At 35.4% G+C, this 57,671-nt stretch carries 36 protein-coding genes and 1 riboswitch (1 of these 37 cut by a window edge); of the genes, 19 read left to right on the forward strand and 17 right to left on the reverse strand.

Annotated elements, in window-relative coordinates; genetic code table 11:
• Positions 1 to 100: 100 nt before the first annotated feature.
• From HGC4_RS07845 to HGC4_RS07855, 3 genes are all read left to right on the forward strand, one after another.
• Positions 101 to 2,260: a helix-turn-helix domain-containing protein gene (locus tag HGC4_RS07845; protein ID WP_050709577.1), complete on the forward strand. Its 2,160-nt coding sequence runs from the start codon at positions 101 to 103 to the stop codon at positions 2,258 to 2,260.
• 579 nt (positions 2,261 to 2,839) lie between these two features.
• A complete protein-coding gene (locus tag HGC4_RS07850) occupies positions 2,840 to 5,890 on the forward strand; it encodes a SusC/RagA family TonB-linked outer membrane protein (protein ID WP_082204116.1) in 3,051 nt (1,016 codons plus the stop codon).
• Positions 5,891 to 5,903: 13 nt separating this feature from the next.
• Positions 5,904 to 7,496, forward strand: a complete 1,593-nt coding sequence (locus HGC4_RS07855; protein WP_050709579.1) for a RagB/SusD family nutrient uptake outer membrane protein — start codon at positions 5,904 to 5,906, stop codon at positions 7,494 to 7,496.
• Between the two features lie 107 nt (positions 7,497 to 7,603).
• On the opposite strand, the gene HGC4_RS07860 is transcribed toward HGC4_RS07855, so the two are convergent.
• Positions 7,604 to 8,353: a potassium channel family protein gene (locus tag HGC4_RS07860; RefSeq protein ID WP_050709580.1), complete on the reverse strand. Its 750-nt coding sequence runs from the start codon at positions 8,351 to 8,353 to the stop codon at positions 7,604 to 7,606.
• Between the two features lie 158 nt (positions 8,354 to 8,511).
• Complete coding sequence (locus HGC4_RS07865; protein WP_050709581.1) at positions 8,512 to 9,219, reverse strand: TapB family protein; 708 nt, start codon at positions 9,217 to 9,219, stop codon at positions 8,512 to 8,514.
• 355 nt (positions 9,220 to 9,574) lie between these two features.
• Between HGC4_RS07865 and HGC4_RS07870 the strand changes: the two genes are divergently transcribed.
• Positions 9,575 to 11,545, forward strand: coding sequence for a family 20 glycosylhydrolase (locus HGC4_RS07870; protein ID WP_050709582.1), 1,971 nt, complete (start codon positions 9,575 to 9,577; stop codon positions 11,543 to 11,545).
• 106 nt (positions 11,546 to 11,651) lie between these two features.
• Here HGC4_RS07870 and HGC4_RS07875 read toward each other — a convergent pair whose 3' ends face one another.
• The 4 genes from HGC4_RS07875 to HGC4_RS07890 all read right to left on the reverse strand — a co-directional run bounded on the left by HGC4_RS07875 (position 11,652) and on the right by HGC4_RS07890 (position 15,796).
• Entirely contained in the window at positions 11,652 to 12,977 is a 1,326-nt protein-coding gene (locus HGC4_RS07875; protein ID WP_050709613.1) for a KamA family radical SAM protein, read from the reverse strand.
• Positions 12,978 to 13,166: 189 nt separating this feature from the next.
• Positions 13,167 to 14,351 carry a S41 family peptidase gene (locus HGC4_RS07880; protein ID WP_050709583.1) on the reverse strand — a complete coding sequence of 395 codons (1,185 nt, stop codon included), beginning with the start codon at positions 14,349 to 14,351 and terminating at the stop codon, positions 13,167 to 13,169.
• Between the two features lie 12 nt (positions 14,352 to 14,363).
• A complete protein-coding gene (locus tag HGC4_RS07885) occupies positions 14,364 to 15,101 on the reverse strand; it encodes a porin family protein (RefSeq protein ID WP_082204117.1) in 738 nt (245 codons plus the stop codon).
• Positions 15,102 to 15,304: 203 nt separating this feature from the next.
• Positions 15,305 to 15,796 (reverse strand): 3'-5' exonuclease, encoded by a 492-nt coding sequence (locus HGC4_RS07890; protein WP_050709614.1) that lies wholly within the window; start codon positions 15,794 to 15,796, stop codon positions 15,305 to 15,307.
• Between the two features lie 323 nt (positions 15,797 to 16,119).
• Here HGC4_RS07890 and HGC4_RS07895 point away from each other — a divergent pair, with 323 nt between their 5' ends.
• The 4 genes from HGC4_RS07895 to HGC4_RS07910 all read left to right on the forward strand — a co-directional run bounded on the left by HGC4_RS07895 (position 16,120) and on the right by HGC4_RS07910 (position 21,019).
• Complete coding sequence (locus tag HGC4_RS07895) at positions 16,120 to 16,422, forward strand: hypothetical protein (RefSeq protein ID WP_050709585.1); 303 nt, start codon at positions 16,120 to 16,122, stop codon at positions 16,420 to 16,422.
• Positions 16,423 to 16,817: 395 nt separating this feature from the next.
• Positions 16,818 to 17,020: riboswitch (cobalamin riboswitch) on the forward strand.
• A 164-nt stretch (positions 17,021 to 17,184) separates the two neighbouring features.
• Complete coding sequence (gene pflB, locus HGC4_RS07900; protein WP_050709586.1) at positions 17,185 to 19,416, forward strand: formate C-acetyltransferase; 2,232 nt, start codon at positions 17,185 to 17,187, stop codon at positions 19,414 to 19,416.
• A gap of 78 nt (positions 19,417 to 19,494) precedes the next feature.
• Entirely contained in the window at positions 19,495 to 20,211 is a 717-nt protein-coding gene (gene pflA / locus HGC4_RS07905) for a pyruvate formate-lyase-activating protein (protein ID WP_050709587.1), read from the forward strand.
• 19 nt (positions 20,212 to 20,230) lie between these two features.
• Positions 20,231 to 21,019, forward strand: a complete 789-nt coding sequence (locus HGC4_RS07910) for a formate/nitrite transporter family protein (protein WP_050709588.1) — start codon at positions 20,231 to 20,233, stop codon at positions 21,017 to 21,019.
• A gap of 134 nt (positions 21,020 to 21,153) precedes the next feature.
• Here the strand turns inward: HGC4_RS07910 and HGC4_RS07915 are convergent, their stop codons facing one another.
• A complete protein-coding gene (locus tag HGC4_RS07915; protein WP_050709589.1) occupies positions 21,154 to 22,197 on the reverse strand; it encodes a linear amide C-N hydrolase in 1,044 nt (347 codons plus the stop codon).
• Positions 22,198 to 22,593: 396 nt separating this feature from the next.
• On the opposite strand from HGC4_RS07915, the gene HGC4_RS07920 reads away from it, so the two are divergent.
• On the forward strand, positions 22,594 to 23,283 hold the full coding sequence (locus tag HGC4_RS07920; RefSeq protein WP_050709590.1) for a response regulator transcription factor: 690 nt from the start codon (positions 22,594 to 22,596) through the stop codon (positions 23,281 to 23,283).
• Positions 23,280 to 24,611, forward strand: a complete 1,332-nt coding sequence (locus HGC4_RS07925) for a HAMP domain-containing sensor histidine kinase (RefSeq protein ID WP_050709591.1) — start codon at positions 23,280 to 23,282, stop codon at positions 24,609 to 24,611. Before HGC4_RS07920 ends, HGC4_RS07925 begins: the two co-directional genes overlap by 4 nt.
• A 28-nt stretch (positions 24,612 to 24,639) precedes the next feature.
• Here the strand turns inward: HGC4_RS07925 and HGC4_RS07930 are convergent, their stop codons facing one another.
• The 6 genes from HGC4_RS07930 to HGC4_RS07955 all read right to left on the reverse strand — a co-directional run bounded on the left by HGC4_RS07930 (position 24,640) and on the right by HGC4_RS07955 (position 32,850).
• Entirely contained in the window at positions 24,640 to 25,314 is a 675-nt protein-coding gene (locus HGC4_RS07930) for a MarC family protein (protein WP_050709592.1), read from the reverse strand.
• A 33-nt stretch (positions 25,315 to 25,347) separates the two neighbouring features.
• Positions 25,348 to 26,526: a BamA/TamA family outer membrane protein gene (locus HGC4_RS07935; protein WP_050709593.1), complete on the reverse strand. Its 1,179-nt coding sequence runs from the start codon at positions 26,524 to 26,526 to the stop codon at positions 25,348 to 25,350.
• A gap of 334 nt (positions 26,527 to 26,860) precedes the next feature.
• Positions 26,861 to 27,946 carry a porin gene (locus HGC4_RS07940; protein WP_050709594.1) on the reverse strand — a complete coding sequence of 362 codons (1,086 nt, stop codon included), beginning with the start codon at positions 27,944 to 27,946 and terminating at the stop codon, positions 26,861 to 26,863.
• A 76-nt stretch (positions 27,947 to 28,022) separates the two neighbouring features.
• Positions 28,023 to 29,657, reverse strand: coding sequence for an aspartate 4-decarboxylase (gene aspD, locus HGC4_RS07945; protein WP_050709595.1), 1,635 nt, complete (start codon positions 29,655 to 29,657; stop codon positions 28,023 to 28,025).
• A gap of 68 nt (positions 29,658 to 29,725) precedes the next feature.
• Positions 29,726 to 31,426, reverse strand: a complete 1,701-nt coding sequence (gene aspT, locus HGC4_RS07950; RefSeq protein WP_050709596.1) for an aspartate-alanine antiporter — start codon at positions 31,424 to 31,426, stop codon at positions 29,726 to 29,728.
• A gap of 32 nt (positions 31,427 to 31,458) precedes the next feature.
• Entirely contained in the window at positions 31,459 to 32,850 is a 1,392-nt protein-coding gene (locus HGC4_RS07955) for a glutamate decarboxylase (protein WP_050709597.1), read from the reverse strand.
• A 483-nt stretch (positions 32,851 to 33,333) separates the two neighbouring features.
• On the opposite strand from HGC4_RS07955, the gene HGC4_RS07960 reads away from it, so the two are divergent.
• From HGC4_RS07960 to HGC4_RS07980, 5 genes are all read left to right on the forward strand, one after another.
• Positions 33,334 to 34,314: a linear amide C-N hydrolase gene (locus HGC4_RS07960; protein ID WP_050709615.1), complete on the forward strand. Its 981-nt coding sequence runs from the start codon at positions 33,334 to 33,336 to the stop codon at positions 34,312 to 34,314.
• Positions 34,315 to 34,390: 76 nt separating this feature from the next.
• Positions 34,391 to 35,833 (forward strand): TolC family protein, encoded by a 1,443-nt coding sequence (locus HGC4_RS07965; protein WP_050709598.1) that lies wholly within the window; start codon positions 34,391 to 34,393, stop codon positions 35,831 to 35,833.
• Between the two features lie 38 nt (positions 35,834 to 35,871).
• Complete coding sequence (locus HGC4_RS07970) at positions 35,872 to 36,867, forward strand: HlyD family secretion protein (protein WP_050709599.1); 996 nt, start codon at positions 35,872 to 35,874, stop codon at positions 36,865 to 36,867.
• 14 nt (positions 36,868 to 36,881) lie between these two features.
• Positions 36,882 to 38,063, forward strand: a complete 1,182-nt coding sequence (locus HGC4_RS07975) for an ABC transporter permease (protein WP_050709600.1) — start codon at positions 36,882 to 36,884, stop codon at positions 38,061 to 38,063.
• Entirely contained in the window at positions 38,047 to 39,282 is a 1,236-nt protein-coding gene (locus tag HGC4_RS07980; protein ID WP_050709601.1) for an ABC transporter permease, read from the forward strand. Before HGC4_RS07975 ends, HGC4_RS07980 begins: the two co-directional genes overlap by 17 nt.
• A gap of 245 nt (positions 39,283 to 39,527) precedes the next feature.
• On the opposite strand, the gene HGC4_RS07985 is transcribed toward HGC4_RS07980, so the two are convergent.
• From HGC4_RS07985 to HGC4_RS08000, 4 genes are all read right to left on the reverse strand, one after another.
• Entirely contained in the window at positions 39,528 to 41,900 is a 2,373-nt protein-coding gene (locus tag HGC4_RS07985; protein ID WP_050709602.1) for a glycoside hydrolase family 3 N-terminal domain-containing protein, read from the reverse strand.
• A 93-nt stretch (positions 41,901 to 41,993) separates the two neighbouring features.
• A complete protein-coding gene (locus HGC4_RS07990; RefSeq protein ID WP_050709603.1) occupies positions 41,994 to 43,619 on the reverse strand; it encodes a SusD/RagB family nutrient-binding outer membrane lipoprotein in 1,626 nt (541 codons plus the stop codon).
• Positions 43,620 to 43,651: 32 nt separating this feature from the next.
• Entirely contained in the window at positions 43,652 to 46,942 is a 3,291-nt protein-coding gene (locus tag HGC4_RS07995) for a SusC/RagA family TonB-linked outer membrane protein (RefSeq protein ID WP_050709604.1), read from the reverse strand.
• Between the two features lie 324 nt (positions 46,943 to 47,266).
• The gene (locus HGC4_RS08000) at positions 47,267 to 51,262 is read right to left on the reverse strand and encodes a hybrid sensor histidine kinase/response regulator transcription factor (RefSeq protein WP_050709605.1); all 3,996 of its coding nucleotides are present in this window, start codon (positions 51,260 to 51,262) and stop codon (positions 47,267 to 47,269) included.
• A gap of 617 nt (positions 51,263 to 51,879) precedes the next feature.
• Here HGC4_RS08000 and HGC4_RS08005 point away from each other — a divergent pair.
• The 4 genes from HGC4_RS08005 to rsgA all read left to right on the forward strand — a co-directional run.
• Positions 51,880 to 53,529 (forward strand): ATP-binding cassette domain-containing protein, encoded by a 1,650-nt coding sequence (locus HGC4_RS08005; RefSeq protein WP_050709606.1) that lies wholly within the window; start codon positions 51,880 to 51,882, stop codon positions 53,527 to 53,529.
• Positions 53,522 to 55,120, forward strand: a complete 1,599-nt coding sequence (locus tag HGC4_RS08010; RefSeq protein WP_050709607.1) for an ATP-binding cassette domain-containing protein — start codon at positions 53,522 to 53,524, stop codon at positions 55,118 to 55,120. The genes HGC4_RS08005 and HGC4_RS08010 overlap by 8 nt, the downstream gene beginning before the upstream one ends.
• Positions 55,121 to 56,027: 907 nt before the next feature.
• On the forward strand, positions 56,028 to 56,807 hold the full coding sequence (locus HGC4_RS08015) for a class I SAM-dependent methyltransferase (RefSeq protein WP_050709616.1): 780 nt from the start codon (positions 56,028 to 56,030) through the stop codon (positions 56,805 to 56,807).
• Positions 56,804 to 57,671 carry the 5' portion of a ribosome small subunit-dependent GTPase A gene (gene rsgA, locus HGC4_RS08020; RefSeq protein ID WP_050709608.1) on the forward strand. It continues 188 nt past the right edge of the window, so only the first 868 of its 1,056 coding nucleotides appear in the window; the start codon lies at positions 56,804 to 56,806; its stop codon lies off the right edge, out of view. Before HGC4_RS08015 ends, rsgA begins: the two co-directional genes overlap by 4 nt.

Consider the following 57,671-nt stretch of genomic DNA (forward strand, 5'->3'; position numbering starts at 1 on the left):
AGCTATAGACTATTCTCTCACAAGAAATAGATTTACCTTCCTGTCTAAGCTAGGTATCCAACCTTAATATAATTATCTTTGTAATAATAATCAGAAAAGAATGGAAACCACATCACCAAACGAAATATTTAAACTTGCCGCCGATATTGTTCGTAACACTTCTCAATCTGTTTTTCTTACAGGTAAAGCAGGAACAGGTAAAACTACATTTCTACACTATATCCGCAAGAATGTGGATAAAAACGTAATAGTAGCAGCACCAACAGGAGTGGCTTCAATAAATGCAGGAGGTGTAACATTACATTCGTTGTTGCAGTTACCATTCGAACCATTTATTCCAAATCTGGAAGGAAAAAAGAAACTCGACTTTCACTTCAAATTGCGTAAGTCGAAAATTGAGATGTTACGCGAACTCGAACTACTTATTATAGATGAGGTAAGTATGCTTAGAGCTGATATGTTGGATGCAATAGATTATATGCTAAAACGCTATCGCAACAATCAGCAATTGTTTGGAGGAGTTCAGATACTCTTTATTGGCGATATGTATCAATTACCCCCCGTAGCACAACAACACGAATGGGATCAGTTGAAACAATACTACCCTTCCCCATTCTTCTTTCACGCTCAGGCATTACAGAATAATATGCCACTTTATGTAGAACTAAAAACTATTTACAGACAAAGCGATCAGGTTTTTATTGATATCTTGAATCGAATTCGTAATAATTGTACCACAAGTGGTGATTTACAAATACTCAATCAACGCTACAACCCATCTTTTAAATTAACAGCCGAAAACAGATACATTGTTTTATGTACTCACAATTATAAAGCTGACAAAATAAATAGTGAACAACTTGACAATTTGCAAACAAAGGGAGTTTCTTTTTCGGGGAAAATAACTGGAGATTTTACAGACAACTCTCTGCCAACCGATTTTAATCTGGTATTGAAAATTGGTGCGCAAGTAATGTTCGTAAAAAATGACGTGGGAGAAAAACGTCGCTATTATAATGGTAAACTAGCCGTAATTAGTCATCTATCAAAAGATAAAATAGTTGTACGATTTGAAGATGGCAACGAAATGGAACTCGAAGAGGAAACTTGGAGAAATGTTCGCTATTCATTAAATGAGGATTCGGGTAATATTCAGGAAGAAGAATTGGGAGCATTTACACAATACCCTATTCGTTTAGCATGGGCTATTACTATTCATAAAAGTCAGGGATTAACTTTCGACCGAGTAGTGATAGATGCAGGACAAGCTTTTGCCGCAGGACAAGTATATGTGGCACTCAGCCGTTGTACATCTCTCGATGGGATAGTATTATTCTCTCGTATAACAGCCGATAGCATACATACCGACCAGAATGCCATAGCATTTAGCAAAGAAGAGTTAAAACAAGATTACCTTCAACAAATATTAGAAGAAGAAAAACCTCGCTATTGTGCTGATCGATTAAAAAAAGCATTCGATTGGTCACCCATAGTTCGCAGTGTTCATTCTCTAAATCAATTGGCTGCCGAAAAAAACATTCCTGAAAAGGAGAAAATGCAAGCTTTGTTCTCACAACTATATGACAAAGCCATAGAAGAACAGAAAATTGCTGAGAATTTCAGAAGAGAATTAAGCTCAATACTATCAGCAACCGATCCGGATATCAACTTATTAAAAGATCGTGTAAAAAAGGCAGTGCATTACTTCCATAAAGATTTACAACAAAATATCATCTTGCCAATTGAAAGCCATATAAACAGTCTAAAGAAAGCATCCAAAGTCAAGCTATATTTGAAAGGTGTACGCGAAATTCATGCGACATTATTATCCCTTTTGGAAAAGTTAGAGCATATCCACTATGGGAATATAGAACTCACTTCCGATCTTGCTTTCAAACAATTGACTGCTCCAAAAGTCGAAGAACCTATTGAAAGTGAAAAGAAATCGAAACCACAAAAGGGAGATAGCCAACGTATTACCTTATCATTATTTAATGAAGGAAAAACGTTAAAAGAAATTGCTGCTGAGCGCAATTTATCTACAACAACTATCGAAAGTCATTTATCGGGATTTATCCTTACGGGCGAATTATCCATAGATCAATTAATCTCCGAAGAAAAGCAAAACTATCTTCTTCCCCGATTAAAAGACATTCAGCCTAGTACTCCCCTATCCAGCATCAAAGAAGAGTTACCCAAGGAATATACTTATCTGGATATTAAAGCTATGATGAATCATATCAGATGGTCCAAGAAATAATCAGAAATATAAATATCTAAGAAAACCTGATAGATTTCTTTAAAGAAAATAACAATATTTCAGTTTAATTATTACATTTGTTCACAGAGTGGGTTTACGATTTCATCTAAAATCTTTTTTTTTATCGAAAAGTAAACAAGCTTTATTATATTAACCCATAAATCTATTACTAGCAAACTACTCACTCTTCTACTACGAATTTCAGTTTATATTTTCAAAGACCTTAATTAGCAACAAAAGAAAAATGACAGCATCTCTAGAATACAAAAAAGAAGACTCAAATCTAAATTTTAACTATTTAGATTTGGTCAATTGTGCTGAAATATTAGAGAGAGAGAGAGAGAGAGAGAGAGAGAGAGAGAGAGAGAGAGAGAGAGAGCTATAAAATAAACTATTCTTTTCTTAGCAACAAATTTTCCCGAAATCTTATTTTCGGGCAGAGCCTTATATTACCTATTTATTTAAATCCATATTCTACCATACCGATATAATCGGCTTGGTCTTCTTCGCACGTAACTACTTCATTATTCAGAACCAAACTTTTTTATACAATAATGTTTAACCTAAATCAATTAAAGCATGAACAACAAATTAAGAAAAAGGAAACAACGAGAATGTGGTTTCTTTAAAGTGCTAATTCTAATGATGGCAATGCTCGGCTACGGGATGTCGTCCAATGCACAAATAAACATTACAGGTACTGTCACAGACGAAAACAATGAGCCCATGATTGGGATTACAATCGCTGTGAAAAATTCAACAATTGGAACAGCTACCGATATTGATGGAAAGTACTCTTTAACCGTACCTAATAGTAATGCGGTAATAGTTTATTCCTATATCGGCTACGAAAGACAAGAAATACCTGTAGGAGCGCGCAAAGTAATAGATGTTAAACTCAAAGAAAACACCAAATTACTAGATGAAGTTGTAGTAGTTGGTTTTGGTACACAGAAAAAAGTAAACCTCACAGGATCAGTTGCCACTGTAGACAGCAAAATGCTCGAAAACAGACCTATTACCAATGTATCAGCAGGTTTAGCAGGTTTATTACCAGGTGTCACCATTACTCAGAAAAGTGGATTACCGGGTGGTGATGGAGGTACTATCAGAGTACGTGGAGTAGGAACTTTAAACAATGCCAACCCAATGGTACTTGTAGATGGAGTAGAAGCTACAATGGATAATATAGATCCTAATGATATCGAAACATTAACTGTTTTAAAAGATGCAGCAAGCTCGGCTATATTTGGAGCAAAAGCTGCTAATGGAGTTATTTTAATCACTACAAAAAAAGGTAAAGCTGGTAAATCACAAGTCAATTATTCAGGAAATTTTGGTTGGCAAACACCTACCGCATTGCCCAAGTATATACGATCGGCTGAGTATGCTGAGATGTATAACGAAGCTCTAAAGAATGACGGTAAAAGTTTGAAATTTACAGAAGCCGAAATTCAAAAATTCAGAGATGGCTCCGATCCCGATAATTTTGCTGATACCGATTGGCAAGACTTACTTTATCAAGGTTCAGGATTTCAAACCAATCATAGTGTAAATGTTAGCGGAGGTACAGACAAAGCCCGTTATATGACATCGGTAGGCTATCTTCAACAAGATGGTGTAATCAAATTGACAGGTAAGAAACAATACAATATAAGAACCAACCTAGACATCAATCCAATATCGAAACTTGATGTTGGCGTCAATCTATCTTATACACGTATGGATCTAGAAGAGGCAACAAACTCATATGTAGGAGGAGGAGCAGACCAGATTTTCAGACAAGTAAACTTAATTTCACCATGGATTCCCTATCGTAAATCGAATGGTGATTATGGAACTATAAGTGATGGTAACCCGATTGCATGGATAGATTTGGGACAACAGATTCTGAAAAAGAGAGCATACTTTTTAGGAATAGGAACAATTAAGTATGAATTTATAAAAGACCTATCGCTCAAAGGTGTATTCTCTTATAAAACATTCACTGAAGACCAAAACGAATTTATAAAAGACATTCAATACAATCCCTATAAATACCAAGGTCCAAACAAAATGCACCAAAGAGACTATTCGAACGAAACAGTCGCAAGTGATATCTTCTTAAATTATAGCAAGAGCTTTAACCGTAATCACAACTTCATATTCTTAGGAGGGTTTCACTCCGAATATTACCACTACAAATATACATATGCCTATCGCGAAAATTTCCCGAGTAACAACTTGAGCGATTTAAACGGTGGCAGTACCGCAGGTATGAAAAATGAAGGATATACCAGAGAGTTAGCCATGCTATCATGGTTTGGTCGTCTAAATTATGATTATGCAGGTAAATACTTATTCGAAGCCAACTTCCGTTACGATGGATCATCTCGTTTTGCAGAAGCCAATCGTTGGGGATTTTTTCCTTCATTCTCGGGAGCATGGCGTATTTCAGAGGAAAACTTCATGGAACCTCTCAGAAACTCCATTACGAATTTAAAGGTGAGAGCATCATGGGGTAAATTGGGTAATCAAGCAGCTTTAGACGATTATTACCCTACCATTCCTACCCTATCTCTAAAAGACCAAGATTATGCTTTTGGTGGTAAAATAGTACCCGGTGGAGCAACCATTTATGCCAAGAATCCAAACCTAAAATGGGAGGAAACACGTACATGGAACATTGGTCTTGATGTTGGTATCACTAGCGATCTTAATATAACTGTTGACTATTATGACAAACTAACATCGGATATTCTAATGAAAGTACCTACACCAGATACATACGCTTTAGAAGATTTCTGGGACAATGTAGGTGAAGTATCCAATAAAGGTATAGAGTTTTCAGCACAATATAATAAGCAGTTTAAGAATGTAATGTTTTCTTTCGGAGGTAATATAGCATACAATAAAAACAAGATATTGAAACTTGCCGGACAAAGCGAAATTATTGATGGAAAAGACATTAAACGAGTAGGAAACTCTTTAAACAGCATCTATGGATATAAAACTGACGGTTTATACCAATCAAAAGAAGATATAAACAATTGGCCAACCAATAACATACAAGGAACTGTCGTACCGGGTGACTTGCGCTACGTAGATGTATCGGGCGATGGTGTACTAAGTGCTGCCGACCGTGTGATAATTGGTTGTACGGATCCTAAATTTGTATTCGGTTTTAATGTAGGAGCAACTTATAGAGGATTCGATATGCTGCTATTCTTTCAAGGAACAGCAGGAGGTAAAGGATACATGGAATCAGAAGCTATTGGAGAGTTGAACGGAGATAATGGTAAGCCCACAACCTTCTGGCGTAACCGATGGACTCCCGAAAATACAAATACCGATATCCCCCGTTTGAGTAGCCAAGGTAAAAGCGGACCTAGTATGCCTAGTGTAATATCTTCTTATTGGTTACAAGATGGTACTTATTTACGTCTAAAGAATCTACAAGTAGGATATACACTTCCCGCAAAACTAACTCACAATATGCAAATATCTAAAGTCAGAGTATTTTACAGTGCTCAAAACCTGTTGACATTTACAAGCTTTGTAAAAGGCTGGGATCCTGAATCTCCAGTTGGAAGAGGTAGTCACTATCCTCAGGTGATGGTGAATTCATTTGGTATTAACGTTACATTTTAAGGAGGATTAAATCATGAAAAAATATATATTATTTCTAGTTTCGGTATTTGCTCTTACCTCTTGTTCGGATTTTCTTGACCGAGCACCGGGTGATGCCCTTTCTCCCGGTACATTCTGGGAAACAGAAAACGATGCAAAACTGGCTTTGACAGGTTGTTACAGAGGATTTGAAGATAGTTACGGTATTATGTACCGCGATTGTGGCTCCGATAATGCTTATAATTTTCACCGCCACGAAGGGTATCAAGCCATTGGCGATGGAACGATGTCTCCCGGTGATCCCGGTACTACCGCCATATTCTCTTTTGTTACTATTCGCAAGTGTAATGAGTTTCTTGAGAATATCGATCGTGTTAACTTCAGAACCGAAGGTTTAAAAACAAAATACGTAGCCGAAGTTCGTTTCATCAGAGCATATCGTCATTTCTTACTAACACAGTGGTATGGCGATTCACCACTGGTTACCAAGACTTTTGCTACTCCCGAAGAAGCCAGAGTTGGTAGAGATCCCAGGGCAACAGTAGAAGATTTTGTAATATCTGAGCTAAAAGAAATTATTCCCAGCCTTGCAGAAAAACATTCATCTAGCGAAACTGGACGTATTCCCCAAGGTGCGGCACAAGCTTTGCTAATGCGAATATATTTATTTAAAGGAATGTACAAGGAAGCGATTGAGGTAGCAAAAGCAATTCAAGGGTATAGCTTATTTCCATCGTTCGAAGGTTTATTTTTGATGGCAAACAGAGATACTAACGGAGAAGCCATACTTCAATACGAACATATCGAAAATAATCTTTCTATGGATTTAACACCATTCCTTCCCAATAGCCAGGGAGGATGGTCGTCAGTAGTTCCTTTGCAATCATTGGTTGATAATTACGAAATGGCTGATGGTTCAACTATAGCCGAAGCTAAAGCTGCTGGCAAGTATGACGATACAAACCCTTATGTAAACAGAGACCCTCGCTTAAGACAAACTCTTATTTACCCCGGACAACTTTGGGAAGGTGAGATATTCAGTTCTGTTGTTTCAGGAAATGCAGACCATCCGACTAAAGAAAATAATTCAACAAAATCGGGATACAACTTCAAGAAGTATTTCAATAACTTAGATCAATTCCCTTCCGGATTTTGGAATACAGGTCGAAGCATTATGATTTTCAGATATGCCGAAGTTCTTCTGACATTAGCCGAAGCGAAAATTGAATTGAACCAATTAGACGCCGAAATGTATGATGCTTTAGATAAAGTGAGAACAAGAGCCGGAATACCAGCCGTAGACAGAACTAAATACAATACTCAAGCTAAATTACGAGAATTAGTTCGCCGCGAACGTCGTTCCGAATTTGCTTTCGAAGGTCTAAGACGTTATGACATTATCCGTTGGGGGCTTGCTCACGAAGTAATGAATGGAGACGCACTTGGCTGCCGTCAAGGTACTATTTTAGATGAGGTTTTACCCAATGGAGACCGAAAAGTGAATTTGAATGGTGCTAACTTCTTTGTAGAAAAGAGAAAATTTGCCGACAAAAACATCTTTCTGCCTATTCCTCAATCTTCAATTGACAAGAACAATAACCTATTACCTAATAATCCGGGATACTAATTTCAATCAGATAATCTAAAGAAAAGCCTACCTTAATAAATAAGGTAGGCTTTTTATTTTCAAGAGCTATAGCTAATCTAATGAGTTTATCAACTCATTAGAACGACTTAAGACTTAACAGTATCATTTGTATCAATTTCTTTTGCATCTTTCGAATGAGAAATTCCCTTTTTTTTCCTATTTACCCTTTGCATCACACTAGTTATATAAACCGTAAAGACAGGAAACATCATCATGCCCAATGCCGCTAAAACCACAGATAATATACGACCTCCGGTAGTCACCGCATAAATATTCGAACCTACAGTTGTAACATTCATAAATGCCCACCATAACGAATCGGGATAGTTTGTCACCAAAGGATTTACCTTATGTTCGATAACTAAAAATATTAGACTCGAAAAATAAACCGTTGCCAACAACATAGTCAAATAAGAAACAAATAGTCCCGAAATCTTATTCTTTGTCAACCAACTAACCACAATAGCCAAAGCATATCCTCCTCTAATCAGAGGAATAAAACGAATAAAATAACTAACCTCTGGAGAGAATGAGAGATTATAATAATCTATTATATTGAGATAGGGAATCGATATTATAAGAAAAACAAAATGAGAACGAAAAAAATTCCACTTACGACCCGACAGCATAAACTCCAATAGAAAATCGAATAAGAAGAATATACATATCCACAACTGTATCTTCAAATAAGATCCTTGTGTCTGAAACGGAATATTCTTGAAAGTATCAATAGAAATACTTATTACAAGAAAAATAGAAAGTAAAATTATTATAATATGCAGAATATCACAAATATTTGTTTTCTGATAAAAAAAATTTCTAAACGTATTCTTCATTAATTTTAAAAGTATGAATTGTTCTTATTTAATAAACACCGTTAGAAATGTTTTGTTTTCGAAAGACATTTATACAGGTTTAAGTACCTATTATTAAAAGAAAAAGTCACCTGAGAAAACTCCTCAAATGACTTTTATTTTTTTATATAAATTCAGTTTTATTTTTTTATCAAGCTTGTCAATACAGTATAATTTTGTAACTGTTTATTACTATACGTTTCAGAACGTACAATACCAGCTTCTGCAGCATACCACTCTACTCCACTAAAGGTTACTGTTTTTTTATCTTTATACACATCAAAATCAAATGTAATTTTCGATGCATCAAAAGTTCTGGCAGGTGTTGTAACTTTTTCATTTTTCTCATACTCTCGGTTGTAAACACGAACTCTTATCAACTCCTTTTTATCACTTTTTGACTGAATCGTAAATTCTCCTGCGTCCATTTTGAAATTTCCTTCAAAGGGAAAATCTGAAAATGTATCAGGATAATCCAAAAAGTCGCCAACAAGCTCAGTATCTTCTCCCAAGATTCCCATTATTTGAGGTGAAATGGTTCTGTTTACCATCTTCAAATAGAAAACGCCATCATTACATTCCGCATCAAGGTTACCTTCGTCAATAACATTGTTACTAGCATCTGTCATAACAAAGCCTACTTCCAAATCTTTTCCTGTAATAAAATCATCATAAGCTGTATTAACTCTATAAGTCATGGTGTTCAATAAATTATTATTTGCATCATAACTCTTATTAATTAATGCATCTCCTACATTTTTCGGGAAAAATGCCATACAATCATCCTGTGCTTTAATCAAGCCTGTAAAAGCAAAAACAGAAATTAAAAACAATAAAACTCTTCTCATAATGTAAAATGTTTATGTAACGTAAAATTTGTTTAAACAATTATAACAATTGATCTACAGAAAAGTTTAAACGACTAATACACAATAACATAAACAAATAGTCATTTTTTTCTCCTGCTGAATTAAAAGATACAATTAATCTCCTTTTATCTATTTTCATTAACGCAAATAGATCTTTTCTGAAAAAATAAAAACAGACTCATCTCTATTAAAATAAAACCATATTACCCCACTTAATCCTTAGTTTGATAATACGAATTGTTAATTAGCACTTCAACACCTCACAAAGAGATACAAATTCATTTATTTTTATAAGTTTTGTTATATTTGTAAATATAAACCTAAAGAACAATACATGAAAACACTATTTATTAGGGTTATCGCAATCATATTTGTGATATTACCCGTATTTTCATCTGCTGCCGAGATTAATCAAAAACCATTTGTAATACCCGAATTAAAGCAATGGGCTGGTAAAGATGGTCTCTTTCGTATAACTGAAACCTCTCAAATTATAGTACCAAAAGGTAATTCCGATTTACGACATGTAGCAAAATTATTTGCCGAAGATTATAAGATTATGTTTGGCAAAGAGCTAACAATTTCGGAAGGCAAAGCCAATAAAGGAGACTTTACTTTCAAAACCGCATCTAATAAAGAATTAGGAAAGGAAGGATACCAAATAAAGATTTCTGATTTGGTTGAAATTACCGCTCCTCAACCGATTGGTGTATTCTGGGCAACCAGAACCTTATTACAGATGTCGGAACAAAGCAAAGAAAGAGAGCTCCCAAAGGGTGAAATAAAGGATTGGCCTGACTATGAATTGCGTGGTTTTATGATTGATTGCGGAAGAAAATTCATCCCCTTACAATACCTTCGCGACTATGTGGAAATAATGGCTTATTATAAGATGAATACTTTTCAGATTCATCTAAATGATAATGGATTTAAGCAGTACTTCGAAAACGATTGGAACAAAACGTATTCTGCATTCCGACTCGAAAGCGAAACATTCCCAGGATTAGCAGCTCAAGACGGCTATTATACTAAGAGCGAATTTATAGACCTGCAAAAGTTAGCAGAAGAATACTTTGTGGAAATCATTCCTGAGATAGATGTTCCCGCCCATTCACTAGCTTTCTCACAATATAAACCCGAAATAGGAAGTACAGAGTATGGTATGGATCATCTTGATTTATTTAATCCTGAAACTTATAAATTTATAGATGACCTATTCAAAGAATACTTAGAAGGTGAGAATCCTGTTTTTAGAGGGAAGCGCGTTCACGTGGGTACCGATGAATATTCTAATAAGAAGAAAGATGTTATTGAGAAGTTTCGCTATTTTACCGATTACTGCATTCGCTTAGTGGAAGGTTATGGAAAACAAGCTTGCGTGTGGGGTGCGTTAACCCATGCAAATGGAGAAACTCCTGTGAAATCGGAAAATGTATTAATGTTAGCTTGGCACAATCCATACGCGCAACCAGACTCTATGATAGAGCAGGGATACGATTTAGTAAGTATTCCAGACGGACTTCTATATATTGTACCCAATGCAGGTTACTATTATGATTACCTCAACCATAACAAAATATACGATGAATGGACACCAGCCCAAATAGGTAACAAAGTATTCAGCGATAACGAACCTAAAATAAAGGGTGGTATGTTTGCTGTATGGAACGATCATGCAGGAAATGGTATATCAACAAAAGACATACACCATAGAGTTTTTCCTGCAATTCAGACTCTATCAACTAAGATGTGGACAGGAAAGAGTATCACACTACCTTTTGACGTTTTTGACTTGAAAAGACAAAATCTAAGTGAAGCTCCTGGAATAAATATATTAGGAAAGATAAGTACACAGCCAACTCTTGTTTATGAGCAAGCTGAGGTTAAGAAAGGTGATAAAATGAAGTACAAAGAAATAGGCTATAACTACACTGTAAGCTTCGAATTGGATGGAGCTAACGAGAAGAAAGGAACTGTTTTATTCTCAACGGACGAAACACAATTTTATCTCTCTGATCCTATAAAAGGGATGTTAGGATTCGCCAGAGATGGCTATCTCAATACATTCAATTACAGAGTAAAGGATGGAGAAAAAGTATTAATTACTGTTTGCGGAGATAATAAAGGAACCCGTTTATATATCAATGGTAAACTTCACGATAATTTGAGTATCAAAACTCAATGGTATAGTGAGGGAAAAGACAAGATGTATTACATTCAAACTTTAGTATTCCCTCTTGAAAGAGCGGGAGATTATAACAGTAAAATTAGAAATTTAAAGGTTTACAACTATTGTAAGGAATAGATGACCAATAACTCATTAGTCTTATAGTTTTAAACTCATTTTATCAAAACTTGATTGTGTCTCGAATAGATGCAATCAAGTTTGTATAAAGAGGACGAATATTCATTTATTCAAAAGGGAACGGTTTCGTAGTTTTTAATTTGGATGGCTTTTCTTCAAAAAAGAACTTATCTTCTCCAAAAGCAGGATTCAACTCATCCATCCATGTAGCTTTAGGATTATACTCTGCAAAGAATGGAATATGCACCCATTTTGGATTGCGACCTTGTATGAAGCGAAGTACAAAAACCTTATCTCCTTTTATCTCTTGCACCCCAAGTACTTGAATCTTCCCTGCAACATCACTCATACTCGGCCCTCTTACAGTACGGCAAAGTCCGCTTACTTGACTATATGCTTGTCGGAATATCTGCCAACACCTTTCTAACGGAATTTCAAAATATCGTTTTGCGCCTGTATCACGTGCTATAAACATATAATAAGGTACACAACCTAAATCGACCTGCTTACGCCACATCTGAGACCACAATTCTGCTTTGTCGTTAATATGCTTCAATAAAGGTGACTGTGTTCGTATCTGTGCGCCCGTTTTACGTATTCTCGCAATAGCTTCTTTGACCGCATGGGTTGATAACTCGCGTGGATGATTAAAATGAGCCTGAATGGAAAGATTCTTGCCCGATTTATTCACCAATTCAAATAGCTTGATTATATCATCACTATCTTTATCGATCAAATATCTGTAAGGCCAATATGCAAGTGATTTTGTACCAATACGGATAGATCGTATATGTTCGAATTCGGGCTCTAATAGAGGTTTTATATACGCTTCTAACGTTGAAGCACTCATCACCATAGGATCTCCTCCTGTAAATAATATATCTGTCACTTCTTTATGCAGACGCAGATATTTAAGCAACAGAGCGCCCTCTTTCATCGCAAACTTCAACCCACTCATTCCTGAAAATTGCGGCCACCGAAAACAAAAAGTACAATATGCATGACATGTCTGCCCTTGACTCGGAAAGAATAGTACTGTTTCAGGATATTTGTGCTGAATACCTTTCAATTTTATTTCACCTAAATAAGGCACATTATGCTCCTGACCTGCGGGATTGGGATTTAATGATAATCGTATCTTCTTCACATATTCATCAATCACCTCCTTACTGGCATTTTCATCCAGTAGTTTCTTTATAAGAGTATAATATTTCTTATCTAGCATTTCTTTCTGTGGAAAATTCAAGATAAAGATTGGATCTGTTTCGACATTACTCCAATCAATAAGCTCTTCCACTACATAATTATTAGTTTTGAATGGTAATACTCTTCCTACAATTTCGATATTCTCAATCAATTCTTTAGATAGGGAAGAGATTTGCGGAATTGTTCGAAAATTGTGTAAAGTGTAAGATTTTAGAGATGTATTCATAGTCATAAATCGATAAGGTGTAAAATAATAATCATATAATATACTAGAATCATCCCTAAAACCAATACAGCGATAATATTTGAAATCTTTTTTTATGGAAAAATAACGTTTATTTAGGTAAAAAGCTATCGTTAAACCAATAAAGCCTACGCACACTCCTTAGTCCAAAGACAGCCACAACAAACCATACTATTTTACATTGTTAATCAAATTTACTGCAGCTTCAAACTGAGGATCTCTCCCTTCATTAATAGCTTGTTGATCGTATTTCACCTCTATATCAGGTGGAAAACCTATACCTTCATATATTTTATTATCCACATATTTATACATAAGTGAAGACGTATAAACCAATGTAAAAAATGAGGTCGAAAATTGTCCACTATTAGTATCTGTATTAGGACCAAGCGGTCCCATTGCACCCCATGTGCGTTCTCCAATAAAATGACCATTGGGTAAAACTTTCACAGTCATCGGTAAAATTTCCGCCATGCTCATCGACCAAGTATCTGCCAAAACAACAATAGGCGCGGTTACGTTCTTTGCTCCCGGAAGTGTTTTTAAGTAATAAGGTGTCCATGGGCTATAGTCGAGTCGTCCTTCACCGCTCTTTGAGCGTGTATAACCTACTAAATAATCTCTGTCAACCATTCTTCCCAATAGAAACTTCAAATCACCGGCAGCACCTCCGTTATTACTTCTTACATCTATGATAATTCCCTTTATATCATCTGTGGCTATCAGTTTATCGAAGAAATATTGCAATACATCTTTTACGTCATTATCAGATGGGGAATTATAGAGATCTTCGAGATTGAATCCACTGCAATAAAAATATAGTATATTATCATCGCGAACTCCTGCCATAGCATTTATATTATATTGGAATCTTTCGGAAAATGTAGTTCCCCTCAATCCTCTATCCAAATAAGTCCCCGGTAAAGAATAAAACATATGTTCATAAGTAAGATAAGCATCGTATTCAGGTGTATTCAATCTTTTAAACTCGGATGGCCATATAGGTAATGAATCTTTCAGAAAAGGACTTGTAAAAGTCAGGTAATAATGAGAATCAACTAAACCTCGTGTCATTTTTTTAAAGTAAGTATACGCTTTTCCGGCGTCCTCAGGAGATGCATAGCTTAGCTTGGCAAACAAAGGTTTATATTCTCGGTATACCCTATCCCAATCCGTAGTATCTATATCCCAGAATATATAATTGTTATTCATCCCATTCCAATAAGCATCGAATATTTCATTGTAATTGTATCCCGGATATTTCTCCGGTTCGTTTATATCGGGAAAATCTTCGCGGCAAGATGTGAAAGGACTAAGTGTAAGTATTGTCAAAATACACGTAAACAGATATTTCATAATGCTATGTTTTTATTTATTATGACCTAAAATAGAAGAGAGATTTAAAAGAGCACCCATCTGTATCGTAAATGTATCGTTGTAACGAGGAACTTTATTTATCATATAATCTTTCTGTAAATCAGTAGTTCCATAATAGTAACGACCCTCTATAAATAGTTTTAAAATACCAGTTACAGCATATTCAGCACCTATACCTGCCAACAGCCCCCACTCTATGCGGTTATCTCTACGACTGTCAAAAGGATTCTTCTCATCATAAAAATAAGGTTCGTAAAACTGCAAATAATTACCCTCCGGAATATTGGCATTATAATTTAAAGATGCTGTAACACCCTTCACTCTGCTGTTTGCCCAATAAGCAGCATATCCTCCGATGTTAGTAAAACCTCTCAGCTTATTACCTCCAAAAGAGAAGTGAGCCATCAAGGGTAATTTGATATAACTATTCTCGGTTTTTTGATAAATGCCTTCGTAATAATAACTACGGCTCTTTTTATAGTCTTTCCGAATATAGATGACTTCTGCTTGTACTGCCAACCAATCTTTAAAGTTATAACGTACAGGAATGCCAACCGTAAAGCTATTTTGACCTTCATATTTAGTAAACGAACGATAAAGTGTACTTGTATTTAGGTTATTGCGAACGTATCCACCCGATATCCCCAGTTCTAGTTGTGCCTGCACCTTTGGAGAGATCATACATGCACATAGTAAGAGTATTGCGGAAAACAATTGTTTCTGCTTCATAAGACTAAGATTATTACAATGTTTAAGGAAATAAATATTCAAACAAATCTAAGAATCAAATAGTTTTAGAGAATGTACCTTTTAATATTTTTCACCCTAAACAATTAACTTTTAAGAATATAAGAGATACCTAAGTCGAAAGTTCAGGAAAATAGAGGAAGAGTTAGACTAAATGCCAATCAGTAGATAACGATGATGCAAGTTTACAACAATTGCATTGCTATTTCGGCACAAGCTTCGGCATCAGCCAGGGCATTATGATGGTTTGTTAGAATATACCCACAATCTTCTGAAACAGTGTGTAGTTGATGATTGGGTAAGTGACGTAATTGACGACGCGATTCTGCCAAAGTACAGTAAAACTGATAATCAGGATAGTCCATTTGATAAGAGCGAAACACTGCTTTCAGGCAGGCTTCATCAAATCCTTTGTTATGAGCTACAAGAGGCAAACCCTCAATAAGAGGTTCTATTTGTTTCCATACTTCCGAAAACACAGGTTCGTTAGCTGTGTCTTCATCTGTCAACCCATGAACGGCGGTATTTCCATAGTTATAATAATTGGGCTCAGGCTGAATAAGACTGTAAAAACGATCTGTAATACTTCCATTTCGCACAACCACAATACCAACACTACACACACTTGAAAGTTCGTGATTAGCTGTTTCAAAATCTATGGCTACAAAATCTCGTATCATTTAAACCTATAATATATTTATGAGTAAAATTAGGAATAAAATTTCTATCTATTATTAATGAACAAAGAGAATATTTAGTGTATCAAAACACCATCTATTTTACTTTATCTCTCCGTCTCAAGGATGAAGAATAGTCCATAACATCTTTTAGTATAAGTTTCAAAATGGAGATATAAATCTTGTATTTTCATTAGATTCATTTAGAATTTATTCCGATGAATCTAAAAGATCATTAAAAAAGGAACTCATTTAAAATATTACTTGTTCAAAGAACGTATACAATAGTAGATAGGGTTAATAATTTTCATAAAAAGAGAGCCATGGTAAAGACAATTGCAATAATAACAGATAAAGGTGTTCCGAGTACAGAGATAAAAGAAAATACATTGATAAATGTATTTAAACTCGAAGGTAATAGAGTTTCCGGATATGAAAGTATAAAACTTGATAGTGCAGATACCAATAGCTTTTCGAAGCTATTAAAACTAAAAGAGATTAGTTTGATATATATTGACAAGGTCAATAACGAGTTACACAGAATGTTACACAAACTAGGTATAGGGGTTAAATGTAAAGAGGAATGGGAAGGCGATCAGTTTATTGGACAGTTTGTATTTGGTTAGTGTGATCCTAAATCAAATATTCTTTTGGAGAGTTATATCTAACTAAAGCTGTTGTAATAAATAAGCCATACCTAAACCTTATCATTATATTAAAAATAGTTATCGTACACTAGAAGAAAAGAACTTAAAATAACAGAGAAACAGACACTAAATAAGATATTTAATGTCTGTTTCTCTGTTATTGGTAATTGAAAATTTCTAGTAGTACAAGTGAAGAAAGTACTAATCAAATCAATATAAGCGTCATCTGTATGAGAACATACGTAAATAAATGATCCAACTATTATTATAACCAGAACTCGATAATAATGTATGTTACTTCTTTGTTATAATGAGCTTTTGCATGAGCAAATAATTATTTATGACAAAAAACAAATAACTCCGATAAAAGTTACTATTTTTGTATACATTTTGGTGTCATTTTCTGTATTCTTAGAAAAATGATGAAAAGGGAATCGGGTGAAAATCTCGAACAGACCCGCTGCTGTAAGCTCTACAAGCATTTTTGAAGAACTCAAAACCACTGTTCATAAAAGAATGGGAAGGAATTTCAAAAATAGAGTAAGTCAGAAGACCTGCCAATGATGATAAAGTTTGATGCTTTCGGGAAATAAAGCAATACAACATCTTACGAATCTAATACTTTTTTATCGGAGACCAGTAGACATTTAACATTTCTACACAGCCATAAAGAAAGTACGTCAATTTCAAAAATAATTTCTGTCAAAATAAAGTTTACATATCTAATCATTAATAAAAAAAATGGAAATATATAAAGATTTTAAAGGTACAAAATGGAAAGAAAAAATTGATATAAACGATTTTATCCTAAAAAATTACACTGAGTATACCGGTGATGAGTCTTTCCTTGAAGGGCCAACAGATGCTACCACCAAATTGTGGGAGAAACTGAGCGAAATGTTTAAGGTCGAAAAAGAAAAAGGCGTTTATGATGCTGAAACTAAAATACCTTCGCAGATTGATGCTTATGAAGCCGGATATATAGATAAAACTCTAGAGAAAATAGTCGATGTACAGACAGACAAACCTCTCAAAAGAGCTATCTTCCCAAATGGCGGAATCCGCATGGTGCAACAAAGCCTCGAAGAATATGGCTATAAACTAGATCCAATCACATCAGAAATATTTACAAAATACCGTAAAACACATAACGAAGGTGTATTTTCTGCCTATACAGACAGTATTCGTCGTGCAAGAAGTAACGGCTTATTAACGGGTCTGCCTGACGCATATGGTCGAGGACGTATTATTGGTGACTACCGTCGGGTAGCACTTTATGGTGTAGATCGCCTGATTGCTGAAAGAGAGAAACGATACAAAGAGTGCGATCCTGTTGTAATGACTGATGATTTGATTCGTCTTCGCGAAGAGTTGAATTCTCAGATTCAAGCAATGAAAGCACTCAAACGAATGGCTGCTTTTTATGGTTTCGACATTTCAAACCCTGCTGCTAATGCACAAGAGGCTATCCAATGGACATACTTCGGTTACCTAGGAGCAATTAAAGATCAAAATGGTGCTGCAATGAGCTTGGGTCGTGTAACAACTTTCCTTGATATTTATATTGAGCGTGATCTTAAAGCTGGTTTGATTACTGAAAAAGAAGCTCAAGAAATGGTCGACCATTTCGTTATGAAACTGCGCATTGTTCGTTACTTACGTACTAACGAATATAATGAACTGTTCTCTGGTGATCCTGTTTGGGTAACAGAGTCTATTGGAGGAATGACTAACAATGGAGCTTCTATGGTAACTAAAAACAGTTATCGTATGTTGCATACTCTTTATAATTTAGGACCATCACCCGAACCAAACCTCACCATTTTATGGAGTAACAGATTGCCTGAAAGCTGGAAAAAATATTGCGCAAAAGTATCTATTGATACATCTTCTCTTCAATACGAAAATGATGATATTATGCGTCCTCAGTTAGGAGATGATTATGGTATTGCTTGTTGCGTATCACCTATGCGTATAGGTCACCAAATGCAGTTCTTTGGTGCTCGTGCCAATTTACCTAAAGCTTTACTTTATACCATAAATGGGGGTAAAGACGAAAAAACAAAAGCACAGGTATTACCTAAGCATTGGATTGAAAAAGTATCAGGTGACTATTTAGAGTTTGACGAAGTATGGGATAAATTTGACCGTACCCTAGACTGGGTAGCCGAAACTTATGTAAAAGCATTGAATATAATCCATTATATGCACGATAAGTATTCGTACGAAGCTTTAGAGATGGCTTTACACGATGTAGATATCGTTCGTACGCAAGCTTTCGGAGTATCGGGACTCTCTATTATAGCCGATTCGTTTGCTGCTATCAAATACGGTAAAGTTCGTATAGTAAGAGATGCCGATGGAGATGCAGTAGATTACATTCTCGAAAAAGACTATATCCCTTTCGGAAATAACGATGATAATACAGATAAGTTTGCTGTAGAAATTGTAGAGAAGTTTATGAATAAAATTCGTAAACGTAAGATGTATAAAGACGCAATTCCTACTCAATCGGTATTGACCATTACATCAAATGTAGTTTACGGGAAGAAAACCGGTAATACACCCGATGGACGTCGTGATGGCACTCCGTTTGCACCGGGTGCAAATCCAATGCACGGACGTGATACCAAGGGTGCTGTTGCATCACTGTCTTCTGTAGCCAAGCTTCCATTTGAGCATGCTAATGACGGAATATCTTACACATTTGCTATTACGCCTAACACATTAGGTAAAGGTAAAGAAGAAGAATCTCAAAATCTGGCTTCACTGATGGATGGATATTTTTTGCAAACAGGTCATCACCTGAATGTAAACGTATTTGATCGTCAATTATTAATTGATGCAATGGAACGTCCAGAACAATATCCTCAGTTAACTATCCGCGTATCGGGTTATGCTGTGAACTTCGTGAAGCTTACTCGTGAGCAACAGTTGGATGTTATCAATCGTACCATTACTACTGCTATCTAAATAAAGCAGATAAAATATTACTAAACGAAGTGAAGCTATAAAAGCTTCACTTCGTTTTACACATTAATTTTGCCGGAGATGCAAGGATACATACATTCATTCGAAACATTCGGGACAAAAGACGGACCGGGAATCCGTTTTGTTGTGTTTATGCAAGGCTGCCCACTGCGTTGTTTATACTGTCACAATCCTGATACATGGAAAAAGGATGGTGCAAAATATATGCTTACACCTCTAGAGGTTTTTCAGGAATTGGATAAAGTGAAAAATTTCGTTCGAGGAGGAATTACCATTTCGGGAGGAGAGCCCATGCTTCAACCCGAGTTTGTTTTAGAATTATTCAAACTATGTAAGGAAAATAACATTCATACAACAATTGACACATCAGGTATATTTCTGAATGAAAAAGTAAAAGAAGTACTCCAATATACCGATCTCGTTTTACTGGATATCAAACATATTAATCCCGAAAAATATAAAGAGCTGACTACAGTCCCTTTAGAGCCAACCTTGAAGTTTATGGAATATCTCGCAGAGACAAACAAACCCACTTGGCTACGTTATGTACTTCTGCCCCACTATACCGATGACGAGAAAGATTTGATCGAATGGGCTAAATATGCATCACAGTTCAAAAATGTAGAACGAGTAGATATACTTCCATTCCATCAAATGGCAGTACAAAAATGGCAAGATTTAGGCTTGGAGTACCAGCTAAAAGATATAGAGCCTCCCACCTCTACCCAAAAAGAAAAAGCAGAAGCGATTTTTAAGTCTTACGGACTTCCGGTTTAACCTATTATTTTTTTAATGCATGTCTAATTACTATAACCCAAGAGAAATTACTCTTCTTTTTGCAGAATCAGCTATTTATAAGAGAAATATACCTTTTATTAAATTTTGTATATTATCAATACTCGGAGGCATGTTTATAGCTTTTGGAGGATTGTTGTCTATTATGGTTTCGGGAGGAATGCCGGGCATTGGAGCAGCCAATCCAGGTTTAGTGAAATTTGTAGCCGGGGCTTTATTCCCTGTAGGGCTGATTATGGTTTCCATTACAGGAGCTGATCTTTTTACTAGCAACTGTGCCGGATTTTGTTTCCCTCTGCTACAAAGGAAAATCAATGTAAGCATTTTCTTTAAATATCTATTATTGTCTTATCTATTCAACTTTATAGGCACACAATTCATAGCTTTCGTTTTATCTTATGAAGTTGGCTTATTAGATAAACAACCTTGGCAAACATACTTACATCATTATTCTGAAGTAAAAGTAAGTCAAGACTTTTTCACTATATTTATAAAAGGAATAGGTGCAAACTGGTTAGTATGCCTAGGTGTTTTTATGGGCTACGCAGCAAAAGATATTACTGGAAGGTGTATAGGTATCTGGATTCCAGTAATGTTATTCGTCACACTCGGCTATGAACACTCTATTGCTAATATGTTTTTCATTCCGGCAGCTATTTATTCAGGGGCTGATATTACTTGGGGAAGCTTCTTAATACAAAACCTTATTCCATCCACACTCGGAAACCTCGTTGGTGGAGCCGGGTTTATTGGTTGTGTATATGGGTATTTGTATCTAAAAGAAGAATAAACTATATATAAAAGAGAGCCAAAAAGTTAAATATCTACTTAGAGAAATAAGAGGCTTAGTCAGCAACTGTGGAGGAAAGGAGAGGAAAGATGAAAAAGCCCATTTTAGGAATGGACTTTTTCATCCTTTACTTATCAATTATTCACACCTAAAAATTTGAAAGGTTGCGCAGGTTTAAAATCATTAGCAGTATTACCATTATAGATTTCACCATTTGCAATAGATAACTTCATTACTGGTGCACCTTGTGCCAAGTCCATATCCTGAAGATTTACCCAAAATGTATTTGGAGTCAAACTCGATTCGAAAAAGTAAGTCAGGTTTTTACTGTCTGATACTGTTCTCCATTCTGTTGTGGAGATTTCAGGACTCTGAGGTGTTGATATTCCGTAAGGAACTGATATGTTACGAATTACACTGAATACACTGGCAATCGCTATTTTTTCGTTATCTGTTTTAGGAAGTGCATCAATATAAAAGCTAGCTCTTGCAAAACGATCGGTAGCGCGATTGGTTCCAGGTAGGAACGTTAATCCACCGATTGATTTCCAATAGTCATTCAATGCCAATTGTTTGTCATAAGTAGGCGAGTTAGTCATCACCTTATACTCTGTGCTGTGGTGAATATTCAGCTTTCCATTTATGTATTCAAAAATAGCATTGTCGCCTGTAGCATCTGAAATAGATAGATGTAATGTCGCCATTCTAGATCCGTCAGGCATCTGATCCGATACTACCTGAAAAGTATCTCCTTCTAAAAAAGAAACGGCTTCGTTTACTGTTGCAAAATTATCCAGCATATATTGTACCCACGCAGCAATAGTAAGCCCCGGTTTGTTCTGATCTCTTGCAGGATATTCCGACTCGGATAGCCAAAGCAGATTAGCTACTAATCCTTTTTCATTCATACCATCTGTACTTGCTATTTCAAAAGCTGAGGTTACGACACTGCCATATTTAGACGTCCACTTCAATGAATTTTGACCTGTTTCACCATTACGTTCCATTCCTCTAGGGAATACCCAAATATTACTTGCTAACTCGGTTTTCCAATCCATCGTACGACCTGTTACTACCATTCCATTAGTCCCTGTATAAACTACTCTTGTACATGCTTCGGCTTTTGAAGCTAAACTTAGTGTTGTTAACGAACATAAAAAAATAAATACTTTTTTCATAATTTTTTATTTTAATGTAAATTAAAATCCTTTTATTGCTTTAATAGGGTTTACCAAATTGATTATTTTGGCTTATCTATTTATAATATATTCTACAAATTTGTATTCCAAAAGTAGGTAAATTGTGAGTGAAAAGAAGAAGAAAATCAATTAGAAAGTCGTTAGAATCAATGAATTGAATTCTAACGACTTTCTAATAACTGTTAGATAGCTATTTAAAGTCTATTTTCATACATTTGCTTACAGCTATGAGAAGCAATGATCTAATAATATGATCTGCTCTTATGTTAGATATCAAATCAATAAAAATCGTTTAAACAACAAGTAGCTTGAGGAGTTTCAATAATCGAACTAAAGAAACTATATGTTGTTATTATTTATAATAATTGCTTATCTATGAAAAAAATACTGGTTGTAGAGGACGAACAACGTATAGCCGAACTCCTCCAAAAAGGATTGGAAGAGTTTGGTTATATTGTAACCTTAGCTTTTGATGGAGAAATGGGACGACGTTTGGTCAATGCGCATACTTATGATTTAATTATTACAGATATAATTCTACCTAATATAAATGGCTTTGAATTATGTAAAGAAATACGCAAAGTACAACCTCATGTGCCTATTATTATGCTAACAGCATTGGGTGCTACTGATGATAAGCTCGATGGTTTCGATGCAGGAGCAGACGACTATATGGTAAAACCTTTTGACCTTAGAGAATTAAATGCACGTGTAAACATATTATTAAAAAGAAAAGGTAGCAGTGAAAATGCACCTGAAGCAAATCAACTGGAATATGCCGATATTAAATTGGATATAGATACTAAAACGGTTTTCAGAGATGGGAAAGAGATGAAACTCACACCAAAAGAGTTTAATCTCTTAAGGTATATGATGATGAATCCCGAAAAAATATTAAGCCGTACCGAGATTGCAGAAAAAGTATGGGATACTCACTTCAATACAGGAACCAATTTCATTGATGTGTATATTAACTACCTAAGATCGAAAGTAGACAAAGGATTCGATACAAAACTAATCCATACTCGCCCGGGATTAGGTTTTATATTAAAAAAAGAAGAATGAAAATAAGAACTAAAATTGCTCTTCGTATAACAGTTGTCATTACTGTTGTTATGCTTATATTCGTAGCCCTTAACTATATAGTCTCAACGCATGTTAGGAAAACTGAGTTTTATGTTGATTTAAAAAAGGAAGGAATATCAAGAGCTAATCTTTATTTTAAAGCAAAGGCTTATAATGAAGATATGGATAAGGTAGACGTTTTTATTTATGATAAAGACTATAATCTCCTTTATCAGGATGCAGATAATATTAAGGCTAGTCCACATTCCCGCGAGACATTAGAGGAAATATGGAAAACAAGGGGCGATTTTACTCAAAATAAAGGAAAATATCAAACCATTGGATTTATATTTTCATACCAAAATGCAGATTATATTATACTAGTATCCGCATACGATAGTTACGGGCATGCAAAGATGAGCAAGCTAGCCTTGTACTTATTGATTTTGAGTTTAGTGTCGCTTTTGGCAGCTTGTGCTTTAGGTTATTTTCTTGCAAAATCGGCGTTAAAACCCGTAGCCAGAATTTCCAATAAGATGAAAGACATTACGGCGAACAACCTTCATCTGCGTCTTTTAGGATATAATCAGAAAGATGAGTTTGGCGAATTGGCAGACTCTTTTAATAAAGCGTTGGATATTATCGAATCATCTTTCAATTCTCAGAAAATGTTTGTTAGCAATGTCTCACATGAACTGCAAACTCCTCTGGCTATACTAATCGGCGAAATAGACTTGGCTTTACTAAAAGACCGTACTTTGGAAGAGTATAAACAAACACTTATCAATTCGCGTCAAGATACCAATAAACTCATTAAATTTCTAAATGGTTTATTAGACCTTGCCAAAGCAAGTTACGATGAGAGTATAATATCAATGAGTATTATCAGGATAGATGAGGTTCTTCTTGATGCAAGAGAGCTTGTTTTAAAAGGCAATCCCAATTATAATATTGAGTTTCTGTTCAATCAAGATATAGAGGAAACCCCTGATATGACTTTCCGAGGTAACGAATATTTGCTAAGAATGGCTTTTGCTAATTTGATGGAAAATAACTGTAAGTATTCTAATAATAAAACTTCTATTGTAAAAATCACATCTCTAGATAATAAAATAACGTTGTTATTTTCGGACACGGGTATTGGTATTCCCGAAGATGAAATTGAACACCTATTTACTCCATTTTACAGAGGTAGTAACAAATCTTTTACTCAGGGAAATGGTATCGGGCTTGCTCTTGTAAAGAGAGTAATAACTTTACATAAAGGGAGCATCACTCTTACTTCGGCTGTTGGAAAAGGCACTACTTTCCGTGTAGAATTAAGCTAGTTTCTAATAAATAAACATCTTATCTTTTTTACAGAATGGTCAAATGAAATATCTTTGATATACCTGTAACTATAATTTGTATGCCTATGCAGAATGTAAAGAAGGCTACCAATTTGTTTATAATCAGATTACCCGCAGTTCCTAATTTTTCCATCATCCTGCGTCCCTGAGTAAGAAATATATAAAGCATAGCCGCCATGCAAAGAATAACAAGTGCAATAACTGAATAATTGATTCCTGTTTCTATCAAGCGACCTTTTACGCTTGCAGATGCCATTAAGGTAAAAATTACAGATATACTACCAGGGCCGATACTCATAGGAAAAGTTATAGGATAGAATATTTTTCCTTGCATTTCTTTCCATTTTAGATTATCTAAGGCTTGTTTAGTCTCATTGTCGCTTGAAGTTCCATTATCAGAAAGCAACTCCATTGCTGCTTTACATATCAGGATTCCCCCACCTAATTGTATAACAGGTATAGCCAGACCGAAAAGTAACAGAAACAAATGCCCTATTAGCAAAGTTCCAATACCAATCAAAAGGTAATTGACTATAATTTTTTGAATGGCTGATTTTCGTTGTTGATCACTCAACCCTGTTAAGAAACCGTTTACAATAAAACCATTTCCCAAAGGATTTATTACAGGAAACAGAGCCATAAAGGATGATGAAAATATAAATAACGAATTGCTTATCGACATAGTTACAGTTTTTTAGTTATAAGACCTTTTTACTTAAAATGCTTCATTAATATTGATATAAAATGCCGATTCTCCCTTTCCCCTTCCATAATCGAGGCGAAAATTAACCCTCTCTTTTAATTCGAAACGATAGCCTGTTCCATAAGTTGGAAGCGTTTGGCACAGATGAAAAGTAGAGAATTTAGAAAAAACATTTCCTGCTCCTGCCCAAACCACAACACCACTACGTTTATAAACATGTTGGCGAAGTTCTACTTGTGAATCAATCAACTTTTTATCACGATACCTCCCTTGGTAATATCCCCTCATTTGATTAGGGTTTCCAACTAATGCCATCGTACCCCAATCTACACTACCTGTATTCAAAGTACTATCCAAATCAAAGGCTAGAATACTACCTTTTCTTAATTGCTTGTAATATCTGAATATAAGATCAGTTCTATTGAAATTGTGTGTACTTCCCAATAATCCCGAATAATAAGTATTAGACATCATAGCATACATCCCCTTGTAAGGATTGGGTATAAAATCTCTGGAATCGTAGGATAGCATAAGACCGACACCTACTCCTGTCGATTTTCGACTTTCACCACCAAGAATATTGGTATCCGAAAAATTAAGCCCTGTCACTTCCATTGCATTACTCGTAATTCCGAGAGCCGAATATTTACCTATTTTCTTAAAGAAGTCAACTTCTATATTTTTTTGCATATTGTTATATGTTAAGTAATCTTCTTTACTTCCGGCATTATATCCAACACCCCAGTAACGAAGAGGCGTATCTGAAAATGAAACATTGGCATTAATCCAGTAACGCATCTCAGGAAAAAAAGTGGTTCCCTTTACTCCGAAAGAATAAGCTCCAACTGTTGTAATATTGCTAAATAGTGATACACTAGATGGAGCCATATCTTCACTACATCCACTTAACCGATATAGTCCCGAAGCAATCAACCCCATACCTACCTTGGTTTCATTCGAATAATAAGGTCCACCCATTATAGAGAAATCAAAACCTTTTATAGCAGATGTTTTGTCATTAGAGCTTTCTAAGTATTGAAAAGCTGTTTTTTCTACATATGCAATTAAGGGGGTAATCAAACCTTTACTCTCTTTATTTTGAACATGCAAAGTATCCTGTTTCGATTCGATCTGGGCATTCAGAGTAGACAATCCTATAAAAAAGAATACAATTATCAGTTGATGGCGCATAAATAAAGTTGTTGTTTTTAATTGAGTAGAAGAGGAGAGCTTCTTACTGTAATGATTTATATTGATTTAGTATATTTCAAGCTACTTCAGCTATTTGTTTGTCTCCAATACAAAAGTATAGGCTTTAGTCCTATTCACAACTCTATATTCAATTAGAAAACCATTAAATACCAACCCTTTAATTCTAATAATTTTCTAATACGTCCTCTGATCTATTTTCAAAACAGCGCCTTTGTTTTGTAACTCTTATCTAATTAGACTTCAATGAGAAACAGTTATCAGTGCCTGTCTTTATTGCTGAATCTTTTTCTTCTCAAGAAAAAGAGATAAACCATTATTTGGCTTTAAATATCCAACGGGTTCCTACGAGTAATGTTTGTGTATTACAATTTGAGATGTTGGCAAATTCTCCCTTAAAATTGGTTCTGCTATACATATATGCAGCATGAAAGCGTAAATCTTTAGTTACTTTGTTCGTAAAAGGATAGCACTCCATAACAGCCTCAATGCCCTTACTTTGATACGCATCGCTTCGAAAATCCTTATCATAACGCTCATTCCAGACAGTCTTAACTGATGGTTTCCATTTTCCTAAATCATATTTTATATTGATGGATGCAGATTGATCTTTTACATACCTCTCACCTAAATTAGCATCATTAACTATTGAGCTATAATCTATATTTCTATCTCCAATATAATAATCAAGCTCTGTTGTAAATTTCTTTATATTGAGCTGTGTACCTAAGGTAATCCAGTTATAAAATTTACTTTCGCTATGTTGAAAGGCTCCGTATGCCCAACGAGTTTTCACTTTGCCTTCAAGTAGACTACCTACCCATAATACATTTATTGCCATTGCTTTGTTCTTGTAAGCATTATCAGCAAATTGAGGTGCATCCGAATTTACAATCTGTAAGTTTATTATTTGCCCTGCAAAACGATAAGCCGCATTTACTCCTGTTTTAGAATCATCCAGATCATTGTAAATCATTGTTGGCAAATACACATCTGCTCCGCTATAATCGTATTCGAATGTTCCGAATTGTACAGCTTGTTTACCTGCGGTAATTGTCCATTTACTATCTATATCAAAAGATATCCATGCCTGATCTGTTGCTATTGAATAGTTATCACGCAAAGGCGTCTGAGTTTTATTAAAGCGTTGTCTTACCCTATAATGTATATTTGGTGTAATATCACCCACTAACCAAATTTTAAGAGCATTCCCTCTGAAAGTGCGATCTTCTAATTTTCCATCCTGAAAATCAGCTTGCAGATCAATTCTTGTATCAACTAATATATTAAGTTTGCTATCATCCCATTCCAATTTTTTCGCTAAATTTTCACTGTCTCTATGCTGAGCAAATAAGTTTAGGTAAAAACATAACAATGAGAGTATAAATAGTATTTTTTTCATCTGATTTGAATATTTATAAAAGATGCCGATTAGATACTCCGACCGACATCTTCTCTCTGTAGAATCGAGATTTTAGTTAGATTGATTTCCAAGCCTCTACATACTCTTGCATAGTTGCCGATAGTTGCTTACCAATAACCTCATAATCTTCATTTTCGAGATTAGCTAAAGAAACTCTAACCGACCATTCGGGACCAGCAAAACCTCCACCATTAAGTAATACTATTGAAGACTTTTCTGCCAATCGGAAAACTACATCAACCGGTTCGAAGTTCTTTTGTAGAAACTCAACGAATTCTTTTCCATAGTTTTTTAAAGCCCATTCCTGAATATCTATTTCACAATAGTAAGCGGCTCTCTCTTTATCTGCAATAATTGGCATTTCCATACCTTCCCAAAGCAAATGGTAACGGTCTTGAATCAGTTTATTACATGCTTCTTTGTATTTATTCTCAGTATCAAGCACTGCAAATGCGGCAAATAACATCATCTGCATTTGTTGAGGAAGCGACAATCCTGCGGTGTGATTCAATGCAACCTGACGGCTGTCGGCTACAATACGATCTATAAATTTTAGTTTTTCGGGATGAAGTGTAAGACTTTCGTACAACTTAGCAAGTCTTTCCTTTTCTTTTTGGGGAAGTGCGGAAAGCATCTTGTCATAGATATTGTCTTCGTGTAGAGCAATAACTCCTAAACGCCAACCTGTGGCTCCGAAGTATTTAGAGAATGAATATACACACATCGTGTTTTGTGGTAATTCGTTCATTAAAGAATTAAATCCGTTTACAAATGTGCCATATACATCATCTGTCAAAATCATTAAGTTTGGATTCAAGTTCTTCACCACTTTTACCAAGTATTTAATGCTTTCATCTGAAATTTTCACCGATGTAGGATTACTTGGATTGATTACAAAGAATGCTCTTATTGATTTATCACCCAATTTATCAAACTCTTCGTTCGGATATTGGAAGTTAGAATTGCCATCTGCATCTTTTCCTGACCCATAGATATAGGTTACATCAAATTCGTATCTGGCTAATTGAGGAATTTCTAGATAAGGAGTAAATGCAGGCACACCCAGAGCTATTTTGTCGCCTTTTTTGAGCAAGCCATTTACAACCAGTGAGTCAAAAATATAACACATCGCAGCAGTACCGCCCTCTACGGCAAAAATATCGTATTTGCCTTTGCGATGAGGATTCGATCCACACATCTCTTGCACCAAATAGTCATGCACAATCACTTCGGCATGCTCAAGCATTCTTATAGGACTAGGATACTGATCTCCAATTATACCTTCTGCTAATTCGAATACCCATGCATCAGCATCGAAGTTGTGTTTTTGTATGCCATAGTTATAGATGTTCTTAAGCAATTCGATACCCCGTTGTTGATCGTTCGTTTTAAGAAAATCTTCGAAGCGTTTTGCAATTCCACTCTTTTGTGGTATTCCAGCCATTCCTATGGGGTTGTTCATAGCTAAACGGCACTCTTCTATTCCGAATTGTCCCAGTTTAAAGAATGCTTCGCGAGGTGTTGTTGCAATCCAATTAGGATTTCCACGTCCGGCGTTTAGCATTGTTCTTACCGGTTTTAGTTGTTGATCTGATGCCAGACTGATTAAGCTATCTTTTAATTCGAAAGGACTTAATGTTTCTAATTGCTCTTCGCGATGACGTGATGTTTTTAATTTTGAGATATTCATAATTATATATTTTCGATTGTTTTTTAATAAGAGTTGAATAAGTATTTTAATAGGTCTGTAGCCTTTCCTTAGCTCATCAATAGTACAATGACTACTCCCCAAATAATTAAGAGTGTATTACCTACTGCATAAGTTGTTGTATATGATAATGCGGGAACTTTACTTTTTGTAGCGTCTTCGAGTGCACCCAAAGCTGCTGTTGTAGTACGTGCACCGGCGCAAGCTCCCAAAGTGATAGCCGGATGAAATTTGAAAACATATTTCCCAAGTAATAATCCAACTAGCATAGGTACTATACTCACAAAAATACCTGCAACAAATAAGCTTAACCCTGAGGCTTTAAGCCCTGCGATAAAATCGGGTCCTGCAGAAATACCTACTATAGCGATAAATATATTCAAGCCCAGATTATTCATTAACCAAATAGCAGGTTCGGGGATAGCACCAAAGGTAGGACGACGCGATCTTAACCATCCAAATATGATACCCATGATAAGTACACCCCCGCTGGCGCTAAAACTCAATGGAATATTGCCTGTTCGGAAAGTAAGAGAACCTAATAAACCTCCTAAGAAAATACCTAACCCCATATACAGTAAATCTGTTACATTGGTTGGGCGTTCGGCAAAACCTAGAGACTTGGCAAAACGGTCAACATCCGATTTACGACCTTCTATTTCTAGTACATCACCATGTTGAACTTTTACATTGCTTAGAAGAGGTAATGTTGCTTTTCCTCTATACATTTTGAGGATAACCACACCATGACGATCTTTACTGTCTTTTAATTCCTGAAGAGTTGTTCCTTGTACTTTTTTGTTTGAAACTATTACTTTCAGAGTTTCTACACGGAAATCGAGCAATTCTATATCAGCAACTTCTTTTCCAATGAAATTTTCGTCGGTAAGAATGGTTTCTAAAGGACCGTTTAATACTAAATTATCCCCTTTACTTACTTTATTATCCAGAGTTGGTTCCTGTATTATAACGCCATTTATCGGACGAATTCTTTCTACATATACAGGCCATCCTTTAGTTGCAAGTAAGTCTTCTACTTCTTGCACTGTTCTTTGAGTATCAAAAAAACTGCTGTTAGCTTGAATTACTCTGAAAGTAGCACCATTGTAAGCATATCCTAGGCTTGAATCTTCGTCTTGAATAGAACCGCCCAAAGAGGCTTCATATTCTTTTGTTTGCTTCACAATATCACCACCCAGAATTTTAGGTCCAATTGATGATAAGAACCAAGCTGTACCTGCTGTTCCGAAAATATAAGTTACTGCATACGCTACGGGTATCTTGTTTATCATTTCAGTTTTAAGTCCCGAGCCAATTGTCAACTGATTAATGGTATCGGTTGCAACCCCAATTACAGCCGAAATTGTATTCGCTCCGGCTATTAGTCCAACAGTGTTACCAATGTCAAATCCTGCGATAATTGCAGCACCCCATGCTGTTAGCAAACAAGCAATACACACTAAGCAAGCAAAAGCGATCTGAGGTAATCCTCCTTTTTTGAGACTTTGCACAAATTGAGGTCCTACGCTGTATCCGACTGCAAATAAGAAAATCAAAAAGAAAGCAGACTTAACTGTTGGCGATATAACCAAATCTAACTGTCCGACTAATACACCCATTAGAAGTACTCCTGTAACTGAACCTAACGAAAAGCCTTTTATCTTAATTTTTCCAAGAGCAACTCCAAGAGCCAGCGTTAAGAATATGGCAAGCTCGGGAGCTGCTTGCATCGTTTTTATAATCCATTCCATATGATTGAGACTGATTTATTTGAATTGAATAATTAATGGTGAAAACTATTTGACTCATCAGAGTCTGAATTATTTGTAACCGGATGTTTTTGGAAATAATCTATGCAGCGTTTCAAGTCTTCAATCATTAGTTGTGCCAAATCGTGACTAAATCCGTGACGGATCAAAACACGCTGTATAACCATATCCTCACAATTAGAAGGTAGTGAGTAAGATGCTATTTGCCATCCTCGGCTACGCATGCGGTCTGATAGATCATATAAAGTGAATCCGGGATTAATATCCTTCTTCAACATCCATGCAGCTCCGGGAAGTGCCGATTTTCCATCGTATAATAAATCGAATAAGCCTAGTTTTTCTACTTCTTCTGCAATGTAGATTCCATGATCCAGACAAGCTTGTTGGATGCGTGCATATCCTTGACGTCCATGACGTAATAGGTTGTAATATTGAGCTATAATTTGTCCACCGGGACGAGAGAAGTTCAAAGCAAAAGTTGGCATATTGCCACCTAAATAATTTACATTGAATACAAGTTCTTCGGGTAAATCTTCTTTCTCGCGCCATACTACCCAACCCACACCTAGTGGTGATAATCCAAATTTATGACCCGATGTATTAATAGATTTCACACGTGGTAATCTGAAATCCCATACAATATCTTCTTGAATGAATGGTGCTACAAATCCACCACTGGCAGCATCTACATGGATAGGAATATCAAGTCCTGTTTCTTTTTGTAATTGATCAAGCGCATCACTTATCGCTTTTACATTTTCGTATTCTAATGTGAATGTTACACCGAAAGTAGGAACAACACCTATTGTATTTTCATCTACTCTTTTCAATACCTCTTCGGGAGTCATCAATAAACGTCCGTGTTCCATAGGTATTTCACGAATCTCAACATCAAAATAGCGTGCAAATTTATGCCAGCATATTTGTACCGGACCTGTTATAATATTGGGTTTATCGGTAGGTTTACCCTCTTTTCTGCGTTTTTCTCTCCATTTCCATTTCAAAGCCAGACCGCCCAACATGGCAGCTTCGCTCGATCCGGTGGTTGAACATCCTATGGTATCTGCACTTTGAGGCGAATTCCATAAGTCAGCCAATATATGTACGCAACGGTTTTCAATTTCGGCTGTTTGAGGATACTCATCCTTATCAATCATATTCTTATCAATACATTTATCCATTAAATAATGTATCTGAGGATCGAGATCAGTTTGGCAAAATGTAGCTAAGTTTTGCTTTGCATTACCATCAAGTAATAATTCGTCGATCAAGAGGTCTTGAATAACTGTTGGATCATTGGGCTCCTCCGCAATTTTGAATTTAGGAATAGAATTTGTCGCTGCCGATTCGGCATAAGTGTCAAAAAAACTGTTGTTTTTGTCTGAATCAACTAAATGTAGTGGCATAATTTTCTGTTTTTATATAATTAATTAAATAGATATTTTCCTTTTAATATACTTCCTGTAGTCTTGTAAATGTTAATGAAATCACATGTGTGATTAATAATATTGAGCATTGTAATTGTCCATTTCATATAATAAGTTTTTTAATTATTTACATTGATTTTAGTTATATCTCAAACTACTTGATTGATGTGGTGAAATATATTCAGATACGATTTGTTGTAGATATCTTCGTTTATTTCCGATACAAAAGTATAGGCTTTCGTTTCTTGGATAACAATAATTTCAATTAGAAAGACATTAGAATCCAATTCATTAATTCTAATATTTTTCTAATTAAGTTTATTCTTTATATGCTAACTAGTCTGCCTATTTTTGCAACACGGATTTGAAGAAGTTCAATTTCAATAAATGAATTTTAGAATATTAAAATCGATAATCGAAGCAGAGAATTTTAAATATATAATCATCAAACAAATTAAAATTATGTGTACAAGAGTAGTTTATACAGGAACAAATGAAATGATAGTTACAGGTCGTACGATGGACTGGAAAACGGAACTATACAGCAATATCTGGATATTCCCAAGAGGAATGGAACGCAACGGAAAAACTGGTCAAAATTCATTAAAGTGGACATCTAAATACGGCAGTGTAGTAACCTCAGCCTTTGAGATAGCAAGTACAGACGGTATGAATGAAAAAGGATTAGTAGCTAATCTGCTTTGGTTACCCGAATCGGAATATCCGGTTAGAGATCAAAACAAACCGGGACTTACTATTGCTGCATGGGTACAATATATGTTGGATAATTTTGCAACAGTAAACGAAGCTGTTTCTTCCATTGAAGAAAGTACATTTCAGGTAGTATCGGATCAGATGCCTGATGGATCGAGAATGGCGACATTGCATCTATCCATTTCAGATGCTACAGGCGACAATGCTATTTTTGAATATGTGGATGGCAAACTAACTATTCACCACAGCACAGAGTATAAGGTAATGACAAACTCGCCTACTTATGACAAACAACTGGCATTGAATGATTATTGGAAATCGATTGGAGGATTAACATTCTTACCCGGAACCAATCGTCCTGCCGACCGTTTTGCCAGAGCTAGCTTTTATATTGATGTAATTCCTAAAACAGATAACCAAAAAGTAGCAATTGCCAGTGTATTCAGTGTAATTAGAAATGCTTCTGTTCCTCACGGCATATCAACTCCTGAAAATCCTGAAATATCTTCTACTCAATGGAGAACTGTATCAGATAGTAAGAATCTGATTTACTTTTTCGAATCGAGTGTAACTCCAAATACTTTTTGGGTAAGATTACAAGATATGAATCTATCAGAAGGTGCTCCTGTAATGAAATTATCTATTGCAAATGACGAAACATACAGTGGCAATACTGCTAAAGACTTTAAACCAGCAGAGCCTTTCAAATTTATAGGTGTAAACGCTTAAATGAACTTATAATTCTCTCAACCTCTCAAAAATTAATTGATTTAAAATAGACATCAAAAATTACAATCCCAATAATATGTTCAAACATTTAATAACCTCTAGTATAGTTTCTCTTCTTTGTTCGGCAACTCTTTTGGCGCAAGATACAAACGTTGAACTCAGTCTTGAGCAATCTATGCAATTGGCACATAATGGAAACAAAAGCCTCAAGATTGCGACCAAAGAAATTGAATGGGCTAAGAACGAGCATCAAAGAATAAATTCATTTTGGCTTCCAAGCATTAATGCAACGGGTGCATACATGCATATGTCGAATAAAATAGAAGTGAAACAACCATTGAGCGATTATACTAATCCTGCAAAAGATTATATACATTCTATCTATCCCGGCGAGCAGATTATCTCATCGGCATTAGATAAGTTAGGCAGTCAATCTCTTAATGTGCCACTTGTACCACAAAATTTTACAACAATTGATGCAAATCTAACATTGCCCTTATTCACTGGAGGTAAACGTATCTATGCAGGCAGAATAAGTAAACAGATGATCTCTGTAGCTAATGTAAATAAAGAACAAATAGATGCGGGAGTACAAATATTACTTGTTGAAAATTATTATGGTTTGCGTTTAGGTAACAGAATTGTTGATGTTAAAGAAAAAGCATACGAGTCTTTAAATACGCATTATCAGAATGCATTGAAACTTGAAGAAAACGGAATGATAAATAAAGCAGAGCGCTTGTTTGTCAAAGTAAACCTAGACGAGGCTAAACGAGAATTAGAGGCTGCACGAAAAGACTTGGATATTACTCAAAAATCGTTCAAAGTCTTAATCAAAATGGAAACGGAAGATACTATATCTCCAGTATCATCTCTCTTTATAAATGATTCTGTACCCTCTTTATCATATTTCAAAGGACTGATAAAAGATAATAATTATATGGTTAAGCAAATGAAGATACAGAAGGATATAGCTGGTAATCAATTAAAGATAGCAAATGCAGCATATGTACCAAACATTGCTTTACTCGGAAAACAAACTGTTTATGCAAATGGAATAGAGAGAAACCTATTACCAAGAACTTTTATTGGGGCTGGATTTACATGGAATATTTTTGATGGATTTAATAGAGAGAAGAAAATTAAACAAGCCAGAATCGCACAACAAATTCTGGATATAGAAAGCGAAAAGATAATAGATGACAATGAACTAGGAATAGATAAACTTTATAATCAGATGCAAAATGCACTGGATAATATTACAACTCTGACTACAACTATAGAGATGAGTAAAGAGTTGTTGAGAATACGTAAACTGGCATATCAGGAGGGAATGTCTACCTCAACCGAAGTAGTTGATGCAGAAGTATTGCTCTCGAAAGTTCAAATAGCCTCATTACTGGCATACTACGAGTATGATGTTGCATTGATAAACCTGCTTTCGGTTTGTGGTATTCCTCAATCATTTGATCAATACAGCAATAACGGAAAAACTGAACAGTATATTTTCAATCGTTAATTCTCAAATTTTATCAAAAAAAGAAAACAAAAATAATTATGGACAAGACAAAAAAATATTTGATTATAGCTTTCATCTCAATCTTAGCGGTTGTCACAATCATCTCTGTATTAGGAATGTTTATGTTGAAAGAAAAGCCTGTTATCTTACAAGGGCAGGTAGAGGCTACTGAAATACGTATCTCAGGAAAATTACCTGGACGAATCGATTCCTTTTACGTAAAAGAAGGTCAAACGGTTATGAAAGGAGACACCTTAGTTACCATTAACTGTCCCGAAGGCTTTGCTAAATTATCGCAGGCAAATGCAATGGAAAGTATAGCTGCAGCTCAAAACAACAAAATAGACGAAGGTAATCGTAAACAAATCATTGAATCGTTTCTTCAACTTTGGAATAAGTCTAAATCTGATTTGGAATTAGCAACAACTACTCACGAAAGAATATCTACACTTTATAAGGAGGGAGTCCTTACATCTCAACGAAAAGATGAAAGCGAAGCAGTTTATAAAGCAACTGTAGCAGCAGAGCGTGCTGCATATCAACAATATCAAATGGCACTCGATGGTGCACGTAGTCAGGACAGAGCAAGTGCACGATCTTTAGTAGATGTTGCAAAAGGAACTGTTAATGAAGTTAGTGCCACTCTAAAAGATGCCGTATTATTAGCTCCCGAAAATGGTCAGATTTCAACCATTTATCCAAAAACGGGAGAACTTATCGGTCAAGGAATGCCTATAATGAGCCTTGTGGTATTAGAAGATGCTCATGTGGTAATAAATGTGAGGGAAGATCTATTACATAATTTCAAGATGGGTGATAAGTTTAAAGGAGATGTTCCTGCTTTAAATAAAAAGGGAATCACTTTCGTAGTAAACTACATCAGTCCACTAGGTAGTTATGCAACTTGGAAATCGACAAAAGAATCGGGCAGTTATGATATGACAACTTTTGAACTGCATGCATTACCCGAATCTCCACTCGAAGGATTACGTCCAGGTATGTCTGTTTTGATAAATCTTGACAATAAAAAATAAATAAAAGCCTGGATATGATTTCTAAAAACAATAGTCCTTTTTACTTAGTATTGAAACGAGAATTAATACGAATGACTTCTCGCAAACTATATTTAGGTATTTGTATTGTATTACCCTTGTTCTGTATCTTCTTTATGGCTACCATTTTTGGTACAGGACAGATGGAAAATATTCCGATTGGTATTATTGATTTAGACCAAACTTCAACTTCTCGAAATATCTCTCGAACAGTATCAACTGTACCTACTTTTAAAGTTACCAAACATTACACAGATATAGAATCAGCACGAAAAGCAACACAACAAACAAAAATATATGGGTATTTAGTTATACCTAACAACTTTGAAGCTGATGTGATGGCAGGTAGACAAGCAACTCTTTCGTATTATTATCACTATGCTTTATTAAGTGTGGGAACTGAGATTTATGGAGCTTTTGAATCTCTTTTAGAGCCTCTGTCTATGACGCCAATTGTTACAGAAGCTATGGCATTAGGAATAAGCGAAAATCAAATAACAAACGTTCTTGTTCCTGTCAATACTCAGACTCATCCATTATATAATTCGGGGTTAGATTATTCGATCTATTTGACAAACCCTTTCTTCTTTATCCTCTTTCAAGTAATCATTCTATTGGTTACAGTATATATTGTAGGTAGTGAAATTAAATTCCGAACCGCAACACAATGGTTAGAAACAGCAAACATGAATATGTTTACGGCTATCGTTGGCAAGCTTCTACCTTATACAGTCATATTCTGTATTATAGGCATTTTTGCTAATTACATTTTGTTTGGAGTAATGGATATACCCTTTTCATGCGGTTTCTTACCCTTGAATATAACTACAATTATTTTCATTATTGCAACTCAGGCATTTGGTGTATTTCTGTTCTCTTTATTTCCAGCCATTGGAATCGTTATAAGTGTAGTGTCAATGGTGGGATCATTAGGGGCAACTCTTTCAGGAATTACTTTTCCTGTACCTTTTATGTATTCGGCAGTTTATTATTGTTCGTTTCTATTTCCTGTCCGACACTTTGTTGAGATAAATCAAAACCTACTCTATGGGAATTATGGATTTGCTTATACTTGGCAAAATGTAAGTGCTCTATTTATATTTCCTCTAGTAGCACTATTGATGCTGCCACATTTAAAAAATGCCATTCTAAGTCATAAATATGAAGATATTGAATAATATGAAAAGTAATCTAAAAGACATAGCAGAACTAATTAGTCGTGAATTCAGGACTATTGCAACAAGTTACTCAATCTTACTTGTATTGATAGGTGGTATTTTCATTTATGGTCTCCTATACAACTACATGTATCAACCAAATGTAATAAGAAATGCACCTGTGGTTGTAGTTGACAAATCGAACAGTAGTTTGAGTAGAGAATACACTCGCTTGATAGATGCCGCTCCACAAGTAACAGTTTATAGTAACGAAGTAGACTTTATTGCAGCTAAAGAATTGATGAAGAGGAATGAGGTTGTAGGAATTGTATATATACCTAAAGATTTCGACACCAGAGTAAAACGAGGCGAAGAATCTATATTCATCACATATGGGGTTACCGAAGCATTCCTTTATTATTCAGCTTTACAAGAAGCCTCATCAGGTGCGATGTTGGAATTAGACGGAAGGCACCGTGCTGATATGGTTGTATTTTTACCAGCCAATGATGTTCAACAAATCGCACAATCGAGCCCTATTACCATAAGCGAGAATATTCTTTACAATCATACTGAAGGTTATGGAAACTATCTGATACCTGCCGTTTTAATGGTTATTATTTTTCAAACTTTATTTATGGTAATAGGCATGATTAGCGGGAAAGAGCGTGAGTCCCGTTCTATTCGTCTCTTTGCAGAAAAAGGAACAAGTCTGAGCCGTGTATCACGTATTATTATCAGTAAAACATTTGTTTACTGTATTCTATATGCAGTTTTTTGCTTATTCCTTTTGGGACTGCTTCCTGTAATATTCGATTTACCGAATCTTGGAAATGTTTATGAGATAGTTATGTTACTCACTCCTTATTTATTATCAATCAGCTTTTTAGGATTATCTGCATCTATATTTTTCACAGATTCAGAAACTCCTATATTGATGATTGCCTTCTTTTCGGTTGGTTTAGTTTTTCTATCAGGTATTTCCTATCCTCTGGAATTAATGCCATGGTACTGGCAAGCCGCTCATTATGTTATACCTGCTGCTCCCGGTACACTAGCCTTTGTGAAATTAAATTGCATGGGCGCATCTCTAGCCGATATACAAACAGAATATATCACTCTATGGATACAATGTGGTGTGTATTTTATTCTAGCATGTTTAACATACCAATATAATATAAAGAAAGCAATAAGGTCTACAGATTTGATAAAAAACGCAAATCATGATTATAATAATTGAATGGTTTCTTTTACCGACTTGCTTGATGCATAAACTCTTTTACAGCAGAGCAGAGACAAATATGTAGATTCATACTCTTCATATCAAAAGAAACGACTTGAATACTTACAAGTAACTGGTCGCTAAATGTTTCCAAACTGAAAAGCGGCTGACAAATTTGCCAGCCGCTTTTTTTAGTTTTCTACAATACCATCCTGATAATGATTTTTATATTACCTTCATGATGGAAGCATACTCTCGAATTCTTATAGTGCGGCAATTTCGAAACGTTCTTTCAATTTAATATCTTGAGAAGATGCACCAATTCTTACCTCGAAGAATCCGGGTTCCACTACAAATTCGTTGTGTTTATTCCATAAACCCAAATCCTGAGGAGTAAGAGTAAATTTCACCTCTTGGGTTTCTCCCGGCTTTAAGCTGATACGCTCAAACCCTCTTAATACTTGTGTGTATGTAGTAACACTACTTACCTCATCATTCAGATAAAGTTGCACCACTTCGTCACCCTTAACTTTTCCTGTATTCGTAACTTTCACAGAAACTTCCACATTCGACAGAAGTCCCGTTTTAGTGGGTGATACTCTTAAATCAGAATATTCAAAAGTAGTATAACTAAGCCCATAACCAAATGGATACAATGCACCTGATACACGTACGGGACCATTTGTGTCAGAACCGGGCTTGAATGGGAATGCAAATGGTATTTGCCCCACAGACTTAGGATAAGTAACTGCTAATTTTCCTCCAGGATTATAATCTCCAAAAAGAACCTCAGCCAAAGCTGTCCCTGTAAATTCTCCGGGAAAAGAAGCTTGTATTATACCGGGAATATATTTGTTTGCCCAATTGATTGATACGGCACGACCATCAATCAATAATAATATAACAGGTTTTCCTGTAGCATAAACAGCTTTAAGTAAAGCTTCCTGATGTCCTGCTAAATCGAGATTTGAACGAGAATAATATTCTCTGACTGTTTTTTCCGATCCTCCCAAAACTACAATTGCAACATCCGATTCTTGTGCTGCTTTTACAGCCTTGTCTATCATTTCTTGATCTTCCTGAGATATAGGTTCTTTAATGATTTCGCTTTCGGGGAAATTCTTGTCAATTATATCACATCCTTTTTCATAAACTACCTCTGTATTTGGAAGCAAAGCCTCCAATCCTTCTTTTACTGTTATTATAGTAGGATTAGCTGGTCCATAGCGACAGATAAAATCTTTACGTTCGTCAGCATTAGGTCCTATCAGAGCTATCTTTTTTGTGTTTTTGCTTAAAGGCAGTATGTTGTTCTCATTTTTCAGAAGGACGACCGATTGTCGGGCAGCTTCAAGAGAAACTTGTTTGTGTTCGGCAGAAGCTACAATTTTGTCTGCTACTTTTTTATCTCCTGTATAGGGATTGTCAAATAATCCCAGCATAAATTTAACCCGAAGTATATCTCTTACTCTGGAATCTATGGTTTGTTCAGACACTTTTCCTTGCTTAACTGCTTCTCGTAGGGGTAATATAAAATCTTCGGGAGGAGTAAAGTTCGTACGTATATTCAATCCTGCATTTACAACTTCTGCGGCTGCATCCACTGCATCTTTAGATACTTTATGTTTGCTGTAAAGGTATTCCACAGCCTCGCTATCCGAAACTACATATCCTTTGAATCCCCATTCCTGACGAAGTATCTCAGTCAAGAAATGATAGTTTCCTGTAATGGGTATTCCATCATAATCGTTGTATGAACTCATAACACCTAATGCTCCTGCTTCCTGAAATGCAACTCTGAAAGGTTCAAGAAACAAAGTTCTCATTTCACGCGGAGCTACATGTGGGTCGGTTCGGGTTTCTTCATCGCGTCCACCTACGGGTATACTATAAACAGCAAAATGTTTGGGTGTAGCTACCAATCCGTGACTTTGAAGTCCGGTTATCATTCTCTTTCCTAATTGACTCACCAGATATGGATCTTCTCCGTAACATTCCACAACTCTTCCCCAACGAGGATCCTGAGCTATATCCAAGATGGGCGAATATATATTTGTATAGCCTAAGGCTTTTGCTTCTACGGCTGTTACTTCAGCTATTTTGCTTATAAGATCCTTATTCCATGTTGCTCCTTGCCCGCTCTGTGCGGGGAAAAGCGTCGCCTGATAATGGCATAGCCCACGAATACCTTCATTGGTAAAATCTACGGGAATACCCAGACGAGTATCTTCTACAAACCAACGCTGAACAGTATTTATGGCATCTACATGTGTTGAGAACGGAAACGCGTATTGCGCTTTAAAGCTACCTAAACCATTGTGCTGTTCGTCGATGTTCCCTATTCCATCTTTCCATATCTCAGATTTCCATTCAGGCGTAGGCAAAGCATCTTTTAATACTCTGCCCGATCCGTAAAGGGTTGCCATCTGAGCTGTTTTTTCGTCCATCGACATTTGCCTTAAAAGATCTTCGGTTCTCTCGCTAATCGAGGCATTTGGATTCTCATATACATCCATTTTACCATTTTTGTTGAAATCAATCCACCCCTTTTTGTAAAGAGTGTTTGATTGACCACACACTAAACCTGATGAAATAAGAGCTGTTAACAGTAGTTTTACTTTCAAATTATTTACCATTGTATATTATATTCAAGTAAATAAGTAAGGCACAAGCTATTGTTTCCTAGATATTCAACTCACTGTGCCCTACTCTATTTAGTTATTCATTTTTCACTTTACATCCCACCATACTCTTTTATTAGTATAGTTCTGATCGACTACGGTTTGGAAATTTTCCGAATTCATCGAAGCCTCATTTGCCGGATATAAGAATCGTACCGGAGCATTCCCTTTATTCAATAAAGTTCCGCTTTCTATATCATCAATAAGGATAGGCAAGTCTGTACGACGATATTCTGCCCAACATTCAAAAGGTTCCAAGATACCAAAATTTATCCATTTTTGAGTGGCTATTTGCTCTAATGCTTTATTCGTATTGAACTTAAAGGACGAACCGGTTAACCATGTTTTCAGAGTAACGTCCGAAACATTGGTAGCAGCTATACCTGCATCTTTCAGATTTGTAGCAGTACTGTTTTTATAATAGTTATAATATTCTTGTACTGATAAAATAACTCCTGTATTATATAACTCCTCAGTACTACTTCCCCATGAAATCAGATTCCGATATTTAGCTTCAGCCAATAATAGATATACATCTGCAGCTGTTATACCAACACCATATGGTAAGTTATAATTGTTTCTGAAAGTAACAGTATTTACAACTCCATAAGTTTGTCTTCTTTCAACAGCCGTAGTTGTATTCATTATATCTAAAGCACCGCTGGCTGAAGAAGGATAAGCTATGATTTCTTTCGTTTTATCATAAATAATACCCAATTCATTACTAGCGGGTTGAAAAAGGACTACAAGTCTCGGATCTTTAGCTTCCTTCAATAATCCGGTCATCAGTTCGGGTGCAAAAGCATAACCGTTATCTTTATCCTGACTTTCAACAAGAGCTCTCCAAATACCTGTATTAGTCGTATTTTTAGAATATGTATAAGCGTTATCACTATTCAACAGGATAAGATCATTCATAGATAAACTTCTCAAAACCTCTTGTGTTTTTTCCGAATCTACTTCCGAAATCCGCATAGCATAACGAAGACGCAATGAGTTTGCAAATTTATACCATTTCTGTAAATCTCCTCCGTACATTATATCCTGTGTTTTGAAGGATATATGCAATACATTATTAGCATCTAATGATGCTGTTTTCAGATAATTGGCAGCAGACTCTAAATCGGCTAGTATTGCATAATATATATCTTTCTGCGAATCATACTTTGGCGTTAAGTTTACAAGCTGCCCGTATACAGCATTTCTTGCACCCCATGCTTCGGAATAAGGCATGGCTCCAAAATAATCAGTTGCAAGGGCTGTGTTATAAGCTTTCAGTATTTTGGCAGTTTCCATAAACGGTGTATAGCTTAGCTTCTCGGAATCCGATAATCTATAATTATATATCTTATCCATTTCTACCAACTCCTGCATTCTCTTTACATAATAATTTTCCCAACGTCCGTTATCCGATTGTATGGTATATACATTTACCCGACTGCTTCCTGCCTCTCTCGATAGAGTCTGAGTGTAAGTGCCAAATAAACGAAATACATAATTCCAATAATCTCCGTAATCATTCTCAATAGTTCTAACAAGACCTCTCGAATACAGGTATTCAATTTTAGCATCTGTAAATCCATCAGGATCATAGTGCCTACTATCTAGTTCCGATTCACAAGACGAAAACATCACAGAACATAGAATCGTTGTATATAATAATATTCGTTTCATATTTTTTCTTCTTTATAAGTGCATCTTTCTTTTTAGAATCTTGTTTTTATAGAGAACCCGAAACTTCTCATAGATGGATAAGCCGTATATTCTACAAACTGATTAGTACCAGAGGTTCCCAAAGTAGCTTCCGGATCTATATTGGGCACTCTCTTATATATATAAAATAAATTACTTCCTATAAGAGACAAACTCAACCCCTGAAGGCGAGCCTTTGAATAAATCTTGGCTGGAACCTGATATGAGATTGACAATTCACGGAATTTTATATATGTATTGTCATACAGATTATCTTCTGATCCGGCAATATTATAACGAGAGTTATAGTAGCTTTCGGCTGATACAATTATATCATTAGCTGTACCATCAGCTTTTACACCTTCTGCTATTATACCATCATGATAAACACGTCCATCGAAAGAAGTACCCGGCGCGTTTGCCGAATGACTATCTAATGCAATCTTTTGTTTTGAGTTATTGATATAATATGCCAATCCTCCATATTCTTCATCTCGTCCGAATAAAGAGCCTGTTCCGGCTCCACTCGATTTAAGATAGTTATTCGTAAATGATAGTATTTTACCTCCAAATTGTGCATCAAGATTGGCTACTAATAAGAAGTCTTTATAACGAATGCTAGTATTAAATCCTCCGGTGAATTTAGGCATGGCCTCCCCTGCATAGGTGTAATCACTTTCTTGAACGTATGCACCATTAGCATTAACTATTTTATTGCCAAGGTCATCTCTTTTCCATTTTTTTATCATTACAGTATATGCTGCATTTCCTGGTTGTGCAATAAAGTTAGCCGCACTCCATGGACTTCCGATATTATATACATCGAGCCCCGGAACAAACGATTTTAATTTATTCTTAGTATAACTGAAATTAATTGTCGCATCCCAGCTAAAATCTTTTGTTTGTATAGGAGTACCTTTTAGTTGTATTTCTACACCTTCATTAGAAATCGTTCCTGCATTTGTTTTCATTTTTCTAGCTCCGGCTGATACAGGTATATCTATCGATAGAATCTGATTCCGTGTTTCGTTATTGAAGTAAGCAATATCAATACCGATTCTATTATCTAGCGCTCTTAAGTCTAAACCAAATTCCCAAGCATATGTTTTTTCGGGTTTGATTGATACGGGAGGTACTTCAGAGCCAAATGTATTAGTTATAAGACGATCATCGTAAGTTTCGAGATTATACACACTATTTGCAAAATATATACTTGGTGTAGAGTTACCTACAATAGCATATGAGGCTCTTAATTTTCCGAATGTAAGCCATGCCGGCATTTTCAAAGCATCGGAGAAAACAAATCCCAGTCCGACTGATGGATAGAAATAACTTCTAGCGCCCTTTGGTAATCGTGAAGTCCAGTCATTCCGCCCTGTAACATCTAGATACAAATAGCGTTTATATGCTAACTGCCCCGAACCATACGCACCACTTAAGTATTCGCTTCTATTATATCCAAATCCTGAGTATGTACTCGAATTGGGTGATAATTTATTATTTCTACTTGAAAACATTCCATTTATTTTCAACCCATTAGACTCCCATTTATTCTGACTTTCGTCTATATATTCGGCTGATGCACCACCAGTCAAAGACAAGTCGAAATCGTCATTTAAGGTTTTATTAAAGGTTAAAAGAGCTTCAAAAAATTTCTTCGTATAATCTTCATTCGTCTTACGATAAAGACCTTCTAAAGTATTCATATCAGCTGGATCAGAATATTTCTTAAACATTTCTTTGTCTTCTTTCAAATCTCTTATCCTGTCGGTACCTACTGTAAGCCTCAAATTGAGAGGGTCTATTATCTTTATATTGGCTGCAATTGTTCCTACTATACGATCTCTGCTCGTTACATATCGGTTTTCGTTTTGTTGCCATAGTAAATAATTGAGAATGTTGTCTTTGTTTGACGATGCAATATTATTAATCTCATTTGTGAGGTAATATCCATTAGCATTTTTATAATGATCCTTGTAAAGTTGAGCTATCTCACTTCTGGGTATAGGAAAATTAGAAATCCTATCGATACGTGTTGGTGCATTTGTTGTTTTTATACGACTATAAGAAACATTTGCATCCAGAGATATTCTTTCTGACAGCTTAGCAGTACCTGCAATATTGAAATTATGTCTTTCTTGTTTCATATTCTCTAAGAAACCTTCATAATTCATATTGGCATAAGATACCCTAAGTGTTGTATTCTCTGAAGCGCTCGAAACAGATATATTATTATTATTTGTATACCCATTCTGAAACAGATCCTTATAATTATCAGGCTGAGGCGAGAAAGGACGCACTTGTCCATCCCACCAAAGTACGGGAGTACCATCCATACGAGGTCCAAAACTACGGTATGTGCTATACTCCGGTTTGGGTTGACCGGTGGCAGCATCTATATCAAAGTAACCTTTCGTACCTTGTCCGAATACGTTTTGATATTTTGGTAAATAAGATAATCTATCAGTTGTATATGACATTCCAACTTCAACACCCAGACCTTTTTTCCCGGCTTTACCTTTCTTCATAGTAATCAAGATTACTCCATTAGAAGCTCGTGAGCCATAAAGTGCAGCAGCATTTGCTCCTTTTAATACCGACAACGACTCAATATCATCCGGATTAATGTCATTTAATGCTGATCCGGTTTGTGTCTGATTACGTTCGCGACCATCCCAATTCGAATCATTATCCGAAATAGGAACTCCATCTATAACAACCAATGGACGGTTATTTCCGGCAATAGAGTTTAATCCTCTAATCTGGATTTTGGTACCACCTGTAGGACCTGCCGCAGTAGAAACAATACGCATACCTGCTACCTTTCCATATAGCGAGCTACCTAGATTAAGAGTTGGTACAGTACGCATTTCTTCTGATTTCAATTCACTCATTGCATAACTCAAAGCTCTTTTCTCTTTCTTTATACCCATAGCTGTCACCACCACTTCGCTCAAAGTTTGAGAATCTTCTTTTAAGTTAATATTCAACACTGATTGTCCTGTGTATTTTACTTCCTGTGTCACATATCCGATATAACGGATAATTAATGTAGCTCCATCGGGTACTTCCAATGAAAATTTACCATCCATATCAGTAACTGTACCAGTTGTAGCACCTTTTACGGAAACGCTTGCTCCAATAATAGGGCCTTGATCGTCCTGCACAATTCCTGTCAACTTTTTTTGTTGTTGAGTAATGCCTGTTGCATCTCTCGAGCCAGAATCTGATGCATACAGAAATCTATTTACTCCTGGTATTACGAAAAATAGAGCCAAACAGATCGGTTTTATTAATACTTTCATAGTCTGTCAATTTTAAGATTTGGTTAAATGATTAAATTTTAAGTAATAGATTTAAGGTTAATTGCGTTATGGAATTAAGCGTATTAGGTTAATATATATTTTCTAGTGTAAAACGAATTTTCACTAAAATTAAGAGGAGTTATTGTTAATGAATATACAAAACAATACGGAATAGAGCAGAATCGTTTTACGTACGATTTTGCCACTTTATGAACGAAATTATCACCGAAAAGAAGAAGAGTTTAATAAATAAGGATTCTACATCAACAAAGTATATCAATACTTTATTACATGCATATATTTAACATATGTTTTATTCAGTCTTTAGTTGTTACGGTAATTGACTGGTGTTATGCCATATATTTCTTTAAAGCATTTACTGAAATATCCCGGAGAAGCAAATCCCAGTTGGTAGGCAATTTCCGCAACTGTCATATCAGGGTTGTTCTTTAATAATAAAGCTGCCTTCTTCATCTTTATATTAATAATAAAGTCATTAGGAGTTAATCCGGTTATACCTTTTATTTTGTTGAACAGCTTAGTTCTTCCCATCTGCAATTCTTTAGCCCATTGACTAATATCAAAATTTTCATTAGTCAGATTATCTTCGATATACAGAATAGACTTATCTAGGATTTTCTGATCCTGAATATTTGTTGCCAATCCAACTGTTTCAAACGATTGTTCGTCGCGAAATTTGTATTGAAGGGCTTTACGGCTTCTAACCAAGTTGTTGCATTTAAGTAATAATATTTCGAGATCAAATGGCTTAGTTATATAATCGTCAGCCCCTTGTTTAAGTCCTTCAATGTTTTGCTCTAATGAAGCCAAAGCTGTTATTAGGATTATCGGAATATGAGAAGTTTCTATATGCGATTTTAATTGCTTACATATTTCCAAACCCGAAAACCGAGGTATCATAATATCTGTCAATATAATATCAGGCATATGTTCTCTGGCTTTACTCAATCCTTCCTCCCCATTAGTAGCTATAAGGACTTTGTATATAGGTGAAAATGCTTCAACCAATAAATGAAGAAGATCTCCATTATCTTCTATTATCAGAATAGTTGTTTTCGAGTTATCACCCAGGTTACCATCCACTATAAATTCATTATTATCTTCCATTTCAACCGATGGCAGTAACGGAATGTCATCTCGATTACTTTTCTTGGAATATTTTAATGATTCTTCAAAATGTGCTCCTCCTAGCTGTAATCTTACTGTAAAGGATGTGCCTATGGCAGGTTTACTATCCACCAATATTTCTCCATGATGCAGTTCAATTATATTCTTACAAAGGGCTAATCCTATTCCCATACCTTCCATACGTTTTATTTCGTGAACTTGCTCTACTTGATAAAACCTTTCGAATATTCTCTCTAAATCGCCACCACTTATTCCAATACCGTTGTCTTTAACAGTAATTTCAATATGTGTCTTAGTTTCAATAAGAATTAATGTTATAGTACCCGAATCGTCAGTAAATTTAAAAGCATTTGATAACAAATTATATATAACCTTTTGAAGCAGATAAGGATCGAACCATAATTCTATCCTTTCACAAGAATATTCAATCGAATAATTAATATTCCGCATTTGTGCGTAGTCTTTGAAAGAAGAGTAAATATCCTCTACAAAAGAACAAACGTCTCTATAAACAATTTGTATTGTCAAGACTCCTTCTTCGCTTTTCCGCAGATCTTTCAATTCATTTATTAAATCCTGCATATTTCGGGTATGCTTCTTAATCTTAGACAACCGCTTTCTTATTGCAGCCGTCATATTCTCCGAGATTAAAGCCATATCCAGATGACTCAATATTAAGGTTAGCGGAGTTCTGAATTCATGAGATATGTTGGTGAAAAAATTAGTTTTCATCTGATTCAGCTCTTCCATGCGTACTTTTTCTCTATGCTCCATCTTTAGTGTAGCCCTGAGCATCATATTTCTTTGGGCTGATCTTATTATATAAATTAATAATAATAAACTGAGGATTGTATAAATGATATATGCCCATACCGACGCATAAAATGGTGGTTTTATTACTAAATCGATTCGTAAAGACTGAGCCTTATCATTTATATCTCTCACAATCAAATGATATTTACCGGGAGGGAGCGATGTATAGCGGATTGTTTTATCTCTTGTTTTAGTCCATTGCTGATCGTAGCCCTCCAAAATATATTCGTATTTTGTATTATTCGGGTGTATATAATCCGAGGAAGCAAAAGTGATACTTATGTTGTTCTGCTCGTAGCTTAATGTTATACCTTTTGCATAAGCTATATTTTCCATTAAGATATTAGGATGGGTTATTGAGTTCACAATATCGTTATTAACTGACAGAGATGAAAAATGAAGTCGATAAGGTTTGCTCGATTCAGTCATAGTCAAAATATCTTTTTCCGAAACAGAAAGCATACCCGATATACCTCCAATAAATATCCTACCATCAGAAGGCGATACAAATAACCCACAACTTGAAGACATTATATTAAGAGGGAATATCTCCCCTATTTTCAAATGCACTGACTTATTCTCCTCCGGAGATAATAAAGTAATACCTTTATCTGATGTTATAATAATCCGTCCCGAATGCGTAAATGCTAGATTATAGCATATATCGGATAACAATATATCGTTCATCTCTTTCTTATAAGAAGTAATTTTTCGGGTTATTTTATCATAAACTAAGACCCCTACTCCATTTGTCAGAAAATAGACTTTCCCTTTTTCATCTGATTTAATTTTTATAATCGAATTCTTTTTGAGAATCATTTCTATATCATCAAAATGGGTTACCTGATGAGTTTTAGTATCTACACTTAATAAACCTTTCTCTGACGAAAACAGCCATAAGAGATTATCTTCATCTAAACACATCGTTTGAATAAAACCGAGCTTATTCGTAGAAAATACATCATCGCTACTAAAATCAGAAAATTCCTCAGTATTCCGATTTAATTTATAAATACCGCTTTGTGTAGATATTAAAAGATACTCTTTATAAGGTATTATCTGAGTAATGATTCTTTGCCCGATTGTTTTAAGAAAATCCTGACCTAACCTTTTTATATGGTGATTATTACTATCATATACTACAAGTCCTTCGGTAAAAGTTCCTACATATAATTTATTTTTTTGCAAGTCGTACCATAAAGATTTGAGAGTATTATGAGGCATCAAACTATTTTCGGTATCATATCTTTTGATACTTTGACTGCGTCGATTCAAAATATTAAGTCCACCATCCTCAGAGGCTATAAATAAGTTCCCTTCATTATCTTCTGTCATCTCTCCAATAATAAGTCCACTGAGCATTCCTTTATCTATCTTACTTGTACTATAATAAGTGTATAGTTCTATATCCGGATTGAAATAGCTCACTCCTCCATAATACGTACCCACCCACATAGTGCCTTGTTTGTCTTTGTATATAGAGTAGACCGAGTTATTTCTCAATGAATAAGGTTTAACTTCATTATGATTTAGAAGGTATGCCGATCGGTTAAGAGGCGAAAATACAATAACTCCATTGTATGTACCAATCCATATATTATTCTTATTATCCTCATTAATAGTACGGATATGATTTAATGGCAAAGTCTTATTTGTTGAATCCGACAGTTCAGTTCTTAAATCTATAACATCTCCTTCTGGTTTTATAACCCATACTCCATTATCTCTGGTTCCGACCCAGATATTATTGTTGGAATCTCTAAACAGACATGAAATACTATTACCCGAGAGTACTTTCTCTTGATTTTCTTTGGTTACCTTATATATGCCATCACTTGTTGCAACCCAATAATTTAAATCATCTGAAAATAGGAAACATTTTATTTCTGTGGGCAATTCTATCAACTTAAACGACTTATTATGCTCAGCATCATATACAAAGACTGTATTTCCCCAAGCATAGTACAAAATATCATTCAAGATATAAATGTAGTTGGCTTCAATATTCATATCCTTAAACTTATCAGCAAAATAATCGTAGCTGATAAGTTGGTTATTTACCAAAGCATACATTACTGTTTTGGAATCACCACAAATTTGCTTGATATTGGTATCTTGAATATTATCAATAAAATTAGATACTTGGAAAATTTTAGTGCCATTACCGTTATATCTGTTAAGGACATTGTTTCCAAACCACATATTTCCGAGTCTGTCTTGCCATATAGAAATGGCTGATGGTTGTGACAATCCATCCATTATAGATAAGTGCTTAAAATAAACATCTCCTCCATAAGAACTTTGTCTTGTGATTATTGAGATTAATAATATGAAGACAATCTTAATCAGTGTTTTCATTCTATTTATTAGTATTAAATACTCAAAAGACTTATCGTTTTTATCCGTTTCATCTTCTCTTATTGTTAAGGTTATAGGGTTGCCACACCCTTGCTGAATTTCATTTTACACATACACATGCTATTATACAGTTATTATCTCAATAACCATCTTTTGTGAAAATTATATTTTATCGTCGTTATGATATTATCCGCTGGATAATAATCTTTTTCACACTTCAATTTCCAAAGAAAACGCTAGTCAGCCAGAATATTTTTTCTTAAATATATTAAGAAAAATGGAATCTTGAAAATACCACATAATCTATAAGCCTTCACCAAACTATATTATGTAGCAATAAATAATTAATTACTGAAGCTAAGAATACCAATAATCCTATTCCTAAAGAAGAAATAGAATAATTCTATCATTCATTACTCTATGAAATGCCTCAAAATTTATAAATTTGAATTGGGATTACCTATCGAGAAGCACTTCTATAGCTTGTTCGACATATAAAATCACTACAAATAGTGAAATAAACAAAGATACAATCGCAAAAATGATTATATCTTTACATAAACAATTACGTTGGCAATCTAGCAGAATACAATAGAAATTAAAATTACATAGAATTAATGAGTTCAAATCAAGAAAGCGCTTCTCGATGGCTGAATAAAAAGTTAGCTAAAGCAAAAGGTGCATATATCTCAGCTTCGGTCTTTACTATTTTAAGCGCGGGGTGTTTTGTTGTTTTTTGCTGGTACTTATCTGAATTCGCTGCCTCGTGGCTGAACAACAGATTGATTTTGCCTAATGCATTACTGTATGCAGCGGTATTTCTTACGGGCAGATACATTCTTGCCCATTTTGCGTCACTATTCAACTACAAAGCAGGAAATATCATTGTTTCTAAAATTAAAAAGAAACTTTATCCAATATTGCTTAACAATAGCAAATTAGACTCTGTATCGAGTACTCTCTTCGTTACTCGAGTAAGCGATGACCTAAAACCCTATTTCGCTTTTTTCATACCATATTCCATGGCTTCGTTTTTAGTTAGCGGATTGTTATTGGTAGTAAGTTTTTGGATTGAGAAGTGGGTTGGAATGTTACTATTATTTTCGTTATTGGTTATTCCTTTTCAAATGATTGTCATTGGCATAGGCGCCGAAGCGCTTCACAAAAAGCATATCAACCTTTTCGTGAAATACTCGGCAGTTTTCTACAATCGCCTCCAAACTATCGCAGAAATAGTCAATCTTGACAATTTTAAACCACAATACCATTTTTTGTCAGAAAAGAGTAAGGCACTAAACAAAGCAACTACCAACGTGATGCAAGTTGCTATTCTGTCTTCGGCAGTACTCGAACTTTTTGTTACAATTTGCATTGCAGCCATTGCTATTTATTTAGGAATGAGCTTACTTGGAATTATGACAGGTCCCAATTACGGGAAAAGCTACGATTTTCGTACAGCACTCTTTTTACTTACTATTTCTCCGTACTTTTTCTTTTATTTACGGAAGTTTGTGAGTGCCTATCATGATCGAAACAGAGCCTTGGCATCTGCCAAATTAATAATGCCAATACTGAACGAAGAAAATATTGATACATCTCTGATCGATACAAACGAAGTGCTTAGTTCTATTGAGATCAATAGCTTGAACTTTGCCTATCCCGATTCGCCCGTAAAAGTTTTACACAATATCAATCTGCAATTGCCTACAAAAGGATTGGTGCTGGTGAAAGGCATTTCGGGTTCAGGAAAATCGACCTTGCTGAAAATCATTACCGGAAGCTTGTTTCCACAAGACGGTAAAGTTTCGATAAACGGAAAAGACACTGCGTGGTCACACCAATGGCTGAAAGCAAACTCATCATATATGAATCAGTTCCCTTTCATCTTCGATGGAACATTGCAATACAATGTTTTCCTCGAGAAAGAGGCAGATAAACACGATCAATACCCTGAATTTCTGGATAAAATACTTGCCAAAAAGGAACAAGGCTGGATGGCTGAGTTGAGCCACAACGGTAAGCAACTTTCAGGTGGCGAAAAACAATTAGTTACACTTGCACGCATGATGTTGCATCCGAGACCGATAGCAATTTTAGACGAGCCTACGGCTAATCTAGATGCTGGAACCGTCGAGATTATTCTCCCACAAATTATGAAATTGGCTGAAAACAGATTAGTTATTATTGCCTCACATGAGAAAATGTTTGATACCGTTGCAGATACAATCGTAAATTTAAACTGGGGGGAACAAATGAATCATGAATAAATTTATAATAAAACATATAGTAAAGCCTTTAACAGGTAAATGGCTGAGAGGCTTTTTTCTATTGCTACTTTGGACAGTAGCATTCATTGCTCTTCCTGCTATTTCGGGATGGTTTTTGGCAATGTGTAGCATAGTATTCGTTACAGCAAGCATTACATTTTCGTATTTAATTCCATCCGCAATTATCCGTTTGCTGGCACTATTACGTACTGTAACCAGATATTTCGAGCGATTGGAAAACCACAAAACAACCCTCAAAGCTCAGCAAGGTTTACAATTGAAAATATTTCAATCGGTAGCCACGTTTCCTTATTTCAAAAAGCAAGCCAACAACAACTCATCTTTGCTCGAAAATAGCACACATGGTATCGACCAAATATTGAATCACATTCTTTTGTGGCTTTTACCATTTAGTACACTGATAATTTCACTCACTATTTACTTTTTCTTCCTTTTGGTATTTTCGAAGGTTATAGCTCTAGAATTTTTGATTTCATCTGCTATCCTGCTATTTTTTATTCCCCAATTAATTTTCTTGAAAAATAGAAAACTCTACGAAGAACTGAAAACGCACCGCGAAGAGAATAATCAGGCGCTCATCCAAAGTTTCAGAGGTCGAATAGAAATATCAAAATACAATCTCGAAGAAAAAGCCATTATACAATACGAGCAAAAATTATTACAACTCGAGCAATTAGAAAATAAATTGCAAACCAATTCATTTTGGCTACAACTCATTGCCGGACTCGGATTTAGTTACATTGCCGCGTTTTTACTTTGGGACTCTGAAAATTACGGAATCAGTGCACCGATGGCAATTGGAATTTTCTTTGGTATCATGGCTCAAGCCGAATTGTCAGAAATGCTTTTTTCAGGAAAATCGGAAAAAAGTTCAGTTGCACATCAGATTAAAGATCTTGATACGATTATTAAGCTAGGCGAACAACCCATCGAGACAGTCCAAGTGCATTCTTCTTTAGAAAATTTGAGTATAAAGAATCTAAGTGCAAAAATCCCCGAAACATCAGTACGTACCAGCGAAGTATCTTTAGAAATAAAAAGAGGAGAATGGATCGCACTCTTCGGCGAAACAGGAAAAGGCAAAACCACACTGCTGAATAGTCTTTTTTATCCTGAATATCGAGGAAGTGGCTCATTGATTTGGAACCACAACACCAAATTATCTCATTTACCTATTCCTGAATGTATTTACGTTACTCAGAAAGCTTATCTACTTACCGGAACATTGCGTGAAAACTTCGAGGGTTATACTGACGAAGCCATTGAACAAGCTTTAGAAACGGTTGATTTGGCAAGCTGGCGTTTATCTCTTCCAGATGGGTTAGGAAGCTGGTTAGGTGAAAACGGAGAGACATTAAGCGGTGGACAGAGAAAAAAGCTCTTGCTAGCTCAAGCACTACTTAAAAAACCACAACTGTTAGTCGTGGATGAGCCCACAGCGGGTATCAGCTCCGAAAATGCGATTACTATTTTTCAAAATATCAAACATCAACATCCAGAAACTACAATTTTAATGGCTACTCACCTGACAGATTTTGAATCTGTAGTGGATAAAGTGGTGAGAATTTAAATATAAATTTCACATCGTAAAATTTATAAAATACTAGAATACATGCTTTTCATAACTAATTTGAATCTTGACACCTGTTATCAAATCTATCATATGTATTGGATTTAGTAAATAGAAATCGACAAATAATTTATTCTATGAATAGGTGCGTAAGTAATTTTCACACATTTACATTAACATCTTTTTTGATTCATAATTATTCCGTTTTTTATAAAACGCTTTATAAAACGCATAGATATATTTAAGCATCTGAATTGTAAAACAAACTTCATTGACAACGAAATTATATAGTCTTCATCTAAGACCATAGCTATATTTACATGTTTCATCAAAATTAATGAACATGCCCATAATCTTTACTTATTTGTGTAATATAAACAGAGAGCTCGCCGTCAAACTGCCCACTGCTATGTTAATATCTTGAACTTTGATGGTACTTTTGATAGTTCATCCTTATTTAGACCTCTAAATAAGAAGGCCAATATAAAATAAACTGCATGACTAAATTGGATTCATTCTCCGTTTTCTCTAATCTTAACCATAACCGGTATTGGTCCGTCTCTTCTTACTTGATCTTTTCTTTAAATAGAAAAGGCTTCTAAAAGTTGACTTCATAGTTATTCCATTTTCAATAATACATAATTCCTCTTTTAAATTAAGGATAATTTTATAAAGAGAAAGCACTCTAAAAAAATAATTATACCTTTGCTGGATGACTAAAACTCTACATAAAGCGGATTTGGTATATTAAACAATCTGTACTTCTAATGCAGATTGTCCCTTCGTTTACTCTCGGATAAACCTTTTCGAGAGGAATTTTTATATTATCATAATTTTAGTTTATACCTGTGTACAATGACGAAAGCATTGTTATGCTTTTGCATGTATGCTATATACAAATAATGAAATGAGTAACGAAAATAAATTAATTCACAAATTCGATTTTAATTTCATCTGCGATTTTTTTTCAACTACAAAACGACAAGGACCGGGAAGTCGCGAGGTAACCCTTAAAGCTTTGAGCTTTATAGATAATCTTACCGATAAATCCCTTATCGCCGACATCGGCTGTGGAACAGGTGGGCAGACAATGACGCTTGCCGAGCATGTTGAGGGAAAGATTACGGGACTAGACTTGTTCCCTAAATTTATAGATATATTCAACGAGAATGTCAAAGAACTGAATCTTCAGGATAGAGTAAAAGGTATTGTTGGTTCAATGGATAATCTACCTTTTCAGAATGAGGAGTTAGACCTGATCTGGTCAGAAGGAGCAGTTTATAATATCGGTTTCGAACGAGGGTTGAACGAGTGGTGTAAGTTTCTGAAAACAGGAGGATACATTGCCGTTTCTGACATCTCATGGTTTACCGACAAACGTCCGGCTGAAATTGAAAACTACTGTATGATGAATTTTCCGGAAATGGATACCATTCCATATAAAGTTGCCCAAATACAGAAGGCAGGGTATATTCCCGTTGCGACTTTTATTCTTCCGGAAAACTGCTGGACAGAACATTACTTTGCTCCATTAATTAGAGCACAAGAATTGTTTCATCATAAATATGCAGCAAGTAAAATTGCCAAAGAATTCGTAGCATTTCAACACTATGATGAAGAAATATACCACAAGTATAAAGAATTCTACGGTTATGTATTTTTCATCGCAAAAAAGATAGGACAATGATTCATTTACATACTTACGGTTGGAATAATAAATTAAACCAACTAAAACAAGATTCAGCACATAAAGCATTGTTTCATGGGCGAGTCACTATCGTACACCGCACTTGTTATGAAGTTATTTCAGAAAACGGAATGCTTCAATGCGAACTAACAGGAAATATGATGTTCGGAAAATCAGACTTTGAATTACCTTGTGTGGGTGATTGGGTTATTTTTCAACTATTCGATGAGAATAAAGGAGTTATAGTTGATATGCTGCCCCGAGAACGAATATTGTATCGCAAAAAAAGCGGAACAATTTCTGACAAACAAGCTATCGCTTCTTATGTTGATAAGGCTTTTATTGTACAAAGCCTTGACGATAATTTCAATGTTCGTAGAGCTGAGCGTTTCATGGTTCAGATATTAGAGGAGAAAATCAAACCTATCTTGATACTCAATAAAGCTGATTTAGGTTTTGAGAAACAGAAAATTGAAGAGCATATTAAACACATTGCTCATCAAATGCCTGTATTTTTCACAAGTATTCATCAACCTCAAACAATTCACCAATTGCGGGAATCTATATCGGAAGGTGAAACTGTGGTGTTTGTAGGTTCCTCGGGGGTAGGGAAAAGTTCTCTGGTAAATACCCTTTGCGAAAATTCAGTATTGCTCACGTCTGATATAAGCCTATCCACAGGAAAAGGGCGACATACTTCGACTCGCAGGGAAATGGTATTGATGGACGACTCAGGTGTTTTGATCGACACTCCGGGTATTCGGGAATTTGGATTGGCTATCGATGATCCCGATTCTCTTACCGAAATGTTAGAGATTTCTGACTATGAGGAATCGTGTCGCTTCAAGGATTGTGAACATATCA

This window comes from Dysgonomonas sp. HGC4 (assembly GCF_001261715.1).
Classification (GTDB): Bacteria; Bacteroidota; Bacteroidia; order Bacteroidales; family Dysgonomonadaceae; genus Dysgonomonas_A.

Coding starts and splice junctions, on each gene's coding strand:
- HGC4_RS07845 (WP_050709577.1), top strand. CDS start 101: ATGGAAACCACATCACCAAACGAAATATTTAAACTTGCCGCCGATATT.
- HGC4_RS07850 (WP_082204116.1), top strand. CDS start 2,840: ATGAACAACAAATTAAGAAAAAGGAAACAACGAGAATGTGGTTTCTTT.
- HGC4_RS07855 (WP_050709579.1), top strand. CDS start 5,904: ATGAAAAAATATATATTATTTCTAGTTTCGGTATTTGCTCTTACCTCT.
- HGC4_RS07860 (WP_050709580.1), bottom strand. CDS start 8,353: ATGAAGAATACGTTTAGAAATTTTTTTTATCAGAAAACAAATATTTGT.
- HGC4_RS07865 (WP_050709581.1), bottom strand. CDS start 9,219: ATGAGAAGAGTTTTATTGTTTTTAATTTCTGTTTTTGCTTTTACAGGC.
- HGC4_RS07870 (WP_050709582.1), top strand. CDS start 9,575: ATGAAAACACTATTTATTAGGGTTATCGCAATCATATTTGTGATATTA.
- HGC4_RS07875 (WP_050709613.1), bottom strand. CDS start 12,977: ATGAATACATCTCTAAAATCTTACACTTTACACAATTTTCGAACAATT.
- HGC4_RS07880 (WP_050709583.1), bottom strand. CDS start 14,351: ATGAAATATCTGTTTACGTGTATTTTGACAATACTTACACTTAGTCCT.
- HGC4_RS07885 (WP_082204117.1), bottom strand. CDS start 15,101: ATGAAGCAGAAACAATTGTTTTCCGCAATACTCTTACTATGTGCATGT.
- HGC4_RS07895 (WP_050709585.1), top strand. CDS start 16,120: ATGGTAAAGACAATTGCAATAATAACAGATAAAGGTGTTCCGAGTACA.
- pflB (WP_050709586.1), top strand. CDS start 17,185: ATGGAAATATATAAAGATTTTAAAGGTACAAAATGGAAAGAAAAAATT.
- pflA (WP_050709587.1), top strand. CDS start 19,495: ATGCAAGGATACATACATTCATTCGAAACATTCGGGACAAAAGACGGA.
- HGC4_RS07910 (WP_050709588.1), top strand. CDS start 20,231: ATGTCTAATTACTATAACCCAAGAGAAATTACTCTTCTTTTTGCAGAA.
- HGC4_RS07915 (WP_050709589.1), bottom strand. CDS start 22,197: ATGAAAAAAGTATTTATTTTTTTATGTTCGTTAACAACACTAAGTTTA.
- HGC4_RS07920 (WP_050709590.1), top strand. CDS start 22,594: ATGAAAAAAATACTGGTTGTAGAGGACGAACAACGTATAGCCGAACTC.
- HGC4_RS07925 (WP_050709591.1), top strand. CDS start 23,280: ATGAAAATAAGAACTAAAATTGCTCTTCGTATAACAGTTGTCATTACT.
- HGC4_RS07930 (WP_050709592.1), bottom strand. CDS start 25,314: ATGTCGATAAGCAATTCGTTATTTATATTTTCATCATCCTTTATGGCT.
- HGC4_RS07935 (WP_050709593.1), bottom strand. CDS start 26,526: ATGCGCCATCAACTGATAATTGTATTCTTTTTTATAGGATTGTCTACT.
- HGC4_RS07940 (WP_050709594.1), bottom strand. CDS start 27,946: ATGAAAAAAATACTATTTATACTCTCATTGTTATGTTTTTACCTAAAC.
- aspD (WP_050709595.1), bottom strand. CDS start 29,657: ATGAATATCTCAAAATTAAAAACATCACGTCATCGCGAAGAGCAATTA.
- aspT (WP_050709596.1), bottom strand. CDS start 31,426: ATGGAATGGATTATAAAAACGATGCAAGCAGCTCCCGAGCTTGCCATA.
- HGC4_RS07955 (WP_050709597.1), bottom strand. CDS start 32,850: ATGCCACTACATTTAGTTGATTCAGACAAAAACAACAGTTTTTTTGAC.
- HGC4_RS07960 (WP_050709615.1), top strand. CDS start 33,334: ATGTGTACAAGAGTAGTTTATACAGGAACAAATGAAATGATAGTTACA.
- HGC4_RS07965 (WP_050709598.1), top strand. CDS start 34,391: ATGTTCAAACATTTAATAACCTCTAGTATAGTTTCTCTTCTTTGTTCG.
- HGC4_RS07970 (WP_050709599.1), top strand. CDS start 35,872: ATGGACAAGACAAAAAAATATTTGATTATAGCTTTCATCTCAATCTTA.
- HGC4_RS07975 (WP_050709600.1), top strand. CDS start 36,882: ATGATTTCTAAAAACAATAGTCCTTTTTACTTAGTATTGAAACGAGAA.
- HGC4_RS07980 (WP_050709601.1), top strand. CDS start 38,047: ATGAAGATATTGAATAATATGAAAAGTAATCTAAAAGACATAGCAGAA.
- HGC4_RS07985 (WP_050709602.1), bottom strand. CDS start 41,900: ATGGTAAATAATTTGAAAGTAAAACTACTGTTAACAGCTCTTATTTCA.
- HGC4_RS07990 (WP_050709603.1), bottom strand. CDS start 43,619: ATGAAACGAATATTATTATATACAACGATTCTATGTTCTGTGATGTTT.
- HGC4_RS07995 (WP_050709604.1), bottom strand. CDS start 46,942: ATGAAAGTATTAATAAAACCGATCTGTTTGGCTCTATTTTTCGTAATA.
- HGC4_RS08000 (WP_050709605.1), bottom strand. CDS start 51,262: ATGAAAACACTGATTAAGATTGTCTTCATATTATTAATCTCAATAATC.
- HGC4_RS08005 (WP_050709606.1), top strand. CDS start 51,880: ATGAGTTCAAATCAAGAAAGCGCTTCTCGATGGCTGAATAAAAAGTTA.
- HGC4_RS08010 (WP_050709607.1), top strand. CDS start 53,522: ATGAATAAATTTATAATAAAACATATAGTAAAGCCTTTAACAGGTAAA.
- HGC4_RS08015 (WP_050709616.1), top strand. CDS start 56,028: ATGAGTAACGAAAATAAATTAATTCACAAATTCGATTTTAATTTCATC.